The sequence below is a fragment of the Bacteroidota bacterium genome (assembly GCA_016718825.1).
Taxonomy (GTDB): domain Bacteria; phylum Bacteroidota; class Bacteroidia; order J057; family JADKCL01; genus JADKCL01.
The window spans coordinates 1-57671 of record JADKCL010000040.1 but is presented as its reverse complement, the minus strand read 5'-3'; the positions used below and the strand labels follow the sequence as shown (position 1 = coordinate 57671).

Genomic DNA, 57671 nt, shown 5'->3' with positions numbered 1-57671 from the left:
GTTGTAGCGGATACAGGAGAGGTAGTTGTTTCCTTCGTCCTGAAAAACCAGGGAAATCTTGTCTTCCTTGCCGACGAACAAATGCAAATCGTACCCCACCGGAAATGTATCGCTTGCCGCTCCGATTTGTTCCCATTGGCTGCCATCCCACCGCAGACAGGGGGCAGACTGCAATCCAATGTCTCGAAAGACTACGATCGGCGCACCACCAGAATCCACTGCGATATCGTTGTAAGCAGACCATCCAGAGGAAATCCCGGCCGGCCCTACGTAATTCCATTGGGCTTGCAATCCTGCAGGAAACAAGAAGATCGCGACAAAGCCTAAGAGTTTCAGAAGAATAGACAGCTTTCCCATTCCATTGATTTTGAATGCGAAAATGGCGATTTAAACTCGGGGAATTCGTGATCAAAATCAGCTGCGCAGGCTTCTTGGATCATCGAACGCACCGATAATTCGCGGCATCAAAATGCGCCAATTGCTTCCTGAATTCGCGGGTCAATCGAGGGAAAAGCGTTGTGTTTTTTCCCTGCGAATTTACATACCAACTTTTGCACCCTGATTCCCAGACTGTTCCTTTGAATTGCGCCTGCAATGCTGCATTGTGCGCCTTTTGCACCTCGGGCTTGACATCCAAATACCCATTCGGTCCTTGCTGATCCAAGACATCGAGGTATTGCAAAATGTAGGGCATTTGCGACTCCATGATGTGCAGGACTGAACTATGCCCCAAGCCTGTATTCGGTCCGAGTACGTAGGTGAAGTTGGGATAACCCGAAAAAGTGGTGCCTTTGTAGGCTTCCATGCCCGTTTTGGCCCATTCTGCAAAGATTTCGCGTCCGTCGAGCCCAGTGATCGTTGCGTCGGTTTTGATTTCAGCGGCTTCGAATCCGGTACTGAAAATGATCACGTCGACCGGAAATTCCGCGCCATCGGCTGTGCGAATACCCGTCTGCGTGATTTCGGCAATGGAATCGGTGACGAGGGTGACGTTGGGTCGGTTGAATGTGGGCAGGTAATCGTCGGATTGCAGGATGCGCTTGCATCCCAAGGTATAAGCGGGGGTGAGCTTGCGCCGAATCTCCGGATTCTGAACCTCCTTTTCGAGCTTGCGCAGGCAGGCACGCTGTTCCAAACGATGGAGAAAACGATTCCCGATAAACAAACGTCCACGAATTTCCATCACCCAATAGATGATGGTACGCATCAGCCGTTGCAGGATCGGAAACCGCTTGTATCGGCGCTGTTGTGGTTGCGAAATCGGATGGTCATTGCGGTTGGAAACCCATGCAGCAGTGCGCTGAAAGACAGTGAGGTTGCCAACGATGGGTGCGATCGAAGGTACCACTTGAATGGCGCTTGCGCCCGTACCGATCACGGCCACGTTTTTGCCGGTCAAATCACATGCATGGTCCCATTGGGAAGTATGGAAGGCTTTTCCTTGAAAGGCTTCAATGCCTGGGATATCAGGCCATTTGGGTCTGTTCAGCGGACCGAGGGCTGCGATCACAGCCTTGACGGTGGTGCTCCGTCCTTGCCGGTCAGTCAGTTTCCAGCGGCCCGATGCCGTGTCGAATTCGCAGTGCACAATGTCTGCACCATATCGGATTTTCCCCTCCAAGCCATTTTGCCGAACGACATCTTGCATGTAGGCAAGAATTTCCTGTTGCGGAGAAAACATGCGCGACCAACTTGGATTGGGCGCCGCTGCGATCGAATAGACATGGGAAGGCACATCACAGGCGCAACCCGGATACGTATTGTCACGCCAAGTGCCACCAACCTGATCGGCACGTTCAAAGATGATAAAGTTATTGCGCCCCTGCTTTTGCAATTGCATGGCAGCGATGATCCCGGCAAATCCTGCCCCGATGATGCCCACTGCAAAATCCGGAGGCGTTCCTGCTACCATAGAAATGTAATTTACCGGACCTGAAATTCGATGGACTAGCCCTTTTGAAGCTCTTCGCGCACCTTCATGAGGATCTTGCCCATCTTGTTCAGGCCTTTTCCGTCACCACCATCGCCCCAGTAGGCATCGGTCTCGGTGTGAAGGGTGATTTGGGCATCCTCGGTTGCCAACAACATGGCCTTGAGGTCGGCATATTGGGTGAACTTGGCCCGCATTGCCTCCATCATGATGTTGTCCTTGACATTGTCCCAAGTTGGCCTGACCCTGATTTTTTTCGTCCGGCCCAATTCGGCGGCTTTCATGGGCGTGGCTGCCTTTTGGATGGCAAGTTCTTGCGAAGTGCCGGCAAATTTTTGTGCTTGGTAGTAATGCTCGGTTGTTGGCCAAACTTTGCCCTTGACCCGGATCGGATACACAGCGAAACAAGAAAACTCTCCGTAGGAGCCTCCAACGCTGTAGAACTTGATTTCTTCCTTTTGACTCATCGTATAAAAATAAAGCTTGGGAGTAATTCAATTGCTGCTCCCAGGCATGCTAGACATTTATGAATGTTCAGATCGGGCAAATCAATGCTCTTCTCCGAAACATAGTCCCACAATTTGATGGAACGTATCGTGCAACGCTGTCAGTGACTTCTTGAGGACTTCGTCGGAAGCCTTTTTGGTCACGAGATCATTCAATTTTTTGCTGTCGGCTTTGAGCTTTTTCACGGCTTTGAGCACATCGGGCTTGTTAAATTCGGCAGGAGCGGTACTTGCTGCCAAGGCATCTGCCTTCTGCATCATTTCTGCGCTCCGCGCCTTGATCGGTGCGAAATTACCTTCCTCCATCGGATGGAAGGTCTGCGACATCACTTGATGAAAGGCCTTCAATTCCGGGCCAAGGATCAAATTTGCTTTTCTTGGGAACGACGGTAAAGTAGCGGTTGCTCACTTCTTCCCAGTTCACGACGTTCCAAATCGCTGAGAGATAATCCGCACGCTTGTTTTGGTACTTGAGGTAATAGGCGTGTTCCCAAACGTCAATTCCGAGGATGGGAAAACCTTTGATCGGAGACAGATCCATCAGGGGATTGTCTTGGTTGGGGCTGCTTCCGATGGCCAATTTGCCTTCGGAAGTGACATACAACCAAGCCCAGCCGGATCCGAAACGCGTAGCTGCAGCCTTGTTGAGCAGGGTTTTCATGCTGTCGACGCTGGTCCAAGTTGCTTTGATGGCCTCTTCCAACTGCGGATGAAGGCTGGTCTTTTTGTCGGTGAGGACAGACCAGAACAATTCGTGGTTGTAGTGCCCACCGGCATTGTTGCGCACGGCATCGCTGTATTTGGACACCTTGGCAAAGATGTCCTCGATCTTGGCGTTGGCGATGTCGGTGCCGGCGACAGCAGCATTCAGGTTTTTGACGTAAGCAGCATGGTGCTTGCTGTAATGGATTTCCATTGTTTGCGCATCGATCGATGGCTCGAGCGCAGTGTATGCATACGGCAATGGCTTTTGCACGAATTGCGCAACGGCAATTTGGCAACCCAGGAAAGCCAAAGCGGCAAAAGAAATCAACACCTTCTTCATCTTCTTCAAAAATTTCGTGCAAATATCGGAATAATTGACGATAAATGGCCGATAAATCCTGAAAGGCCTCCAGAACGCTCCAAGTGGCATTTTGATAGGAATCGCACCGCGTTTCGGCAGCTGCGAGGCGACAGATCGGTATGGAATAAAGCTGAATCTGAACTTATTTGAGCCGGGCGATGAGGTCCTCGATCGTCCTTTTCCAACTCGGAAAATCATCCTTGTTTTCTGCCCAGAGTTGTTGGAGTTCGGAGTCGGGGCCGATCACCTTTTGCAGGGCCTTGACGGCTTCTCCCCGCAGGTCATCGACCTTGAGTTTGGGATGTGCATTGGCAAATGAGAGCAAATTCTCGTGATCTTCTCCATAATGCGTGCCATTGAGGAGAAAGTCGATATAGACTGCCGAGACGGTCACGGCATGGGCATCGTCCTGATCGAGGTAAGTGGATTTGAGCGCATCAGAAAACGCCCGTTTGAAAAATGCCTTTGGGTTTTCGCTGTCTTCGAGCGCGTCCACGCAATCCAGCGCGGCGTCATTGTCAAAAAATCCGTAGTCCCAAGCTCCCATACTTGTCGCTTTTCAATAAGGTTTAGAATCGCGAATCTAGGATTTTGGAGGAAAAATTCAAGAACAAAAAGGAAGATTTTCAGGGATTGCACTGCCCCTGTACGCATTCACCAAGGTTTCAATGCCCATTTTTTGCTGCCCGCTTTTTGCTTGCCTTTGCCTTTGGATTGTAGGCAAGGCAGGCGTCCACCCAGAAGTCCAAGTCTTCGTCGCGGTCGTAGGCTTCGGGCGATGCCAGCAAAAATCCCGGCATGGCATGTCCACCTTGCTCCATGATCGCCACATTTTCCCTTTGTGACAACGCATCGCCGGATTCAGGATCCACCCGAAACATGATACCGCCTTTGAAGGTGCCCAAACACATTTTGTCATCGACCATAAAACAGTCGCCGCCAAACATGCGCTTTTCGTACCAGTCTATCCTCCGGAGCTGAAGTGCGCGCCGCAGGCGCTCCAAGGTATGGGGATCAGATGCCATTGCTGATGCTTTTTTCGAAGGTAATCATTTCCCGTTCATGCAAAACCGGCAATCCTTTCCCTGAAACACCTTCCAATCCCATGCCGACATTCGTAGAATCGTGGATCTGTCGCCTTCCACCGTTGCAATCTGTACACACAACGTTTACATTCGTGTTTCCAGTCCGGAATTCGGCTGCAAGAACTTGGTTGGTCTATGAAGAATTTGTTCCTGATTTGTTGTTCACTGCTTTTTCTCGGCACGTTGAAGGCCCAGACCTTCTCCGTCACCCATACCGACACGATTCCCGACAACAATACCACGGTCGTGTTTGATGTCGTCGTGAGCGGCTTGCCTTCCGTGATCGACACCAATTTCGGGTTGGAAACGGCTTGTCTGAACATGTACCATACCTACTGTTCCGACATGGAGGTGCAATTGCAGGCACCAGATGGAACGACGATCTTGCTGTTTTCAGGCATCGGCGGCGGGGACGATAACTTTTTCAATACCTGCCTCGAAGGAACCGGGACGTCCGTTACGCAAGGAACAGCACCTTTTACCGGCACGTTCAAAAGCCAAGGCACGATGGGCAACGTCAACAATGGCCAAAACCCGAATGGAACTTGGCACCTGCTCTGCCGCGACATGGCCGGCGCAGACATCGGGATTCTGACGTTTTGGAGCATCACCTTCGGGAATAATCCTGCGATGCCGTTTATCGTCAGTTCCAGCAACCTCCCCATCGTGAAACTTACCACCTTGGGGGCTCCGATCAGCGACGACCCCAAAGTTCCCGTGCAAATGCAGATCATCGACAACGGACCTGGCGTGCGCAACTATGTGAACCAAACCAATTACGCCTACGAGGGAAGGATCATGGCCGAATGGCAGGGCTTCACAGGCCCCGGCTATCCCAAGAAAAACTACGATTTTGAAACTGTGGATGCCCAAGGCGCAGAATTGGACACCACGATCTTGGGAATGCCGCGCGAAACGGACTGGATGTTCAAGGCTGAATATCTGGACCATACGCTCATCAAAAACACGATTGCCTACGAAATGGCACGCCGCATGGGCGGCTACGCACCCCGTACACGCATGTGCGAGGTATTCCTCGACGGCAACTACATCGGCTACTATACCCTGACCGAAAAAGTCAAACGCGACGTCAACCGCATCGACATTGCCAAGCTTGATCCGGCAGACGTTTCGGGCGTAGAATTGACTGGCGGTTACATCATCGAAATGAACATCAATGGCGAACCCGGCGCCTGGAATTCGGCATATCCCTGCATCAACAACCAAACTTGTACTGCGCCCGTCGAATTCAAATTCGTCTATCCCAAGGCGAGCAACATCATGCCGCAGCAAGCCAACTATATCCATGAATATGTGGACTCCTTCGAAGATGTCCTCAACGGCCCCAACTTTGCCGATCCCGTCAATGGGTACCGCAAATTCGTGAAGATTGAGACGTTTATTGACTTCCTGATCGTCAACGAATTCAGCGTCAACTACGACAGCTACGGCCGCAGTACCTATATGTACAAGGAAAAAGCAACCGATGGCGGCAAGCTGAAAATCGGTCCTCCTTGGGACTATGACCGCGCCTTCGAATACTGGGAACCTTCCCGTACTTCGGGCTGGGTTTGGGAAATCACACACCCCTATTGGCCATTTCCATTTTGGTGGAGCAAGCTGTGGACGGAGCAAACCTACCGCAAGCAAGTGGCTTGCCGCTGGGAAATGTTGCGTCAAACGACCCTCAGCAACGATTCTTTCAACGTGATGATCGACAGCCTTCATGCCGAAATTGACGAGGCACAATCGCGCAACTTCACCGTTTGGAATGATCTGGGTGGCCAAACTTATCAGGATCAAATCGATTCGCTGCGGTCCTACATCACACGGAGGCTGGCTTGGATGGATGCCGAACTTGCCCAGGAAAATGTCGCACCGCCGTTCGTCTATCTGCCTTCGGATACGTTGGTTTGCGCCGGTACGGTTTATGACGCAAGTTTCAACGGTCCTCAGTTCGATTACAACTGGCAACCCGGCCCCGACAGTGCCTCGATTACCTTGAATACCTCCGGCATTTACACCCTGCAAGTCACCGATCAATACGGCTGCTACACCCGTCCGCAGATGGATGTGACGATTTCCGTACCCGATGCGAGCTTCACCGGGCAACAATCCGGCACAAGCCTCAACTGGACCTTTACTCCGAATGATCCAAATGGAACTTCCTACGCTTGGAACTTTGGCGATGGCGGCACATCTGCGCAGATGGCACCGGTGTACACCTACGCGACCGATGGCAGCTATTTGGTGACCTTGACCATGGCCGATTCGATTGGCTGTTCGGATACGGACAGCAGTACGATTCAGTTTGTTTTTGTCGGGACGGAGGAATTTGCAATTGGCTTGGAGGGAAGGATTTTCCCAAATCCATTTACGGACCGTCTTGAAGTGGCGCTCAACCTTCCTGCCAAGGGAAGTGGCGAATTGACGCTCAGCAACGAGCTCGGACAGGTCCTCTTGCAACAGGAATTCCGGGCAGGCGCGCAGCGTTTGGTACTTGGGACAGGCAGCTTGCCGGCCGGAGTTTACCTGCTTTCCGTACGGATGGCAGACCAACATGTGGTCCACAAAGTGGTGAAGGTCACGGAATAATCGGGCATCCACAAAATCGCGCGTGTTGGCGTTGTGGTTAATCTCGGTTGGATGCATTCGCTATGGACAATAATTCGGCATTCAGGTCCTTGGAGCTGACGAAGTTGGATCTCAAAATACGCCCCCAAAGCGGCGCCGCAATTTTTGTGGAAATGCACTTCTTGCTTATCTTGCCTTCACAGCGCTGGAATGCTGGTGCCTAAAAGGAATGAAATAAAACAGCATGTTCATCTATTATTGCATTGCATTCGTCGTTTTAATTGTGCTTTTGATTCTTCTTGGGAACAGCGTCATTGGCAAGGCATTTTTTTTCAAGATCAAGCGTGGCCTCAAAGTGGATGGCTTCTTCTCTTATGCCTATGTCTTCAATGAGATTTTTCTAAAAAAATGCTACGATGTTCTAGAATTTAAGGAAGGCACCGTAATTTTTGATGTCGGGGCCAATATTGGACTGAGCACAATGTATTTCAATCAACGTGCGAAGAACCTCAACATTTTTTCGTTTGAGCCCGTTCCTCAGATTTTTGAAATCCTGAAGCACAATTGTTCGCTTGTCGACAATGGCAATCAATTGCATTTGATCAACAAAGGATTGGGTGCACACCCGGAAACCATTGCGATGAACTATCTCCAATCGGCATCTGCAATGTCCTCGCTCCATGCATTTGACGTAGATAAAAAAAGAGCACACGACTACATTTACAAGCAAAAAGCGGGCATATTCAAGGGCATCGCGCGCTACTTCCTGGAAAAGCAGATGGACAATGCGGTGAAAACCAATGTTGAAATCACCACGCTCAGCGATGTCATTTCAGCCCATCAAATCACGCAGATCGATTTGCTCAAAATTGATGTTGAAGGCTTCGAGGAAAATGTTTTGCAGGGAATTCAACCCGAACATTTTGGCATTATTCAATATATCATCATCGAGATTGAAACTTTCAGAAAAGGGCGAAAAGAAAGAATCATGAAAATCTTGGAAGACAACCACTTTATGATTGTGAAGGAAGATGACGATGGCCATTGGGGAATCCTCTTTGCTCAGAAAATCAAGTGATTGCGTAACAGACGTATTCATCCAAGTTAATTCTGCGGAATAAAGCAAATTCTTTGCTCCAACTTCAGCTGAAGAAGTCGCTCTTGATAGATGCACCACGAAAGCTGTTACCTATGCAAGTCAAATTTGCGTAGTTTGGAGCATGAATTTGCTCCGAATTTTGGTTTTGTTCTTCATGGGCTTTAGCGGTGGCATCTCACTGTCAGCGCAGTCCCCGGGCATGGCTCCGGTTCAGATCCAAAATGCCGAAATCCGGCCGCTGCGCATCCTGTCTTGGAACATCTACATGCTCCCCAAGTTTGCAAAAATCACGGGCAAGCGCCAACGCGCCCATGAGATCGCCAAGCAAATGCTAGCGAGCGACTACGACATGCTCGTCTTTCAGGAATCGTTTTTGGGCGATGCCAGACGTATCATCGGCAAAGCCTTGGCAGACAGCTTCCCGTATCAATTCGGACCGGCCAACCGCAAATTCTCCATCAAAACCAATTCGGGAATTTGGATTTTGAGCAAACTGCCCTTGAAGCTGCTGGAAGAAATCGATTTTGTGGAATGCGAAGGCTTTGACGATTGCTTTGCGCGCAAAGGCGCGCTCCTGCTTGCAGGCGAATGCAACGGCCATGCCTTTCAAATCCTCGGCACGCACCTGCAAGCAGGCGGTCCCGATGCCATTCGCAAAAGCCAATGCGTAGAAATGCGCAGCCTCCTCGACCGCCACAAACAGGCTGGAGTACCGCAAATCATCGCCGGCGACATGAACACCGGCCATACCGACACAGCGCAATACCGCGAAATGTTGTCGACGTTGGATGCCGAGGACGGTCCGCTTGCGGTAAAACTTCCGACAGTCGACGGCGGATACCCCAATGACTTGCACAGCCATGGCGTGCGCAGTTTGAGGGTGATCGACTTCGTCTTCTACCGTGGAAACGGCTTGGCGGCCAACCGCATTGAACGCCAAATGCCGCATTTTCAGGAACCTTGGTCGCGCAAGCACAAGGACCTGAGTGACCATTTTCCAGTGGATTTCAGCGTTTGGTGGTAGCGCAATTTCAAGGCTTGACATGGGATTCTGATCCCAACAGGCGCAAGCCTCGCTTGCAGGATTCGATGACATCGCCTCGGTCACTTGTCCTGATTTCGTGCTCAAAAATGCGGATTACGCGCTGCCTTTCTGCGTCAGATGGATTTTGGCCAAGCGTGAGCAGATCCTTGAACATTCCGAATCCGGGAACATCAAAAATTGGAGCCGTCTCGGGCATCAAGGCAATGGATTTTGCTTCGTCGTGGCGACCATTCATCCAATAGAAAATGGCCTTGGTACACAGCGCTTCGGAAATTTGCGGCGTATGCTGTTGGCGCATCAAGGCAATGTAATCCTCAAGCCGGTTCAGCAAAAATTGCGGATCGGGGCATAGGATATTGGGGTAGGCGTAGGTATACGTGGTCGCCAATTTCGAATAGGCTTGCAAGCGACGAGCGTCTTGGTTTTGGACTTTGAGGAATTCGATCAGTTCCTCCATGGTTTGGATCGCATCGCGGTATTTTCCAACGGTTACCTCGATCGAAGCCTTGTTGTGGTAATGGGTTTCTGTTTTTTTGAGGCGCATATTGGGCGTTTTGGAGAGAATGTCCCATGCAATGACCGCTTGGGCATGCGCCTCCTGAATTTCCCCTTTGTACATGCTCGCGGTGCTCAAGGCCATGGCGATGTAATAGCGCAAAATGGGACCGGTGTTTCTTTCGAAGGTATTTCCGGGCATCTCGGGCTGTGTTTCAACGATGCGTTTCATCGCGTTGATGTGGCGCATGTGCGCACGACTGCTGTAGCCCGCCCAAAAGGGCATGTTGTTCACCGCTGCAAGATGGTAAACCAAGGCAAAACGCGGATATTGGGAAAAACGCTGGGAAACTGAACTCATTTTAGCGAATTCCTTCTGGGCCAATTCGGAGTTTTGGGCCATCGTTGCTTCAAAAAGGCGACCGCCCATGGCTTGCATTCGCCGGAATTCGAATTGCAGTTGCGCGGCGTTTTCCAGGTCGGTCAGCAAGGTGGACAAGGCTTCTTTGACATTCAAGGCGCGCTTGCAAATCACTTGGAGGTGCAAGGCTTCCGGGAGCCATTCAAAGACATTTGCCGACCATAAATCTGCTACCAAAGCGGACAATTCCTTTTGCGCTTGCTCAAAAAAATTGTCGTTGACCAATTCCCGGGAATGAAACAACCGACGCTCCAACGGCAACACACCCTCCACGGATTCGCCCTGTTCATCAGCATGATCCATCAATTCAAGCACCTTTTTGCGCAGCTTAAAAAACCGATTCTGTTGCACGTTCAGTGGGAGTTCTGCGGTGGCAGGCCCATAGACAAACTGCACGATTTCCAACGTGGAAGGCTTTTCCTTTTTTGTCTGTTGCAGGAAATCCAACAAGCGCAAAGCCATCGGTGAATCCTGCAATACACGTCGCAGCTGCGTTTTTCGGTCGCTGTCGAGAGAATGAAAACGTTGGGAAAGGAGATGATTCATGATGGAAGTGGAAAGTGAATAGTGAATAGTGAATAGTGAATAGTGAATAGTGAATAGTGAATAGTGAATAGTGAATAGTGAAAAGTTGAGAGTTGAGCGTTGATGAATTTCTAGTTTTGGATTCGATTTAGGCTGTCGTTACAGGAATTGTGAACTCACACTTTTAAAACATATTCTATTGATAATCAAATATATTGCTCATATCCAATTTCTAACTCACACTAAAAACCTTCTCAAATATAGCTATTTCAAAATAAGGTTGGGGTTCATGGTCGTAGAATTGGGCATGAATTCAATCATGAAAATATGAAAAGAAGCTTGTTGACCCTTTTAGTTTGTTTTTTGGCAGCAACGAGGGTGCTTGCCTGGAATACGCCGGCACAATCGAGTCCGACAGACGGTGCGACCAACATTTTCGTGGGCGTGACCATTGACTGGAATGCCGTGTCTGCTTCGCAGGCCTACCAATTGCAGGTGGACCAAGTCGGGACCTTCAATTCGTCGGCGATGCAGCTCGTGACGAAGGGCTATATCAACTCCTCCTCAGCCAATTCCGACACGCAGCACAACTTCGGAAATTTGCGCTTCGGGCAGACCTATCATTGGCGGGTGCGGGCCTACATTGCCGGAGACACCTCGGCTTGGAGTGCCACACGAACCTTCACGACCTTGGACGGCGTGACGCTGGCCACGAACGATGGCACAAACTACTGGGTAGGGATCACACTGGATTGGAACAACCACACGGGCGTCAGCTTTTACGACCTGCAAGCAGATACAAGCTTGAGCTTCAATTCGCCGGCACTCAAACAATCGACCGATGGCTATATCAACAGCAGCAGCGCCAACACAGACACCGATGAGTATTTGCCGAATCTCTTTTTCGGAAAAACCTATTACTGGCGCGTTCGCGTCAGAAACGCCGTGGATACCTCTTCTTGGACCGGTCCGCGGACCTTCACGACCCGCGATTATGTCACGATGAGTTCGCCAACCAACGGCAGTTCCGTCTGGACCGGCGTCACGCTGGATTGGACTACCCACGTAGGCGTTGGGTTCTACGATATGCAAGCCGACACGACACCCAATTTCAATTCGCCGGCCTTGCGGCAGTCCACCGATGGCTATATCAATTCGAGTAGTTCCAACACCGATACCGATGAATTTCTGACGAATCTCTACTTCGGGAAGACCTATTACTGGCGGGTACGGGCAAGGAATGCCGTGGATACCTGCGCTTGGAGCACGCCATGGACTTTTACCACGCGCAACGACGTCGTGATGTCGAGTCCCGTCACAGGCACAAACTGGTGGGCTGGCATCAACCTGGATTGGAGCACCCATTTAGGCGTGAGCTTCTACGATATGCAAGCCGACACGGTCAACACCTTCAACAGTCCGGCTTTGCGTCAAAGCACCGATGGCTATATCAACAGCAGTAGTTCCAACACCGATACCGATGAGTATCTGACCAATATCTACTTCGGCAAGACCTACTACTGGCGTGTGCGTGCAAGGAATGCGGTGGATACCTCCGCGTGGGCCACACCTTGGAATTTCAGCACACGAGACTACGTCGCGCTGAGTTCGCCAGCAGACAATGCACTGAACATCAACACCGCCGGCATCAACGTAGACTGGGCCTCCCACCATGGAATCGGCTTTTACCAAGTCCAGATCGATACGACCAATCAATTCAATTCGCCATCGCTCATCACCGCCAACAAAGGCTATATCAATACGGTGAGCAGCAACAGCGACACGCAACATGGCACAGGCGGATTGCTCACCAACCGCTGGTATTTCTGGCGCGTCAGAGCAATCAATAACGTGGATACCACGGCTTGGACCACAAGGGCTTTTAGCACGGGCAGCACCCCCATCCCCAACCCCGCGGTGCCGGTGCATGTTTCCCCTGCCGATGGCGCGAGCAGCCAACCGCTAATCGTCACATTGGATTGGAACAATGCCACGGATGCCACCTACTACGAATACCGTTACAGCACGTCCCCCAGCATGACAAGTCCGGTGACGGGCACGGTGGTAGGTTCGAGCGTTGCAACCGCCGGATTGTTGAATTCGACAACCTATTACTGGCAAGTCCGCAGCTTGAACGGCAGCATTGTATCGGCTTGGTCCAATCCTTGGAGCTTTACGACGGTGGCACCACTTGGCACGCCGGTTCCTGTCGGCCCGACCAATGGCGTCGTCAATCAACTTTACCCTTCCCTCCTGCTCGATTGGAGCGATGTCACGGGAGCCGTTACCTACGAATTCCAATGGAGCACTGACCCCAACTTTTTGACAGGTGTCACCACCGGCACTTCCGGCGCTTCCAATGGCAACGCCACAGGTTTGCTCCCCAATACTATTTATTATTGGCAGGTTCGCGTTTGGGATGGCACCACATGGAGCAGTTGGTCGGTGACTTGGAGCTTCACCACGCATCCGATTCCGAATGTACCGACTTTGACTTCTCCTGCGAATGCCGCGCTGAATCAGCTCATTGCATCGATTACGCTGGATTGGACCGACGAAACCTGGGCAACCGGCTACGAATTCCAATGGAGCACTGACCCGAGCTTCACGGTCGGCGTCACCAGCGGAACAAGCGTAACGTCCACGACGAACATTGGCGGACTTTTGCCGGGGACCACTTATTATTGGCATATCCGCTCGACGGACGGTATCTATTTCTCCGCTTGGTCCGGCAATTTCTCCTTCACGACCTTGGCCATTCCTGCCCAGCCGGTGCATGTGAGCCCTGCGAATCTGAGCACGGGCATCCTTCCCAATTCGGTGACCTTGGACTGGAACGATGCGACAGATGCCGCAAGTTATCAATGGGAATATGCCACGAATGCAGGCTTTACGGTCGGATTGGTGAGCGGCACCTCCGGCAGCAGCAACCAGAACATTGGTCCTTTGACAGCAGGCACGACTTACTATTGGCATATCCGCTCGGTGAACAGCTCCGGCAACTCGGTATATTCGGCCACTTGGAGCTTCACGACCTTGGCCATTCCTGCCGTTCCTGTGCATGTAAGTCCCGCGAATGGGGCCACGGGACTCGCAGCCGCCTCTGTGACACTGGATTGGAACGACATGGTCGGCGCCACGGGCTATGATTACCAATATTCGACGGATCCAGCCTTTTTGACGGGGGTCACAACCGCAACGGTCGGCGTGAGCACAGCCAACATCGGTCCACTGTCAACTGGCACTACTTATTATTGGAGAGTCCGCGCCACAAATGGTGCCGGAAATTCGGCTTATACGACGGCTTGGAGCTTCACAACATTGGGTGCGCCCGCTGTGCCGGTACATGTGAGTCCGGCGAATGGTGCCACAGGGCTTGCGGCCGCATCTGTGACCTTGGATTGGAACGACATCACGGTCGCGACGGGATATGATTGGCAATATTCGACGGATCCGGCCTTTTTGACGGGTGTGGTCAACGGTTCTGTGGTCAGCAGCACGGTAACAATCGGGCCGTTGGCGAATGGAACTACTTATTACTGGAGAGTTCGCGCAACGAATGGTGCCGGCAACTCAGCCTATACCACGGCTTGGAGCTTCACAACATTGGGCGCGCCTGCTGTGCCTGTACATGTGAGTCCGGCGAATGGCGCCACAGGGCTTGCGGCCGCTTCTGTGACCTTGGATTGGAACGACATCACGGTCGCAACAGGATATGATTGGCAATATTCGACGGATCCAGCCTTCTTGACGGGCGTGGTCAGCGGTTCTGTGGTCAGCAGCACGGTAACAATCGGCCCTGTCGAACAATACCACCTATTACTGGAGAGTTCGTGCCACGAACGGTGCCGGCAATTCGGCCTATACGACAGCCTGGAGCTTCACAACATTGGGTGCGCCTGCCGTGCCGGTACATGTGAGTCCGGCGAATGGTGCCACAGGGCTTGCGGCCGCTTCCGTGACCTTGGATTGGAACGACATCACGGTCGCAACAGGATACGATTGGCAATATTCGACGGATCCGGCCTTTTTGACGGGCGTGGTCAGCGGTTCTGTGGTCAGCAGCACCGCAAACATTGGTCCCTTGTCGAACAATACCACCTATTACTGGAGAGTTCGTGCAACGAATGGCGCTGGCAACTCAGCCTATTCCACGGCTTGGAGCTTCACAACATTGGGTGCGCCCGCCGTGCCGGTACATGTGAGTCCGGCGAATGGTGCCACAGGGCTTGCGGCCGCTTCTGTGACCTTGGATTGGAACGACATTACGGTCGCAACCGGATACGATTGGCAATATTCGACGGATCCAGCCTTTTTGACGGGCGTGGTCAGCGGTTCTGTGGTCAGCAGCACCGCAAACATTGGTCCCTTGTCGAACAATACCACCTATTACTGGAGAGTTCGTGCCACGAACGGTGCCGGCAACTCGGCGTACTCGGCAGCTTGGAACTTCACAACGCTCGCAATTCCAACCGTTCCGGTCCACATCAGCCCATCAGATGGTGCGACCAACGTGGCGATCGCCTCGGTGACCTTGGATTGGAGCGATGTTGCGGGTGCGACAGGATATGAATGGCAATACACCACCGACCCCGCCTTCTTGACAGGGATTGTAAGTGGCAACGTGACAGCAAGTACCGTAAACATTGGTCCGCTGTCGAATGGCACCACATACTACTGGCGCGTCCGTGCAACGAATGGTGCTGGCAATTCGGTGTACACGACTGCTTGGAGCTTCACAACCATCGTTGCGATTCCAGCAATCCCTGTCCACATCAGCCCATCGGATGGCGCGACCAACGTGGCGATTGCCTCGGTGACCTTGGATTGGAGCGATGTTGCAGGCGCGACAGGCTATGATTGGGAATATGCAACGGATGCGAACTTCCTCACAGGTCTCAACAGCGGCAGCGTGACGGCAAGTACCGTGAACATTGGTCCGCTGACGAATGGCACCACATACTTCTGGCGCGTCCGTGCCACGAATGTGGCTGGAAATTCGGCCTATACCGCGGCTTGGAGCTTTACGACCGAGGAATTGGTGGCCGCCGATCCTAGGGTTGAGATGGAACTCCAACTCTGGCCCAATCCGGCGACCACCGAAGTCCGCCTATCCACGGCTGCATCGTACGAATTGGAGATCAACATCTTCGATACAAATGGAAAGATGATCCATAGCGGCCACTGGAGCAGCGGAAACGGAACATGGAGCCATGACGTTTCGAATTGGTCCACTGGAAACTACATCCTCAAAGTCATTGGATCCGAGGAATCCCAATCTTTGAGGTTCAGCATCCTACGCTGACAAAATCCAACCCACCAACTTGATTGCAAAAGGCCCGCGAGATTTCGCGGGCCTTTGCCTTTCAGAATCATCAAACACCCAAAATCTTTTACCCGATCCGTTGTGGATCAAAGCTTCACGAACTTCAAAACCTTGGTTTCACCATTCGGAGACTGGATTTTCAGAAAATAAACGCCTGCCTGCAAGTCGGCAACGTCGATCGGCATGGCTGCGAGGCTGCCATCGCCCGTCAATTCGAATTGGCGAATCGTATTTCCGCTCAATCCCTGCAGACTCACGGTACGATTTCCTTCGGCGACAAACCTGAGGTTCAGCATGGACTGCGCAGGATTCGGAAACAATTCGTAGAAATCACCATTCTGCGCAATCCAAACTTTGGCAACCTCCGAATAGGAAAACTCACCGTTGAAATCGACATTTTTGATGCGGTAGTAATGCCAACCCGGCGCCACATTCGGGTGAGAAAACGAATAGGAAGCCTCCGATTGTGGGCTGCCTGCCGTCCGAACCCTTCCAATAGACTGAAAATCGGGCATTTCCATGGCATGTTCGACCTCAAAATAATCGACATTGACTTCTTGAGCGGTTTTCCATGTGACGATGTCGTTGCTGCCTTCATTGACCACGGAAATTTCGCGAAAATCGACCGGCAGGAATACCGTGCTGATGCCGTCTTGCAGGCGCAGGTTCCACACGCATTGCGAACCCGCGGTTCCGTCGACCATCAAATAATACTGGGTATTGGGCAACAGACCTGACCAGGAATAGTAGGCATTGGTCAATGTGGAGGTACCGCAGAAAACCGGGGCGCCCCAAGTGCCGCTGCCGAGGCAAGCTCCACCGACCGGGGCAGCAAACAAGGCAACTTGCACGCCGCAAGAACCGCCACAAGAGAGGTTGCAAGCAATGTCGGTGATGCTTGCATGGACCGTATTGCCGGAATTGTCGGTGGTGAAGGTGTAAAAAATGAAATTGTCGATCGAACCGTTGCAGGTCATTTCGCCCGTGCCGGGTGCCTGCGTATTGCCGCCGGGTGCCGCATAGTTGTTGCCGGCATATTCGCCCTCGGAATTGATATTGGTGGCATTCAAGCAATTGCTGTTGCCGTTGCGGCCCATGGCAATGCGCACATCATAGTCGCCGCCTTCGCCCGACGTCGAAGAAACCACGATATAATAGTGTTTGCCAAGTGTGAGGGGCTGCGAAGTGATATGCAAGATGTTTTCTGTGCTGGAGAATTGAATTTCAGTGGCGATACAATTGACCGGCTGCGCAAAATTGGGGCAGGTATCCAGCAGATTGATGGTCGGGAAGCCCGACGGAGCCCCAAAATCCTGCGCGATGTCCATGCTCAAGTATTCGTCGGTCGTCGTCGGGGTGTAGGCGAACACGTATTCGGAGCCATCCATATGGTTGTTGCAGGCACCGTTGGTGTAGTTATTGACCGAACCGGCGAGCGTATGGCATGTATGTGTATAGGGCAAATTGGTAAGGGGATAGGCCGATCCACAGGTCTGCCCGGTGGGCGAAGTCGGCATCGTCGTGGTGCCAAAATCCAAGGACCAGTAATTGAGTGTGCCACTCGCACCCGTTGCTGCATCGTCGTCAACGCGCAGGGTCCAGACGCCGTTTGCATTCTGACCATTGTTGAAGGCTGCCATCGATTGCTCGGGGGTATAAACGCCCAGAAAGTCATTGGCACCGCTGATGGACCCGCTCGGACCACATTCGCTGAAGCAAATGCCGGTATGGTAGTCGTTGCCCGAACTGCCACCATTGTCGGTCGAGAGCATCACCGTTGTGCCTGCGGGGCTGGTCAAATAGACATCAATGTCGCCGGCTACGGGCTGGGTAATGGACAAACAGACCCTGGCGAGCTTGTTGGCTCCCGTCAAACTGCCCACGCCGGACACCGTCTTCGTGAAGAAATTGTTGGTCGTGTTGTTGGGGATGGTTCCGCCGTAGGAATAGAAATTCTGGCCCCTTGTCGGATTCCAAAGCAAAAGCGAAAGCAGCAAAAGCAAACAGCATCCCAACACATGGGAACGAAGACCATAACGGGCGTCAACGACATTTTCCATACACGAACTCAATTTGAATGACCGAAAAACTTGATTCTGAAATCGAAATTGAATTTGCAGGGATAGATGAACAAAATCTTAAAGAAGTGGCCTGATGTGCTTAAATGTGGCCTAATGAGGGTTTTTGGGGTGAATGGTTAGGCGGGTGGGGCGAATTGAGAATTGAGAATTGAGAATTGAGAAACGAAGTTCAGCGAAGCTAATTGAGAAACGAAGTTCAGCGCAGCTAATTGAGAAACCCGAAGGGTTCAGCGAAGCTGAGAAACGAAGTTCAGCGCAGCCAATTGAGAATTTGGATTTGAGCTGTGGAGAGTTGAGAGTTGAGCGTTGAGCGTTGAGCGTTAGGCGCTACGCAATTTCTTGAATCTGGCGCCTTCGTTTGTCTTTGGGGCTCGGCGTCTGTTCCCGCGAGCGGGGCGAAACTTTCGCGGCTCTTTGCGTTTAAATGGGGGCCGCGGGAAGAAATCAGCGATTGAAGGGATTTTGCGCCATTGCAACCTTGGTTTGACTTTGCGCCTCGGTGCCTGTCCCGCGAGCGGGGCGAAACCTATGCTGCTCTTTGCGTCTAAATCGACGGATAGTGTTCAACGCAAAGCACGCTGTGCCGCCAATATTCGGTCGTCAATTCGAGCCGATTTTGTTCAGATTCGATTTTTTGCCCTTGTCGAAATGCACGAGGAAAGCATCGCTGTGACCCGTCCTCCGAATTTTGCTCAGGTGCTTGATCGCTTCTTGCTCTGTTTTGTATTTTCCAACAAAGAATACACGCCTGCCTTCGATTTGCTTTTCAAATAGGCCATCCTTGTAGTCTCCGAAGCTTTCAAAGAAATTGGGTTGTACCGTGCGTCCTGCTACCGCTACCTGCACGGAATAGAAAATTTCAGTGCTCGGATTGGGGGTGACATCCGCTGTGGGCTCCGTCGCAGGCACAACATCCATGGCTGCCGTCGCACCCAACGTATAAACGGGGGTGGCCAGAATGCTCGCATGTGCAAATCCGTTGCCGATGACTTTGGGGAGGTCTGCCTTGGCAGCTGCATAGTCAGGATAACTTCCGGTGGTATATTCCCAGAATCCGTCGACTTTTTTGCCCGTGACAGCAAATTTTCCGTCCAATGCCTGGAAAAAGGCAGGGTCTTTCTCTCGCACATAGGTACCCACCAAAATGGTAAACGGTCCCGAAAACTGCGGCGTCGAAGGAATGCTGAGCGATACGGTTCCCCAGATGTCCTCGACTTTTCTTGCCTGTGAATAAATCGGATCCTTCAAACCCAAAATGGTGATTTCTGTGCGGCGATTTTCTTGGTGCTGTGCTTCGCTGCAAGTCACACCATCTTCGCAACGGTTGGTTAGTTTTTGCTCGCCATAACCACGTGGCACAATGCGATTGCCCTGAAATTCCACGTGTTTTGAGGTATTCCACAGCCGAATTGGCCCTGTTTTGTGACAATTCGAGGTTGTAGGCATCGCTCCCGCGCACGTCGGTATGCGAACCCAGCTCAATGGTCAAGCTAGGATTGGCCTTGAGGAATCCTGCGAGCTTTTCCAATTCGATGGCCGCGTCGTGACGAATGTTTGCACGGTCGAAGTCATAGTACAAATTGTGGAACACCCAAGAGCTGCCGACAATCGCTTGCTTCAATTCGAAGTGGATTTGCGTGAGTTTCTTGCCCTTTTCGATCGGCCCGACATCCTGGGCAGCATTCAAATAACCCGGCTTGGAAGCAACCATCGAATAGGTTTTTCCGGGTTCCAACGGGAGTGTCATGGCACCTTCCTCCAAATCGTAGGTGCCGATTTCGATGCCCGTTGTGGCATCCCGCAAAGTCAAAGTGACCTGCTTGAGGCGCAAGCGGGTCTTTTCATCAGCAACATCTACAATAACAGCTCCTTGACCACCGGGCTTCTCCATAAAAACCGAATCGCGTACAATTCCTGGCTTGGTTCCAGGATCAAAACTCAGGCGGTGATTGCCATAACCCTCTTTCAAGATTTCCAGCAATACTGTGCCTGTAGGAATGCTGCGACCTGTAGTGGCAATCTCCGCAATTTGTTGCAGCGAGTCCCGAACCTCATTGCCACGGTAGTCGGGCAAAACTTGAACCTCCTTGTAGGTACATTTGGAGCAGGCTTGGCCCGTGCGCGGATCAACGCCCTGCACGATCATTTGCACGCGGAAAGTTCCGCGACGGGTGTATTCATGCATCGTAACAGCCCCGGTTGCCTTCGCCCCATCTCCAAAGTCCCAAGAAACAGACTGAATGTTGCATCCCGGCACATCCGACTTCAATGCATCAAATTCGATTGACGTACCCACAGCCACCGTATCGTAGCTTTCTACATACACCTGTCGCAAATCCTTGACCTCGAGATCATACTCGCTCACCACGGAAACGATTCGATTCGTAAAAGGATCCACCACCTCCAATCGGATGGTATAGGTTCCCGGCTGTGCATAACAATGATTGATGGTCAAACCCTGCATTTTGGTGCCGTCACCCAGATCCCAATGGTAGAGGTAGGGCAGCGAATCGGAGGCAAGGTCGCCATCGTCAAAGAAATTGTAGCAATAACTTTCCGGTTGTTGCTGTTCGCATTCGATTTTAGGCGCTGGCGTTGTCGGGGTTTTGGACCATGCAAAAATCAACGAATCGCGATCGGGTTTGATCCAATCGCTTTCCAACACGACGATGTCTTTGGTCATGCAACTGCTGCAGGCTTGGGGTGCTTGGTCTCCAGTTCCACTTGCATTCAGACGCAGGCGGTACCGGCCGGGCTTCGCAAACACATGCGAAAATCCCAATCCGCTGAAGGTTTCTCCCGAATTCAAATCCCATTGGAATTGATCAAGGCTGCAGCCATCAAGAATGGCACGTCCGGAGGCATAAGACACGCGACTACCAACACGCACCGTGTCAGGCCCATCGATCAACAAGCCCGCCGGCGGCCTGACTTCCAAGTCGTAGGTCGCTTGGTTCATGAACACTTGGCCGGCTCGGTCGAGCAAATTCAACTCGACGTGGTATGTCCCCGGACCACGGTAACAATGCCGGGGCTCGAGTTCCCGCACCTTGGTGCCGTCCCCAAAAGACCATTCGTAGGTCAACTGCAAAGTGTCAAAATCCAGAATGCCTTCGTCCTGAAACTTGAAGCAGTATTGGGCGATTTCCTGCTCAGGGCAGTCCACAGGCCGTTGTTCGTATTCTGGATAAGGATCATAATAGAAGGTTACTTCACCTGCCGAATCGGTCTTCATGGTCATGTCGCTGCCGACAATACGCACCTTGGCGTTGGTAATGGGAAAGCCCGTGCTCACATCGAGCACCTTGGTGACGACGATGATCGATGGACGCTCCATAAAGATCGTATCCTGCAATTGATCGTCCTTTTTAGCGCCATAGGTGGAAATTTCCATCCGTTTTGCACGATACTGATCGGCCTCAGCAACCAATTGATAGGTCACATCGCGGTTCAGCAGCAAATTGACATTGCCATTTGGATCGGTTTCAGCCGTGATTTGGCGATTGATACGGGGAAGGTGCAAAGCAACTTTCACACCCTGGATTGGCTGTTTCGTCACCGCATCCACGACCACACCCTTCCACGATGGCTTTTCGTACTTCAGGAGATAAATATCATCTGAACCCAAGCCGCCCAAGCGATTCGAAGAGAACATTCCCCAACCATGGTCTCCAGACATCAAGAAACCAAAGTCATCTGCCGAACTGTTAATGGGCGCCCCCATGTTTTGCGGAATGCATTCCTTGGCATTCAGATCACAATAAAAGACATCCAATCCGCCGAGACCACCCAGTCCATCCGAACTGAAATACAGTAACCCATCGGGCGTCAAGTAGGGAAACATTTCATTGCCGGCGGTATTGACGGAGGGGCCAAGGTTGACCGGTTCGGCCCACCCATCTTCACTAAAATTGGCCCTGTAAATGTCCGTACCCCCAAATCCGCCCGGTTTGTCGCTGATAAACAGCAACGATTCGCTCCCATACATGATTGCGGGATGGCCGATCGAATAAACATCGCTGTTGAATGGCAAGGAACGTACATTGGTCCAAGGACCAGTCTGAGGAACATCGGCATAGAACAGCTTGAGGTTCATGATGCCATTGTCGTCGGTCGTTTTCTTGCCTTCGAAGAAATTGTTGCGCGTGAAATAGACCAAGCTGTTGAGCGAATCCCAAGCGCAGGTAGCTTCATGGAAGCGCGTGTTCAGTTTGCCTTTGATCAGCACAGGCCGTGAAAACTTCTCGCCTTCACCCGTCATTTTGGAATAGTACAAGTCCAAAAATGGCTGTCCATTCCAGTCATAACGCGATTCGACGACACTTCCCTCCGACCGTGACGATGAAAAAAGAATGCCCCCTTTGTACCAAACCGGACTGAAATCGTCGACTTTGGAGTTGTGGGGAAAAGGGCGAATGCGAATCTCAGCGGTATCGGCAAAATAGCTTTCAATCGTGCGACAGGATGCCGCAAATTTCTCACCTCTTGGATCCTGAGGCACGGCCTTGGCATAGCGGTCAAACCATTTTGCCGCCTCCGGATACAAGCCTTGGTTCATCAGGGCTTGAGCAAAATAGAAGTAGTTGATGGGCAAAATTTGGTTCAAACCCACCACTTTGCTGTAAACTTCGGCGGCTTTTCTGGAATTGTTGGTCAGCCGGTAGGCATCTGCAAGCCGGATGAGGCCGTTTTTGTCGAATCCCTTGCTGAGGGCCTTTTCGAAGTATTTGATGGCCTCGAGGTAAGACATTTTCTCGAAGGCCTCGTTGGCGCGCTTCAATGTGCCTTTTTGTTGGGCATGTAATTGCCCAAAGCACAAAAACAATACCAAGCCCGCCGCCATCAGCGTGCTGAATGGCCTTATTCGCAGGCGATATGTCGCTGTCTTCCGCATCAGAAATATCTTGGACTCTTGGTCAATGCCCTTTTGGGAAAGATTTCGAAGCCCAGCAAAAGTTCGTGGGAACCATTGTGAAACTTACGAAGTTCGGTGATAGAATAATCAAATGCATAACCCAAACGCAAATGTCTTGCGATTTGGAAGTCGATCATGGCCGCGACAGCATCCCCGCTGCGCCAGGAAGCCCCGATCCAAAAACGTCTTGCGATCAAAGCCATCAAGTTCACATCCACCTCCAAAGGCGCGCCGGGACTGTATTTCAACAGGATGGACGGCTTCCATTGCACCTGATTCTCCAAACCCAAAACGTATCCGGCGGTGAAGTAGGCATGGCGGTAAAGCCGAGCCACGGCATCGGATCCGGTATCGGAACGCCGCAGCGGAGTATTCAAAATATGGGGCATCGAGAGGCCCGTGTACATGCGGGGCGTGCTGAAATACAATCCGGTACCCACATTGGGCATCAAAACCGAACGAACATTTCCTGCGACAATCGGGTCGTTGAGATCGGTCGCAGTCACTTCATTCCAATTCACCCGATAATTCATCACGCCACCACGGAGGCCGAGGGCAAGGCTTGCATTTTCCTTGACGGGAATGATGAAGGCATAGCTCCCCGTCAGCCATTGCTGACTGGTGTAGCCAATTTTGTCATTCATCACATTGAGGCCAAAACCAGCGCGCTTCTTGGCCGTGGGCATGTGAAACGAGAAGGACTGCGTCACAGGTGCGCCCTCAAAGCCGGTCCATTGGTTCCTGTAAAACAGCATCCCCGAAATCGTCCCCCGCGAACCGGCATACGCGGGATTGATCGACAGCCCGTTGAACATGTACTGTGTATGGTGCGGATCCTGCTGGGAAAATAGTGTGAGTGGGAGCGTGAGAGCGAGAGGGAGTGTGAGAACGAGGGATGAAACAAGTTTCATCAACATGCGCCGGGTTGCTGCGGCAAGCCGCGGCATCCTCCGATTTTCGCTATGTTGGGCCCACTTTCTCATCGCAAGATCGTTACATAACCTTTTAATGTGCGACCGTCGCTCACGTGCAAAACCCAGTAATAGGTCCCATCGGGCAAGGTTTCGCCGGTATTGCCATTGGTTCCTGCCCAGTCGTTTTGATAGTCGTCGTTGTGGTAAACGAGATTGCCCCAACGGTTGAAGATGTCGATTCCAGTGCCCGGATACCCAGCCAAGGCCCTTACAATCAGCACGTCATTGAAGCCATCGTTGTTGGGGGTGATGGTATTGGGCACCCAAATGTCCATGGTGAAGCAAACCTCGTTGCTGATGCTGCTTGCGCTATTTCCGCCGGATTCGAATGCCGTCACGCGGTAGCAAGTTCCCGGTTCGCCGGGCAAGCCTTGATTGTCCAAAAATGTCAAGTCATTGGCTGCCATCGTTCCCATCAAAACCCAGGCACCGCCATTCAGCGGACGGCCTTCCATTTCGTAGCGGTCCACGCCGTTTGCCCAATTCGAATAGGCATTCCAAGACATGTCGGCGACGCCGTTGCTCCCGTCGAGTTCCAGCAAAATGCTCCGTGCGACATCCGAAGGTTGCGACCAATAGCTGCAACTGTCTGCGACCGTGATGCGGTAATAATAGGATTGGGCATTGACATTGGCGGCCAAATCGACAAACTGAGTCGTTCCGGAGGGCAAAATTCCCTGCGACGCCCAAGTATTGGCATCCGTCGAACGGAAAACCTCAAATCCGCCGGCACCGGGGAACAAGGCAGGGCTCCATTCGACGGTGATGTCTTGGTTGTTGAGGACGGAGGCTGTGACCATCGCCGGAATGTAAGTCGGTGGCAGATGAATCGGCCGCGCCGCACTCGTATCGCTCCAAGACCGCTCCTGCGGGAATGTACCCACGGCGCGCACGCGATAGGTGCGCAAGTCGTCGCAATACACCGTCGTATCCACATACTGCGCCTGATTGCCAGCCACCGAGCCTAAGAATGTGACGTTCGTTGTATCATAATCTTGAACGGCAAAAATGTCGTAGCGCTGCACATTTGCCCAGCCTGCGTAAGGTGACCACATCAACATCACCTGATTCACCATCGACAAAGTGGCCAATTCGACGGTCTGATGCGGAATTGTCGGCGGCAAAGGCGTGGAATCCAAACAGATGCTCACAATTTGCGGACGGTAGAGATTGGCGGTATTGAGGCTGTTGGAAGCCAAATCAACCAAAACGGTATCGCTTTGTACGGGTTCCGTGGCGATGTTGGTCGCGGCAGGGTTCATTCGCCAAAGTTCATAACTGCCAAACAATGCCGAAGAATCCCTGTGAAAGACAACGGCAACCTGATCGTCTCCTTCGACCGTGGCAGCCCAGATTGCGGGAAGACCTGGCGAATAAATGTTGATGAAGCTGGGGAATATCACCGAATCCACACAACCCACCGAGGATGTGATCACCAAGGTCACGTCATAAGATCCAGTATCTGAATAGGTATGCCCGACAACCGAATCAATACCCGTCCCGCCATCCCCAAAAATCCAGTTCCAAGTTGCAATCGTTGTATCACAAACCGAACTGTCGGTAAAAGTGATCATAACGGGCAAACATCCGGTAGTGGCATCTGAAGTGAAATTGGCGATTTGCTGATGAATGCGCACGGTATCGACACCGATTGCGGTATCGGTACAGCCGAGCAAATCCGTCACTGCCAAAGTCACCGTGTAATAACCCAGGCGTGGCATAAAAATGCGTCGCAGGCGCACCTGTGCCCGTATTTCCATCTCCAAAATCCCAATTGATGGCCGCTGCGCCCGTCGAATACGTGCTCAAATCCCAGAGATTGACATTTCCTGGATCGCAATGCACCAAGCTGTCCACCGCAAAGGCGGCGATCGGAGGCGGCAACACGTCCACGGGAAAGGGCGTGGGCAAGGTGGCGGTACAACCGAGCGTGTCGGTCATCAAAACCGTCGCCGAATAGGTGCCCGGCGAGCCGTAAGCATAACTGACCGTATCGCCTCCGACGAGGCTGTCCCCGTTTCCAAAGTACCAAGTGGGCACAATCCAATTACCGCCGTTGAAGGTGAATTGCAGCGGAATCCCCGGGCAAGTCGTGTCACTCGAAATCGTGAATGAACCCGTCGGGATTTGGACATGCACGGCACTGTCCACGACAATTGTGTCGGTGCAACCCGTAGCGGTCGTGATTACAAGTGTCACGTTGTACCAACCCGTGTCGGCGTATTGGTGCGTCACAATCGAATCGACAGCAGTATTGGTGTCCCCAAAATCCCAAAACCAAGCGACAATGGTCGTGTCGCTGTAGGAGGTATCCATGAACGTGATCACATCGTTGGGGCAAACCACCGTGTCGGAGATGGCGAATCCTGCATAGTATTCCATCAGCCAAACCGCCGACAAAACCGTGTCTTGATCGCTGCAACCCAAAGTATCGGTCACGGAAAGTGTCACGGGGTAAATCCCTGGTGTCGAATAATAGTGATTGGGATTTTGAACCGAATCCACTCCGCCGTCACCAAATGTCCACAAGAAAGTGGCCGGACCGCCCCCATAGACCGTGCTGTCAGAAAAACGAACCGTATCTGCGAGACAAAGCAGCGTATCGGAATAGCCAAAATTGGCAATCGGGGGTGGCAAAACCTGAATCGGCCCCATGGACGGTGCTGCGAGTTGACATCCCGAACTATCCTGCACCAACAAGGCGGGCGTAAACGTCCCCGCACCGGAATAAGCATAGATCACGGTGTCACCACTCAATTGCGCCTGACCATCGCCAAACGTCCAAAAGTTAAGGTAGGCCCCGGCAGGGCTCATGATAAATTCGACGGGCTGCCCCGGACAGGTCACCGATGGTGAAAAGCTGAACGTCCCGACCGGGCCACTTACCACTGCACCATTGGGAACTAACAAGGTATCCGCGCAACCTGTAATCGTTTGCACGATCAGCGTCACGGCAAAAGTTCCAGGCGTATTGTAGGTGTGGAAAGGCGCTGCGTTGCCATTGACAATCGGCGAACCGTCGCCAAAATCCCAACTCCAACTCGCAATATTTACCAAGTTGGTGATCTGATAACTTGCCTGCAACGGCGGGCAACTTGCCGTCGAGAGAATCGCTGCAAAGGCCGCTACCGGGCGTGCAATGATCATCGGCTGCACGATGCTGTCGCGGCAGCCGTTGCCGTCGGTGACGACGAGCAATACATTAAAAGTGTCTTGGGTGGCGTAGGAATGCGAGACATTGAGTCCGGTAGTGGTTACGCCGTCGCCAAAGTCCCATGCGTAGGTAAGTGGCCCCACTCCGGTCGAGGGCGCAGCCGAGAAGTTGACCGTCTCGCCCTGGCAGCGCACTGTCGCAGATTGCGTGAAGGCCGCATTGGGGCGGGTAATGGTGACGTTAGAGGCGAAAGTGGAACTGCAAGAATCTGCGTTGGTGACATTGAGCCGTACCGTATAGGTTCCGGGATTGGCGTAGAATGCGTCAACGGCCCCGCAACGTCACAAACGGACTTCCATCCCCAAAGTCCCAAGACCAAGCCGTCAAAGCCGAGTTGGAGGTAGACAAATCAGTAAACGTGATCGCGGTATTTTGACAAGTCGCCACGGGAACTGCTGAAAAATTGGCTACCGCACCATTGACGACGATGGGGACGGGAGAAACCGCCGTGTCGCGGCAACCATTGGCACCGATGACGATTTGCTGTGCCAAATAATTTCCGGCGACCAAATAGTTGTGTGTCGGATTTGCCGCAGCGCTATTTCCACCATCGCCAAACGTCCATTGGTAAGTGATTCCGCCGGTTGAGGTATTGGTAAACGTCACCGGAAATGGCGAACAACCCAAAATGGCATTCTGCGTGAATCCAGCGGTGGGTTTGCTTACGGTGACCGTCAAGAAGAATGTATCCCGACATCCTGCCATGGTATCCTCCGAAATCAGTTGCACGGTGAATACGCCAAAGCTATCGTAGACATGCACAACGGAACCGACCGGCCCTGGAATGGTGTCAAACGTTCCGTCCCCGAAACTCCAATAGGCCTTCAAATTCGTGCCGGAGGAGGTATTGGTGAACGTGAAAGTTGCCGGGGTATCGCAGGCAAAAGTTGCCGATGTGGTAAAACTGGCCTCCGACCCTTCGACGCAGACGTAGTTGTTGCGCGTCCGCGAATCGATGCAGCCGTTGTTTCCGACCACCAACGTCACCGTATAGCAGCCAACCGCGGTATAAGTATAGGTTGGATTCTGTACGTTGGACGTTCCGCCATCCCCAAATGTCCAGCCCCATGCCGTAGCAGCCGTGGATAAATCCGTAAAGGATATTGGTTCCCCAAAGCATACAGTTGTAGGACTACCTGAGAAATTGGCCTGCGGATCAGGTCCCGTGCTGATCAAGGCAGGCATCACAAGTGTGTCTGTGCAGCCGCCAGAGGTCGTGACGATGAGCGTTACCGTCCATGTGCCGGGAGTCGTGTAAGTGTGATTAGGGCTGACGTTGTTGGAATTCGACCCGTCTCCGAAATCCCATTGGTAGGTGGTGAAAATTCCAAATGTCGTTGTGCTTGTATTGGTAAAATTAATCGTCCTCGGCATACATCCCGCCTGAATACCCACGAAACTGAAATTCGCGACGGGTGGAATGATCTGCACGAGATTGTTTTGGGTGACAGTATGCGTACAGCCATTGAGCCCTGTCACGGTGAGGCTTACAGAATAAGTTCCATTGGCGGTGTAGGTATGTGTCGGCGAAGGTAAATTCGAAGTATTTCCATCCCCGAAATTCCAAAGCCAACTCACCGCGCCGACTGACAAGTCCGTAAAATTGACCATCAAAGGCGCGCTGCAACCTGTATTGTTCGCGGCTGAAAAATTGGCTGTGGGAATCGGCAAGACTTGGATCAGATTTGTTTGAACGACCGTATCGGCGCAGCCCGGCCCTCTTGTGCTGATCAATTCGACGGTGTAAAAACCCGGGGCAGCGTAGGCATGGCTTGGATTTTGGGCATTCGACGAACCGCCATCGCCAAAGTCCCAATCCCAACCCAGCGGTCCACCCGTGGTCAAATCGGTAAAGGCGACCGGGTCTCCGACGCAAACCTGAAGGGGCGCTGCGGAAAAATTCGCATTCAACGCCGAAATCGTGATCGCATTGGGCACCACCAAAGTGTCTTGGCAGCCGACGCCATTGTCAATGATCAGCGTGACCGTATAGCTGCCATTGGCGAGGTAGATATGGGACGGATTTTGGGCGGTGGAAAGCGGCGAACCGTCGCCAAAGTCCCAAGAATAGGTGAATGGACCTGTTCCCGTGCTGATGTCTGTGAAATTTGCTGTGACCGGTGCCCCACAACTTCCGACAAGTGCAAAGGAAAAATTGGCATTGATCGGGGTGGAAACATTGATCGTTGTCGGCACCGAGTTGGTTGCGGAGCAGCCATTGTTGTCAACGGTGGAAAGCAGCACATTGTAAGTGCCTGGCACGCTGTAAGTATGCAGTGGATTCGCCGAATTGCTCGTATTGCCATCTCCAAAATCCCAAATCAACGATGTAAAGGGCCCGGGATAAGCAATCGAATTGTTGGCAAACTGCACACCCAACGGCACACAACCCGAAGTCGGCGTCGCCCCGATGAAAACATCAGGCTTCTGGAATACAGTGATATAATTGACAACTGTGCGCGTGTCAGAGCCGCCCACGCCAGTGACAGTCAATGTAACTGTATAAGTTCCGGGCGTATTGTAGATGTCGGATGGATTTTGGAGTGTGGAGGTATTGCCATTGCCAAAGTCCCAGAACCAACTCGTGATCGTGCCCGTGGAACTCGTACTGTTGAATACAACCGCTACGGGGCTGCATCCTGAAGTGACATTCGAAGTAAAATTGGCGGTGACTTGGGAGAATAGAATCCCGCCCGTGCCACTTAAGAGCAACACGAACAACGTCAGACAAACCAATTGTCTGATTTTAAAGGGAATCCAATCCCAACCTCTCATTCCTTTTTCGGCCCTTTTCAGGCGAAATCATTCACAAAAAACTGCTGCCACGGTCCTACGCCGATCGCGATTCCCGAATGCAGCATCTGCTGACCCTCTAAGGTAGCATTTCGGACGGAAATGTGAAAATCTAATTTGATTTCGGGGTTTTTGTGCTCACTTGGCGATGACGGCGCTATCAGCGGTTGGTGTTTGCGCCCCCTTGGCGATGACGGCGCTATCAGACGTTGGTGTGAGCGCCGTCATCGCTATTGGGTACAGGAAGCGAAGGGGGCGAAATTAGCGAAGGGGGCGCTCACACCGGTCTTTGTGAGCGCCCCCTTCGCTCCCCCCAATCGCAGAATCAACACAATTTCCCATTCTCCATTCACAATTCTGCATTCCCCATTCTCCATTTCCTACGAATCATCATTTGACTTGCAACAATTGCGCCTTCGGGTTAAATTTCCCGCCGTTAATGTTCAGAAAGCACAAAAAATAACTCTGAAAGCGATATGGCATTCGATATTGAAATGATCAAGGCGTTGTATTCCAAGATGCCTGCCCGCATCGAGGCGGCACGGAAACTCCTTGGACGCCCCCTCACCGTCACGGAAAAAATCCTCTACTCCCACCTTTTTGACGGGACAGCCACCGAAGTTTTCGGCCGAGGCAAAAGTTACGTGGACTTCGCCCCTGACCGCGTGGCGATGCAGGATGCAACTGCCCAAATGGCGCTCCTGCAGTTCATGATGGCCGGCAAAAAGACCGCCGCCGTGCCTTCGACCGTTCACTGCGACCACTTGATCCAAGCCAAAGAAGGCGCTGCGATCGACTTGGCCACCGCAAAGACCAACAACTCCGAAGTGTTTGGCTTTTTGAGCGACGTCTCCAACAAATACGGTATCGGTTTCTGGAAACCCGGCGCAGGTATCATTCACCAAGTGATCCTGGAGAACTACGCATTCCCCGGCGGCATGATGATCGGAACCGACTCGCATACGGTCAACGCCGGCGGCTTGGGCATGATCGCCATCGGTGTCGGCGGCGCAGATGCCGTGGACGTGATGGCCGGTATGGCTTGGGAACTGAAAATGCCGAAACTGATCGGTGTGCGTTTGACCGGCAAGATGAATGGCTGGACAAGCGGCAAGGACGTGATCCTGAAAGTGGCCGGCATCCTTACTGTAAAAGGTGGTACAGGCGCTGTCGTCGAATATTTCGGCCCCGGTGCAGCCTCCATTTCTTGCACAGGAAAAGGAACGATCTGCAACATGGGCGCTGAAATCGGCGCGACGACTTCGATCTTCGAATACGACGAGGCCATGGCCCGCTACCTCCGCAGCACCGACCGTGCCGACGTCGCCGAACTCGCCAACAGTGTCGCCGCCCACTTGCGCAACGACCCCGAAGTCGATGCCGATCCGACAAAATACTACGACCAAGTCATCGAGATCAACCTCGACGAATTGGAGCCCCACGTCAACGGTCCTTTCACCCCTGACCTCGCTTGGCCGATCAGCAAATTCGCTGCGGCAGCCAAGGAAAACGGTTGGCCAATGAAACTCGAAGTCGGCTTGATCGGCTCTTGCACCAACTCAAGCTACGAAGACTTGACCCGCGCCGCGAGCGTCGCCGCACAGGCCAAAAAGAAAAACCTCAAGGCAAAAAGCGAATTCACCATCACCCCCGGCTCCGAAGTCGTGCGTTTCACTGCGGAACGCGACGGCATTTTGAGTGTATTTGATGAAATCGGCGGCGTTGTATTGGCGAATGCTTGCGGACCTTGCATCGGTCAGTGGGCGCGTCATACCGACGATCCCAACAAAGCCAATTCGATCATCACCTCCTTCAACCGCAACTTCAAGGAGCGCAATGACGGCAACGCCAATACGCATGCCTTCGTCGCTAGCCCCGAAATTGTGACCGCCATGGTGCTCGGCGGAAGCCTCGGCTTCAATCCGCTGACCGATACGCTCACCACCGAAGACGGCCAGCAAGTGAAACTCGACGAGCCCGTCGGCGTGGAATTGCCTCCCAAAGGCTTTGATGCCCAAGATCCAGGATTCCAAGCCCCGGCAGCCGACGGTTCGGCTGTGACGGTGAATGTGGCGCCTGATTCCAAGCGTCTCCAATTGCTCGAACCCTTCAAAGCTTGGGACGGCAATAACCTGACGGGGTTGAAGCTGCTCATCAAGGCCAAAGGCAAATGCACGACCGACCACATTTCGATGGCAGGCCCATGGTTGCGTTTCCGCGGTCACTTGGAGAACATCAGCGACAACCTGCTCCAAGGCGCAGTCAATGCCTTCAACGGCAAAGCCAACAGCGTCAAGAATCCATTGAACGGCGAGTACACGGAGACCCCGAAACTGGGCAAGATCTACCGCGCCGCAGGCGTGGCAAGCATCGTGGTCGGCGACGAAAACTACGGCGAAGGCAGCAGCCGCGAGCATGCCGCGATGGAGCCAAGGTTCATCGGCGCAAGGGCTGTGATCGTGAAGAGCTTCGCAAGGATCCACGAGACCAACTTGAAAAAGCAAGGCATGTTGGCCCTGACCTTCGCGAATCCAGCCGATTACGACCTGATTCAGGAAGACGATACGTTTGACATCGTCGGCCTGACGACCTTCACCCCCGGCGTACCCTTGACCCTCGTGGCCAACCACGCCGACGGCAGCAAGTCAGAAATCACCGCCAACCACACCTTCAACGAAGGCCAAATCGGCTGGTTCAAGGCAGGCAGCGCGCTGAATTTGATTCGCAGCTCGCAAGGAATGTAATAAGTGAAAAGTGAAAAACTAAGAGTGAAAAGTTAAGGCTTTTGGCTTTTATAGGGAACGGAGAATCTGCTTTTGGGTGGATTCTCCGTTTTGGTTTTAGGAGGCGGTGGCGTCCCGCCACACGCCGATCGAACGTTTGCCTCCGGCGGAATTTCAATGGAAAGGAACGTAGAATCAGCTTTTGGGTGGATTCTCCGTTCTATTTTTTTTCGTACGATGGAGGCGGTGGTGTCCCGCCACTCGCCGATCGACCGCCCGATAATCGGAACTTTTGTTGGAAGGAGCCCAAACGACAAGTCAATCCCCAAGGAAATCACTGCTCACAGAAATACTTCCCAAAAGGACAAAACACGTTTTGTATTCTCCAGGAAACCAGCTACTTTGAGGACTCGAAGGACGCGATGCTACCCGCATTATCCGTATCTCAAGAATTAAACCCAACCTCTAAGCAAATTGCAAAGATGAAGTACAGTCGTTTTACCCCGCTATTTTTTGCCTTCCTCATCGCTATTTCTGCATGCCGAAGCTTTGAGCCTGCATTGCTAAAGCCACAAGGAGAGCCATTTGCGTCAAAGCTGCCTACACTAAAACCGATTGTGGAAAACAATCTTGTAGCAATTGTTTCGGTTGATGGCGCAACCGTTCTAGGTGCGAACCCAAATGATATCATCTCCTATTTCGAGAATGAGGTTCAAGAGATTATGACCCAGCCTTATGGTGAAATTCAGGGGATCGCAAAACTGAAAGTGGAAAACTACGAACAGAAACTTCGAATTCCCGGACTGATCTTTGTTTGGTGCTTGTATATCCCAAGCCTTTTTGGGTTCCCCATGTACACCGCAACTTCGAGTGTAGGTGTTGAAATTGAGATCGCGACCAACTCCGGGAGGATTATTGGTCAATACAAAGGGGATGCCATTCACAAGGAGGTCTGCGCTTTGAATAGAACTCCAAAAAGCTTCAAGGCCAGGTCATTGTTGCGAGTGGCTTATTTGCTGTCTGTAAAAGATGCCTTGCAGGAAGCGAAAGCTAAAATGTTGGCTGATATTCCCCGGCTGAAAGCAGAACTGAGCAAATAATCACGGCCGAACTTTCAGGTATACGAAGTGATCGCTCCGAGAATATCCTTGGCCTCGGGCCACAGCGCTACCAACCGCCCGCCTCCGGCGGAATTTCACGGACAATCAGCTTTTGGGTGGATACTCCGTTTTGGTTCTGAAAGACAATAGCAGGTACCCTATTTTTGCATTGAAAATAACAGTTAGCTTGTAGATATTCGCTCAAGGAGGCAGGCAGAATTTCAGCATTGCTTCATCTTTCATCTAAAACGTAGCGTCTGCGCATGCTCACACTTCATCACCCTATTTCGATGCGCAACTCGTTGATGCTTTTTGCATCCTTTTTGATGCTGTTTGCCTTGGGCTGCAAAGAGGATCCAAGTATCTGTGCCAACGGTCGGTCGGACATGCTGAGCCATACCTTCGAAGGCCTTATCTATCGCTGTGATGCGCATCTTTCAGGCACTGCAACCGTCACGGCGGGAACTGCGGACCTTGTCGAGATTCATTTGGTTGCTGATTCTGCGCTGTTCGACACGACCTTGACCTATACTGCAGAATGTATCGTCGTCGAGGAAACCCTCCCGCTGATCCTTCTCCATCACCCTGTCATTACGGAAGAAGACGGCCAATTCAATCGCGGGCCCGACCGTATTGCATTTTACTTTGAGCATTCAAGCTGTGGTGTCGGAGAAATCTCCTTCTTTGAAGGAATAGCCCGCTGAATTTGCCCATCTTACAATGCTACCACCAGAAGGTGAACCATTGCATCTTCGAATGCATCCCTCCCTCCCACGCCTGCCCAACCATCCCAAAATTTTCACCCTCCGTGCGCCTCACGATTTTATGCCTATCTTGTACCAACGTGACCACCAAGGATTTGCCTTGCGTCTTTGGAAGCTCTACAAAAAAGATGATCAAAAACTACGTATGTTGCTTGCTGCTTGTATTTGGCATTTTTATCGCCCCGCATCTCCATGGCCAAAGTTGTGAATATGTGCTGTTTTCAGACGATTTCAGTAATCCCTTCCGTGTGGCAGTCACAGGGCTCTGGCGATGTGAATGTCGGCAACGGAATCTGCAACTTTGCCAATGTTTACAGCGGAAGCTACAACCGTGTATATCAGGCGACAAGTTCCATTTTTCCTGACAACTATTGGCGGGCGGATTTCGATTTTTCGATTTTGAATCCCAATGCATACGGTGGCGTGGGTGAGGTATTGCTTGCGCTCACCGCCGGCCCCTTGGATTTTATTTCGTATGACCTTTCGCAAGGATATTTGGAGACCACTCAAGATGGGATCGCCGTGATTTTGCATTCAGACAATGCCAACGACAATGATATCAACCATTGGTACTTCATCATTGAAGGCAAAAAAGGCTCTACAAGGCTCTTTGATGTAGGCAATGTGATTCATGCCAATGCAGCGATCAGCGATTACTACATTCGGTTGGAACGCAGCTCTTATGGGCTTACCCAGCTCAGCATCTGCACCGACCAGAATTATACCAACCATTTGCCGGGGTCTCCGGTCACGTATGCGATTGATCCCACGATTACGGGATTGAACCATGTGCAGCACGGGACGAGCACACCCGGCACGCCTACACGAAACATCAATGCTAAGATCGACAATGATTTTATTTGCGGAGACCGATTGCAACCTACAGCTATCGATCCATCACATGACAACGACGGCTTGCTGGTTTTCCCAAACCCGAGCAATACCACCCTACAAGTCACCTTGAAGGCCTGGGCACCTTGGATTGCGCCTACACGATTTACGATAGGATGGGTTCGACGATCGTCGCCGCGCACCTTCCGGAATCCCGGCAAATCGACGTTGCACAATTGCCCGCCGGCAATTACCTGCTTATGGTCACAGGTATGGATCAACCCCATTGGGCGAAATTCCAAAAGCAATGATGGATTGGGATTCAAGACCAGCAAGAAGCTTGGGCAACGAAAATTCCCGCCTCGACGTGTCCGGAAATTCTCCAAGAAGACAAAACATCTGGACTTATTCTTCTGCAAGTGGCCCTGCGCAATAAGGCGCTGAACAAGAGGGCCCTGGCGAGGAAATGGATTAAAGGAAAATTAACAAAACAGTGGACAATTTCAAGAACATATTTGCTCAATTCGGAACCAAAAGGACAACCCCTACCAAAACAGAAATTCCTGATATTGAGCAACTCGTCCAATTCCAACTGCCGCAGGATTACAAGTATTTCCTTCAGGAATACACCGGTTTTGAAGGCAATATTGGAAGAGAATACTTGGGAATCTGGGACCTCGACGAGCTCATCGAACTCAACAGCGCCTATGAAATACCCGCGATGCTGTCGCGTACACTTGCAATCGGAAGTAACTTGGGTGGAGAGTGTATTGCACTTCAACTCACCTTGGAAGGTTCATTCCGTGTGATTCTTATACCTTTTGCGTCTTTAAACGAAACCGATCAAATTGTGATCGGCGATTCATTCACTGATTTCTTTGTTCGATTAATGAACGGGGATAACTGGTTTGGAACAAAATCATAGATCTACATGCTCGGACAACAAGGGATTCCAAAAACCACAACCCTTTCAAACTATCAAAAGGAACTTACCGTAAATTGCACGCTGAAACTCGGTACACAATGCATCAAAGTCGACTCCTAAAATGTTCTAAGTTTTGGTATTGGTTGGCTTTCATCAGCTTGCTGGGCTGCGCGCGTGAATCATCGTACGGTGAACGGGAAGCGACCTCGATGGTCGACACCGCCAATGAATCCCGCAAAATATTGCCCCCTGCAAAACCAGCCTCCGATCCATCGGCCCATTCGGCATCCGAAAACGCGCACGCCACCTTTGACCTCTTCAGCCAATGCAAGTCCGAAGGAACAACCCAAAATGATACAACCCTTTTGAACGAAGAATTCACGATTTCCATTCCGAAGGAGTGGAATCAGAAATTCATGATGGCAACTGCATTTGAAATCAATTCCCAAGATTTTCCGGATTCTATGAAAAGGGGATTCACGCTCACCATTCTCCCCTATGCGGAAATGTATCTCAAGAAGAACCCTTATGTAAACTACCATCACTTTTCCCGGATTCAATACCGAGATTGGGAGGCTATATTCCTCATTCGCAATGACTTGTTCCCGGAAAAAAGTGACAAGACCGTCTATTGGCGAACCGAATTAAAACTGATTAACCAACCTAAGACGCGGATTTTCTGCATGATCTTTGGAAGGCGTCACGACAGGAACTCGGAACCAGATTGGTGCGATTTCAAGCGGATCGTGGAATCGTTTTCGATGATGGAAACTTCATCGAAAAAGACGCCATTATCTCAATAAGCTCCCCGGCAACTTCCTACCACCCAAACTTATCCTCCAAAATCTCCTGCAACAATTTCTTCGTCAACGGCTTGGACAAAAATCCTGCCACACCGCCGATGCTGTCGGCGTGCTTTTTGTCGTCGGGATTTAAGGAGGTCGTGAGCATCATCACGACGATATTGCCGCGTTGTGCCTCCGGCAGCTTTTCGTAGGCTTCCAGGAATTCCCAGCCGTTCATGCCCGGCATGTTGATGTCCAGCAAAATCAAGTCAGGCTGCGCGTAGGCACCGCCTCGAATTGTCGGCGAGAAAGGCCAAGGCCTCTTGCGCCACCTGAAAAGCCACGACCTTTTCAGCACAACCATGGCGATCGATCACGAGTTTGTGAAGGAAATTGGTGGGTTCGTCGTCATCCACCAAAAGTATGCAGTTGAGTTTTTTGGACATCCTATTCTCTGATTATCTGATTGGAATTGTAAACAAGAAATTGCTGCCTTTGCCCTTTTCCGATTCGACCCGAATCGTGCCGCCATGCAGTTCCACAATCTTGCGGCAATTGGCAAGACCGATCCCGGTGCCTTCGTAGAGGCTTCGGTTGTGAATGCGCTGAAAAATCAAGAAAATCCGCTCTTGGTGTTCCGGCTCGATGCCGATGCCATTGTCCTTGACGGAAAATTCCCATTCGTTTCCTTTACGGTTGGCCGAAACATGAATCTCCGGCGCAGTCCCTGCCTTGCGAAATTTCATGGCATTGCTGATCAAGTTTTGGAGCAGTTGCCGGAATTCCGTTTCGTAGCCGGTGATTTGTGGGAGATTATTGGAAGTGATTTTGGAACCACTTTCCTTGATCGCAGTGTTGAGGTCGACCAAAATGGCGAATGACAATACAAGAGGTATTGTCGAGTTCGGGAAAATGAGCGCAAGAAATTGCATACCTGACCGCCGCGAGAACCGCCGTAAATGTCGAGTTGAGCGGTTGTTACCGCCAAACACCAACAGTCCAAAGAGAAATTTGCGAAGTCGAGCGAATGTCCAGAAGATCACCCATTCAAACCGTCCCAAGATCAGGCAATTGACGGCCCCCAAGAGGATCATCAGAAAGGCGGAACCCATCAAGGCTCCGTAATAGTTGGTTTTGAGTCGGTCGATTATTGAGGTGTCCAACATTTTGCCGGAGGAAGTGGAACGGGTGGATCTGACTGAAGGAGATTGGGTCGGGATCGATGACGAAACGCAGTTGATGATAAAACAAACGGCGATGAATTTGAAAATATCGAAGAATTGCAAAACAAGGAATTGAAAAATACGTAAAAAGAATTTCGAAAGAACCACGAAAAGAGAGGGTTCGAACAGGAAGTGAAGAATACCGAGCAGCCATGCTTTTCTCCTGTCGAATGAAATCCCACAGGATTCTGCTGCGTTTGGGTCTGCCTTGACATTTGTTCCCAACTCTGACAAACATCATAAAAGTGGGTGACCCAGAAACGGCATCATGGGTCCAATGCCTTCGAACCTCGTGCAATCGTCCATGCAGCGATTGAGAAGGTCTCAGGGAAAATGCCGATTTGAAAAAAAATGAAAGTGAGTTTCTTGAGAGCCTTCAGAACAATGAAAAAAGCCATACAAACAAGATGAAGCGTCAAGAATCGGATTGAAGGCTCCATGGAGTCGTGGCCCCTCACAGATATACTGCAAGGGGAAGACCCATAACGAAAAAAGGAGAAAAACAGTCCACCCCATAAATCTGATACATTTTGGAGTGAATCCTGTAACAATCCCTCAAGCATCCTTCCGCAGCTTTGTATTGTCCTCGGTGTGTGAAAGTTGTCGCGCACCAAAGGCAGTAGTTCAACTGCATCGTTGGGTTCTGAAATGTGCATATCATGAAAAAATTATCCTTTATCCTACTGTTGTTTTCTTATTCGCTGGGCTATGCGCAGCATGTGGCCATCAACGGTACAGGTGCCTCCCCGGATGCCAAAGCCATGCTGGACATTGCTTCTACGACTTCGGGCTTGCTCATCCCGCGCATGACGACCGTGCAACGCGACCTGATCACGACACCTCCCAACGGCCTGCAAGTCTATAATATTACCACAAATACATTGGATGTCTACCGCGGCACCCGCTGGGAATCAGTATCTGGTAATCCCCTTTCGAATTTGGTTTATGTTTATTCGTTGGCCGACCTTCCTGCTCCCTCTGGCAACGCGATCACTTTGGATGCCACCAAAATGTACATTTTTTCCGGCATCGTGAGCATTTCACCCAACTATCTCAACCTGAACGGTGCAGGCCTTCGTGGCACAGATCCCGCAAAGGATGGAGTGCTTTCCACCGTCAGTGGCGCTGTGTTAAGGAGTACGGGAGTCTCGGTATTTATTGAAAACCTAGCCGTGATTCCCGCAAGCGGAAGCACAAAGGCCTATGATTTTGCGGATGCAACAGGCACCATGTTTTGCAATATATTCTCTGGTTGTTCTGTCGTAGAAATTGGCATTCCAACTTTAGGTGTCGGACAAGTGAGCGGATTCAAAGCGATAACGATTCTCCAAAACTATTGGAGCTGTGCAGACGGGCTCAAAGTCACGGGCAATGTGGGAAAATTTTCCAGCACATTAAACTTCATTACCAACCTCACGACAGGGGCTGGAATTGAATTTCTTGCGGGCCTGACAATCAACGACATTGACCTTTCCAACAACTATTTTATCTATACCGGTCAACTCGGAGTCAAAGTCAACGTAGGTTCCGTGATCGACAGAGGCAGACTCACGACGAATATGTTTCGAGGCGTCGGCACCAATTTAGTCGGGTTTGACTCCTATTCCCTTGGCTGGCAAATGGTCTCTAATACAGATATTCCTAACACCAGGTCATTTTGTTTTGAATACATGACCAACAATCCAACCGCGACCTCTCTTTCGACGCAAGCTGTCTTTTACAAAATAGCAGGTACCACCACGATGGTAAAAGAGCAACGATTTACGGCGCAAAGCAACCGTATGACATACGTAGGAAAGAGCCCCATCACCGCAAGGGTTTTGACAGTCATGGGCGCACGTGCACCTAGCAACAATGCAGACTTTTCCATTGCAATTGCAAAAAATGGTGTTGTGATCGGCAATCCGTATGGTTCCATGGCCTCGGCAAATAGTGGAACGAGTTTTCAGATCACGTTGGCTACGGAAGTCGATCTTTCTACCAATGATTATATTGAGGTTTGGATCCGGAAAAACAATAGCAATACAAGTTCTATTACCGTCGATGAATTGCAGTTTCGGGTGACAGATTGAGTCCCATATTTATTCCGAATAATGCCCCTAATTCAACTGATATGAAGCACATCATCTACCCCAATAAAGTCCTCCCTTTTTTTCTTCTCTGCGTGATTGGCTTGCTCGGGTTTTCGGGAAAAGTCTTTGCGCAAGGCGGATTCGTGATGGATATCAATGCCCAAGTCGTCGTGGAGGGTACTGCAAGCATTGTCATTGCCGATGGCAAATGGCAGAACGATGGAATTTTTGAAGCGGGGACCGGATTGGTTCGCATCGAAGGCACCGGCAGTACGGCCAATTCCACCATCGGCGGATTGTCTACGAGCGGCAGCTTCTATGACTTGACCTTGAACAAAGCCTCCAATGCTGCCCAATTGGTGAATGATATTGTGGTCAGTCATCAACTATTCCTGACCAGTGGACCCTTGGATTTGAATACGCATCAACTCACGCTCGATAACAGCGACTCTAATGCCGTCGCACGCACATCCGGCTACCTGCTGAGTGAGCAACCCAATAATTCGAGTACGGTTGCTTGGTTCATCGGAACAGCTGCGGGCGTTCATACCATTCCGTTTGGCGCCATTTCCGGCATCTATATCCCGATGGAAATCCGGGTTACCTCTGGCAATGTTGACACGGTCCGAGTCTCCACATACCCTACAAATGGTGCCAATTTGCCACTTCCCGTAACGCCGACCTTGGTTACCAATGTGCTCAACGACGAAGGGCTTGACAACAGTGCAAATACAGTGGACCGATTTTGGGAAGTCAATCCTACGGGCTCCACAGGCGTCATTAGTTTGACTTTGAACGCCCAATTGGACGAAGTGGGAACGGTGACCAACCTTGTGGCGCAACGTTGGGACAGCCTGAGCGATACTTGGGACGCTCCGTTGCCCGGACAAATCAGTTCCGCCACTGCTGTAACCGTCCCTAATGTCTCAGAATTCACCACATTCGCCATTGCAGAAGCCGTTGAGCCCCTGCGTGTCGAATTTCTGAGCTTCGATGCTTACGTGAATGGCTCCAAAGTGATGCTCAAGTGGGTGACGGGCAGCGAAACCAACAGCGATCATTTTAGTGTGCAGCGTTCGGCAGATGGCTATTCATTTACTGAAATCGGCACGGAAGCAGCAGCAGGAAATAGTTACGTGGTTTTGCGCTATTCAAGCGAAGACCTCAATCCACTCAAAGGCAGATCGTTTTACCGGATCGTCGAATATGATGTCAACGGCGGCACCGTGACCTCCGACATGAGAGCCGTGTACTTCGAGGAACTCAAATCAATGACTTTTTCGGTATACCCCAATCCAATAACACAAGGAAACCTGCAACTGCGCATCGTTGGAGGAGAAGGCGAGACTGTGACCATAAGATTGGCAGACATGCTTGGCAAGGTACTGATCAGTAGCGAATTGAAACTAAACGACGATATCGTGGATTATTCGTTTGAAATCATTCCATTCCTTGCAAAAGGGAATTATGTCGTGTGGATTGCCAGCAAATTGGGCAACAAAAGTTTTCAAGTCATTGTGCAATAGTGGTCAAATACCCAGGCAAGGAATCCGCTTGCTTTGTCAGGCTTATCGGGTCCATGGTGCAATTTTCGATCCACCGAGGATCGGACGGAACTTCGCGCTAAAAGCATTTTATCTGCGAATTGCCACTCCCCTACCCGATCAATCCTGATTAACATCATTATTCTGACTGATCAACCAATGCCGAACGGGGAACATTGGTGCCGAACTTTGTCCCAAGTTCAGGTTCAGTCATGCTGAAGTTGGACGGTTTGGCGTACTGGAAACAATTCAAGATAAATCAGTAAGAAAATCTTCAGCACAATGAGAAAAGCCATTTACACTCTTTTGTTGCTCGCCATTTTGGGCTTGAGCCACAAGATTTCTGCACAAACCGTTGCAGCAGGAAGGGCATTTACCGTGGCAGTTTGCGAAAACCAAACCGTCAAGGCTTGGGGATACAACGTCAACGGTCAATTGGGGAACGGCAGCAATACCGACAGTTATGTTCCCGTCTCGGTGAGCAACATCACGGGCATCACGGCGGTTTCCTGCGGAGACCGGCATGCCTTGGCATTAAAAGACGACGGTACTGTCTGGGCATGGGGCGACAATGGCAACGGATGCCTGGGAAATGGCGGCAACGTCAGCAGCAACGTTCCCGTCGCAACCCTCATCACCGGCGTAAAAGCAGTTGCAGCAGGACGTTACCATTCCGTGGCGTTGAAAAACGACAGCACGGTTTGGGCGTGGGGATTCAATGGCGAAGGAGCCCTTGGCAACGGTACCTATATCAACAGCAATTTTCCGATCATCGTCCCGGCACTTTCCGACATCATTGCGGTCTCGGCTGGCACCAACTTTTCAATGGCTTTGAAAGTGGATGGCACCGTCTGGGCCTGGGGATTCAACGACGATGGCGAACTCGGCAACGGAACCAACATCAAATCCAACATTCCGGTGATGGTCAGTTCGCTTACGAACGTCAAAGCCATTTCGGCTGGATACTACCATGCCTTGGCCTTAAAAAATGACGGCACTGTCTGGGGTTGGGGTTACAATGTCAACGGTCAATTGGGCGTGGGCAACTATACCGATACCAACGTGCCGGTGACAATCCCCAATTTCACCACGGTTACCAGGATTTCAGGTGGAAGGTCGTTTTCCTTGGCTAGCAAAGCCGATGGCACCGTTTGGGCTTGGGGAAGAAATGACCGCGGGCAATTGGCCAATGGAACCAATACGAGCGGCAATGTGCCGGTGCAAGCCACCTCGATCAGCAACGCCACCGTTTTGTATGCCGGGGAGCAACATGCCGTTGCGCGCAAATCAGATGGCAGCGGATGGACTTGGGGCGACAACAGCAACGGCCAATTGGGTGATGGCACCATCGTTTCCAGCAACGTTGCACTGTCTGTGCCTGGACTTTGCCAAGTTTTGTCCGGCACTGCAAATGTGGAAGTGCCCACGGTTGCAATTTATCCCAACCCCAATCTTGGACAATTCAATTTGGCCGTCTCCAAAGCCAATGGAACGGTTGAAGTCTACAATTTGATTGGAGCAAAGGTTTACCAAGCAGAAGTGAGAGGTCTCGAAGCCCAAATAGACCTGTCTGCACAGCCCAAAGGCCTCTATATTTTGAAATATTATTCAGGCAACGCCGTTCAGACGGGACGTGTCGTGATTGAATAAGTTGAAGATCTGAATGTCGTAAACCGCCAATTGGTGGACATCGTCAAGGCACCGAGACCCTGCGTGGATCTTGGTGCCTTGGCCGTTTTTTGAGAATTGGCTTTTGCTTCCCGTCACGGTGGCCGCAAGCCTCTGCTTTTTCTGAAATGGGTTTTTCTTCTTGCCTCCGGGTCTTTGTGGCCAAATTCACCCAGATATTTCCGAATTTAGGCGGCAAATGATTGCGTGAAAATGTACGGCGAAAATCCGAAGGTGAATTTCTATTTCGAGAAAGCAGTCCGTTGGCAACAGGAGGTCAAGCGCTTGCGCGTGCTCGCCCTGGAAACCGGACTGGCTGAAGAATTAAAATGGGGCCATCCCTGTTATGTGCTTGGCAAAGCCAACGTATTCCTGATCCACGACTTCAAGGATTATTGCGCCTTGCTGTTTCACAAAGGATCCTTGCTCCAAGACAGCGCGGGACTTTTGGTGCAACAGACTGAAAACGTGCAAGCTGCAAGACAGCTCCGCTTCACCAACCTGCAAGAAATCCATGCGCAGGAAGCAATGATCAAAGCCTATATGCACGAGGCGATCGCCGTCGAAAAAGCAGGACTGAAAGTCGAATTGAAGAAAACGACGGAATTCAACATGCCAGAGGAATTCCAATCTGCCCTGGAAGCCAATTCCGAACTCAAAACGGCATTCGAAGGGCTTACTCCAGGTCGGCAACGCGGTTATCTCCTTCATTTCTCTTCGCCGAAACAATCCGCGACACGTGCATCGAGGGTAGCCAAGTCCATCCCCAAAATACTTTCCGGAAAAGGCTTGGACGATGAATCCAAAAGTTGACCATTATTTTGCCGAAGGTTGCGGGCGCTGTGCGCTCGGGGGTACACCCGCCTGCAAGGTTCACAAGTGGCCGCGTGAAATGGCGCAGTTGCGCATGTTGTTGCTCGGCTGCGGACTCACCGAGGAAGTCAAATGGGACGTGCCCTGCTATACCTTTCAAAACAGCAATGTGATCATCCTTGCCGCCTTCAAGGAATATTGCGCATTGAGCTTCTTCAAAGGTGCCCTTCTGAGCGATTCCGAGGGAATTCTCGTCAAACCCGGAGAAAATACACAAGCCGGCCGCATGCTGCGCTTCACGGATGTCAGGGAAATTGTTGCCATGGAAGACACGATTCGAGCCTACATTTTTGAAGCCATCGAAGTCGAAAAAGCAGGACTTAAAGTCCCGTCCATGCCACCATCCGAACTGCCGATTCCAGCCGAACTGCAATCCAAATTCGAAGAGGATCCCGCTTTTCAATCCGCCTTCACATCCCTCACTCCGGGCAGGCAACGCGGTTACCTCCATCATTTTAACTCCGCCAAACAGTCCGCTACCCGCACGGCGAGGATTGAAAAATGCATGTCGCAGATCTTTCTCGGGAAGGGGCTGAATGATTGATGGGGTGCAAACACTTTTCATGAAGCCTGCGATTGCCCCCTCCCGTGTTTCCGGCCTCAGCTACCGACCTCGTGCAAGTGCTACAGATTGACAAATCCTCCCTGATTGCTGCCTCCGGCTGCCTTCCTCGAATGGAATTCAACCTCCAATGGATATTTTCCCAGCGCATGCCGAGTGCACCAAAATGCTGGAACGATCAGACTGTGTTACGCATTTGACTGCTCCTGCGATACCGTGCATTTGAACCGAGGTACCACGGAGCTGTGTTTGTGTATTGATTTGTTGCACGTAACTATTTTTTAGGTAGCTTCGGGGGATAAAACTGAATCTGCCATGTACAAAAGAAATATACAGTACATCCTCATTCTGATCATTGTTTTGCTTCAAAGCAACGAGGGGCTACGGGCAACACACAACGTCGGCATTGATATCCGTCTTGAATGTCTCAATGCCTGTTCAATCCGGGTGAATTTCAAAGCTTACAGGGACTGCACGGGTGCATACGACGTGACGACCGACCCAAGTTGGGTCAGCGCCGACCCGAATTGTACGCAGGCACCGACCCGGGTCTTGTCATTCGCGGTAGTAAAAACCGAAGTGACCCCCGTTTGTCCTTTGGTCACTACTTATTGCAGCGACCCCAACGCTACCATACATGGTGTGGAGCAACACGCCTGGAATATCATCTACAACACCTGCAATGCTTCACCTTGTGTCTATGACCTATTCTACATGGATTGCTGTCGCAACATGCCCATCACTTCCCTTGTAAATCCCGGAGGTTTGCAGATGAGTGTGCACTTGCGTGGAATCGATCTCACGGCTCCAACCTGCAACAATTCACCGCAGTACCACAACATTCCTGTTTTGCACCTCTGTACAGGGCAATCTCGCACCTATGACATGGGAGGCACTGATCCTGATGGCGACTCATTGTCCTATGCGATTGCAACATGCATGGCCGATTCCATGGTCCCGGTGCCCTTTCAGGTCGGATATTCAACGACATCACCACTTGGTCCAACTTGGGGATGCAGTATCGATTCATCGACAGGCCTGCTGCGAATGACCGCTCAACCCGGCAGCCCGCAAATCGGCGTGGTTTGTGTTACAACTTCAGAATTTCGCAATGGCAACCTCATCGCCACCAACACCCGCGACATGCAAATCGTGGTGCTCCAATGCAACGGCAACAACACGCCGCCTGCGGTGACATCCATTGCACTTGCAAATGGGAATGCATCCGTAATCGGCAACCACGTCTATACCTGTATACAAAACCCATTCTGCCTCGACATCATAGCAGCCGATGCTAATCCCGGGCAGGTGTTCAGCTACTTTTGGAGTGCATCGATTCCTGGCGCAACGTTTTCAGACGCCAACAATCCCAATATCACAGACACATTGTGGAGCTATTTTGGGAATGCCGCCATAGGCCGATTCTGTTGGACCCCGAGCAATGCTGGCACTTATGGGCTACGATTGTCGATGGTGGACAATTTTTGCCCGGTGCCTTCTGGAGGCGATACGGTCATCTGGATCCACGTGGTGCCCATGCCATTTGCGCAAGCCGCGGTCACGCCGTTGGCATGCCTGGATTATGGATTTGCGGGTGGGGCCGGTGGTTGTGGCACGAGCGGCAACTTCAGCTATTTATGGAGTGGCGGAGGCGGATTGTCAAGTACTTCGCAAAATTTCAACCACCATTTCCCCTACCCTGGCATCTATCCCTGGCAATTGATCGTGGATGACGGGCAAGGTTACCGAGACACGATCAGAGACACTATTGTAGCAGCGCAGTCGCTTACTTGGTCCCAAATCATGACGGGAAATACGCTGCTAGATGCGTGTCTCGGACCAACGGGCTGCATATTGGATGCTGGACCGGGCTTTTCGAATTATTCTTGGTCCACCGGTGCCACTACACAGACGATCACCGTCTACAACCCCGGCGCTTATAGCGTAACGGTAGAGGAAACCACAGGCTGCAGGCTTCGCGATATCGAAAATGTCGTCAAGACCCCAGCGGATTTATCCGGAATTGTGACCAGCCATTTGGGCGTGCCCATGGCCCTTCAGAAGGTGCGCTTGCTGCGAATTCAATCCGCCCCGCTTGCCTTTGTCACGATCGATTCGACCCTTACAGATGCCAGTGGTTATTATCAGTTTTGCAACATCACCGATACCACGGTCTATGCGAAGGTGCATCCCGATATCAATGCCTTTCCCTTGGATATGCCAACTTATGCCGACAGTGCATTGGTATGGAATCTTGCCAACGGAGCAAGTCCATTGCTGAACGGTCCTACCGTGCGTGACATTCATGCCATCTATGGTCAAAATCCCGGGGGCAGCGGCTCCCTGGGTGGTACCGTCGTGCAAGGGACCAACAAAGTCGGCGGAATTGGAGATCCGGTTCCCGGATTGCGTCTGTTTTTGCGCCATGTGGGCTTAGGCCAGATTGTTGGATACCGCGATACAGATGTCAACGGCTACTTTGTCTTTTCTGGATTGCCGATTGCCGACTATGAAGTGATCCCTGATTTCCCCTATGTTGATGAGAATTTGCCCCCGTTCGTGGCATTGAACGCGCAGCTTACACAACGCAATCAACTCGATTTCATTTTGCATCCCACTTGGTTGGAATTGGTGACAACCATTGGCTTTGTGGATCACGGGCGCACGTCGTTTTCGTTTGAAGCATGGCCAAATCCTTGCACAGGTCCATTGACCTTGGAAATGGAGTTGGAACAAGCGAGCAAGTTATCCTTTGCGTTTTATGATTTGGCGGGTCGGCAATTGACGACTCCTCAAACCCAACGCTTTTCAGCAGGACATCATCAACAAATCCTGGAAATCGGCGCATTGGCCAAGGGGGTCTATTGCCTACGCGTGTGGGTCAACGGACAGGTGCATGTATTGCGCATCGTCAAGGCTTAAGGGGGCCTTCTTCAGGGCTGGCGAATCTCATTCCTTCATGACTTTGATCACCGACGACTGCCCAAAGACGTCGACACGGAGAAAATAAATGCCCATCGGGCCCGGCAATGTCAATTGTGTCGCGGATTGCTGGGAGATGTGCATGGATTCCAATAATTGCCCATGCAAGCTCAACACCTGTATGTCTGCATCAGCTACGCTGCCCCACTCGACCCATACCTTCTCCGTCGCTGGAACGGGATGGCACCTGACCAAAGGCTGGTATTGTGGCGATGACCCGACGATGACTACCGGGACACAATCTGAGCGCCCATTGCAGGGGCCATAGTTCACATTGACGGCATAGCTACCCGTTGTGGTGGGAATGAAAATCGGCCCATTTGCTCCAGGAATCGGACTGTAATTGTTGTTGCAATCAACCCATTGGTAAATGCCACCCAATGGCAATCCAACCAATGTGTTTCCTTGCTGGTCAATATCCGCTTGAAGATGCCCAACAGTAAGATTCAAAATTTCCACACTGTCACAACCATATTGATTCACATACGGAAAGGTGTAGGTCCCGCTTGAGTCCAGGGTTTGTCCTGAAAACACAAAGCTGTCACAAGCTTCCACTGTCTGGGAATGGATATTTGCCAGCAAGGTGAGGTGTAGTGTGACCACGCTGTCACAGCCATTCGCGCTTGCCAGGGTCTGTGAATAGGTTCCCGACTGTGTATAAATTTGCCCATTGAAGGTATAGCTGTCGCAACTTGAGTCCGAAACCGTCGTTGCGGAATGGGGACGCGTGGTAAGCTGCAAGGTAATCAAGCTATCACAACCAACGCTGTTGGGAATCACCTGGGAATATGTGCCTGAATTCGGATAAAGCTGACCATTCAATCCAAATGTGCCGCATGTATCCACAACCAAGGTAGACGAGGTTGAAGATCTCAGCGTCAACAACATGGTGATGAAGCTGTCGCACCCTACGTGGTTGGTCAAAACGTGATCATAGGTCCCGGTGGCATAATAAACGGAACCTTGAAAAGCAAAAGAATCGCATCCAACGGTGGAAACAGTACTGCGGCTCGCAAGGCAGGCACCCAATTTTAGCAGAAAGAGCTTGGCCGGTTGCCAGCTGGTTGCAAGATGAGGTAGTTTGGACCAGGGTCACAATCAAACGTCTCCAGTAGCGACCTGTCGTGACATTACTCCCATCCGGATAAACATCAATCCCTAGGAATACTCTAACAATGTCCACCGGTTTTTGCAACCCAACTGAAGTTCCCGTTCGGATAGAACACCACAATGAAGGGATCCAAAGAGTTACTTACCGACGTAACTCCGCTGGTAGCCAGTGGCGAGGGATCGAAGTCCATGTACCCGGCGAAGGAACCTGTGAAATAAACATTGTCGCTTGAATCCACGCCAACGTCATAGGCAAATCATTGTTGGCCGAACCAAAGGGATGCACCCACAAAAGGTTGCCGCTCGCATCCAGGCATTGGGACAAACATGTCATCTGCGCCTGCATAAGGCAACATCAACACACCTGCTCCCGGGTCAAAATCCGCGGAGACGTTAAAATCCCCTACGGAAATGATGTTGCCAATGGAATTCACTACCAGTTTAGTTATATGAAATTGGCCGCTTGAGGCTCCCATGTTTTTTGCCCAAACAAAATCGCCTGCTGGGCTTAGCTTCAAGAATAAAAATATCCAAAGCGCCGCTGGCGGTCAAGGAATAAACGCCCCCTGAAGGATCAAAGTCCACCGTTTGTTGAAAGCTTCCTCCTATAACGACATTGCCCGTCACATCCGTGTATCGATGCTCGGGGCATAGTCCACATAACCTCCCCCGATACGCTTGGCCCATAGGAAATTGCCGGAGGGATCAAGTTTCTGCACAAAAATGTCAGTGATCACCGTAGAACTGCCCGCGAGATTGAATACTCCGGATCCAGGGTCAAAATCAGCTGTTCCCCTGAATTCTCCCGCCAAAAGCAAGTTGCCGCTCTTGTCAATGGTAAGCGAAGTGCCGACATCGGCACCCACAGACCCATGCTGATTGACGCTCAGAAAACTGCCATTGGAATCTGCCTTCCACAAAAATATGTCTGAGGTTCCGATCGGAGTGCGGTTGAGGGTGCCAGGGCCGCCATCAAAGTCCGTGACTCCGGCAAAACTCCCTGTCACATAAACGTTTCCAACACTATCGAGTTCCATATCTCCGAGAATTTCAACTTGGGTCGACCCAAATGTCCTCACCCAGATCAAATTTCCATAGCTGTCCGTCTTGACCACAAAGATATCCTCGTGGTTCCCATTAGAAGAAACAGGCAAATTGGGCTGACCAGGATCAAAATCGACAGTCCCTCGAAATTCGCCAGCAACATAAATATTGCCGCTGGAATCATGTCTCACAACTTCACCCTCAGCAAAAAAATCAGGAACGCCAAAAAATCCTTTTGCCCACTGGAGATTTTGGCAATATGCTGGAGTTGAAAACAATAAGATTGCCAGAAAAGCAACCCCAATCAGGCTTGAAATCAACTTATCAGGAATTCGATGCAATTGGTTACCCATGTCAAGGATTTTATGTGGAAAGCCATCATCTCAATTTGCTTGGCGAGATGTGTACCCGCTAAAATAGCAGTTTCATTTGGAACATACAAACGAAGTGTTACAGGACTTCCCTTGTGCTTCATGGCATCCATCACGCCGGAGAGGCAACGCGGCTGACGCGATCACCCTAACGTCGCCCCACCGCACGCAACCCGCACTGTGCGCATAGAAAAATGCATGTCGCAGATCTTTCTTGGGGAAGGGGCTGAAGGATTGATTGGGGCCTGCAAAACAGAACGGCTTTGCCCGAAATCCTTTGCGGACGATCCACATCCACCTGCTTACAGAATACCGACCGATACTTCCCCGATACCCAATCACCAAAGGTATGGGTGCATTGGCTTCGAAACGCTTCAACATCCTTCAGCGACTCCCAAAAAGGAACAGGCGCTTGAAATGTCTCGCCATTGACAGCATCGTCGACAGAACCGCCCCTCCGAAAATCCAATTTTCAGCAGACAACTTTTCTCGGAATGAATATCTGTTTACTTTGGGCCGTGGGAATGAAAATGGAAGCGCGTGCACAAGAATAATTTTGACTTTCTGCGTCTGATTTTTGCGATTTTCGTGATCATCACGCATCTCAAGCCGCTTTCGTTGCGGCAAGAAGGTGATTGGCTCATGTCGCTCACAGACGATCAGCTTTGTTTTTCCTACCTGGGTGTGAGAGGGTTTTTCATCATCAGCGGATTTCTCATTTTCCAAAGTCTACAACGCAGCAAAAACCTGTTGGACTACTTTTGGAAGCGCATTTTGCGGCTTTTTCCTGCCCTTTTTTTCGTCTTGGTATTAACCTTGTTGCTGGGGCCAATTTGGTACAATACGGCCGTTGGAGGTCCTTACCTGCAAAATCCCACGGTGCTCTCCTACTTTCCGCGCAACTTCACGCTGCTTCTGCCACAATTGGCGATCAAAGGCTTCTTTGAAGGTAATCCCAAACCGGGTACCGTCAATGGGTCCCTGTGGACGATCGGCTATGAATTTGCATGTTATGCTGCATTGGCGGCAATGTACTTTTTCCGGAGAAGGGCAACCCTGGTCAAAGCCATGCTTGGCAGTATATGGGTTCTGCTGTTTGTTCTCAACATCTTTTTCATCGAGCACCTCAAGGGTGTCGGCATTTTCTTGAATGCTGATAACCTCGTCGAATTGGGAATCTTCTTCGTGGGAGGCTCTTTGTTGGCTGCTTTTCAATTTGAGCAATTCCGGTACGCAGGTTATGCCGCTGCTGCGGCTGCGCTCATCCTCTCCATTGCACTGAGTACGCACGTCTATGGTTTCGGCTTTCATTTTGTCTTCTTGCCATTGCTCGTGATCGGCTTCGGGACGCGGTCGACGCAAGGGCTGAATCGCATTGGAGAGAAGGTCGGCGATTTGAGTTATGGCATCTACTTGTACTCGTTTCCAGTGATGCAGATTCTGATCTACTGTTACCGTCCCGGCGAACTTTCCTTGCTGATTTCAAGCACCCTCGTCAGCGCAATCCTTGCTTTTGCTTCTTGGCACCTGGTGGAAAAGCGGGCTCTGCGATTGAAAACGTTTCAACCCTGGAACCGATTGTTCAGGAAACAAAACTCCCCCAATTAGTCCGTACGTCTGCAAGGCTCCTCCGAAACCCGACTCGCGGGCATCCCGGCAGATTTTGCGAAAGAAGCAATTGGCAACGTGTTCATGCCAGAAGCTTCTCTTTTTTGCATCGTCGCAGCGAACTTGCTTACGGGGGCATTGCCTTTGACAAGAACCCTCCCGATGCCTTTGTCCAGCAGGCAATGCACAATTCAACCAGAGAACTCAATTGCAGGTTGAGAAAGCGCAATTTGTACGCGGGCAATACTGCGAAAATCCTTATCATTGAGACATGAAAAAGGCCCTCCTCCTCCTCTGTATGCTCCTGTGCCTGTTGCGCTTACAGGCACAAAACCGCAACGCGACGGTGAAGGCGCTCAACAACTATGTCCTCTTTGCCAATGCGCATGTCCATGCCTTGACGGCCACGTTGACCTCCCTTGAAAGGTACGACGGCCTTTTCCGCGACTACATTCGCACGCAGCGGCAACTCGGCGGCGAACCCTATGAAAAGCCGAAAGCCAGCCCATTTGTGGACACCGACATGTTCACGCTCGGCGAAGACGACCCGGCCTACCTGTACACCGCCGCGCTCAAGGGCGCGACGAACCTGCCGACAAATGTCAAATCCGAACTCAATCGCGCCATGTTGGGGATGCGCAACAGCGGAACGCAAATTATGCTGCTGATCGACTCGATGAGCAATAGTTTCCATGGCCCCATGATCACCGTCACAACCGATTCGACGGCCCTCCCCTATCGCCTGCTCTACGCTGCAAGCCGGGAATTGGAGGTCTGCAAAATGCATCGCGATGCCTTGCAAGCAAGCCTCGCCAGTCATTACAACAAGGCATGCCCGCTGATTGCACCAACCGGGGATTATATCCATTCAGTAAAACCGCTCACGGAAGGCTTGGACATTTCTCAGCGGTTGCTCAACAACATTCGTAACATGGAAAATCCCCGCGTCTGGCAAGACCTGATGGCGCTCGATTCGCTCGCCAAGTACTTGGAAAGTGCCGAATTGACCTTGCTCAAGGGGATTTCTCCGATTGGCAACAGCAAACAATTCCCCAACAAGGGCAACTTCAACGGCTTTGACTTGTACAACAAATACGAGGATATTGTGGCGCAATTCAAAGCGCTTTCCGGCGCGGGAATCGCAAGGTTGCTGGCAGAAAAGGAAAGTCCTACAACTGCGTCAACCGCACAGCTTCTCGGGCCTTTCATCGAAAGCTACAATGGCAATCAGGGATTCATCTACCTCTACAACGAATACGTGCAATTGATCGGCGGCGGTAAAATCAAGCTGATATCGGACGGAGGGGGAAAATCCAAGTATATCTACCGCGGATGGTCCAACGGATCCAAGACGCTCCCGGTGCGCACTTTGTTGTTGGGCATGAAGGATGTGCCTGTTTTTGAAGTTGTTGGCTGGTGATGCCACAATGTAAAATTCATCCATTTCATTGCTGAAAACACGCAACGAAGACAGAAGATTGCTACATTCGCATCCTGCGCTATTCCACGTGATCGTGAATTCCAAGGTATGCCCCAAGAAATCCCCTACGCCACCTCACCTGACTGCGAAATTGTCAGCAGCAGAATCGTAAACGCCTCGGCAGAGACGGTTTACACCGCTTGGACCCAACCCGAATACCTCAAAATTTGGTGGGGTCCCAATGGATTCACCAATACTTTCCATGAATTTGACCTGCGTGTTGGCGGGCGATGGAGCTTCGTGATGCACGGTCCGGAAAAGGGCAATTATGTCAACGAATGCGAATTTACCCACATGGATCCGCCGCGGTTGATTGCCTGGAAAAGGTATTCGCAGCCGCTGTTCAAGGTGTTGGCAACATTCGAAGAAATTGCGCCTGCCCAAACCCGGATTGTGTTCCGGCAGATCTTTGACACTGAAAAGGAGTGCAACAAGATCAAACCCTTTGCGGTGGACAAAAACGAGGAGAACTTTGACCGGCTTGAGGTTGTGTTGATGAAGATCAGTACGAAGGAAATATGAAACACGTCAATCGGTACAGGATCGTGGCCTTGCTGTTTTTGGCTTTGACGGCCATCTTTTTGGTGGTCTCCATGACCAATGCAGCCTTCTTTGACTGGGTATTTGAGCGCCACCACAATCCCTGGAGTTGGTACATCCGACCACTTTTTCTGATTCCCTTTTGCTTCTTTGCCTACAAGCGCAGTTGGGCGGGCATTTCGGCAACCATTTTTATGCTGTTTACGAGCATGTTCTGGTTTAATCGGCCCTCTGAGGTCAGTGAGCAGGTGATGTCCTTCCTTCAATTCGAGAAGGAATGGATCTACGGTGCATGGAACTTTCAGAAAATCCTGCTGATTTTGACGGTGCCCGTCTCCTTTTTTGCGCTGGGCCTCGCCTTCTGGAAACGCAGCTTGATCATGGGGCTCGGGGTGGTCGTTTTGATGGCAACGGGCAAAATTATCTGGAGCATTCAAAACGCAGGCGAATCCGGGAAATCGATTCTCATTCCCGCCTTGCTGGGTCTCGGAATTTGCAGTGCGTTGATTTATTGGGGCTTCAAGCGACTGGAAAAGCAGCAATCCAACAAAAATTGATGGTCAATTCGAAGGTCGGTTTCTGAGATATTCATTCGCATGAAAGAAGAAATGTTCCAAACTTTGCATCCGCAGGCAGACAAAACCAACAAGCGCATCGCCTTGCGGAAATACAACGACATCCGGGAAAACCTCCTCCAAGTGCTGGAAGGCAAGGAATTGACGCATACTGAACTGATGGAAGCCCTATTCCAACGTGTCAAAGACCATTTCGAAGGGGGAGTTCAATGGTATGGCGAAACCGTCAAACTCGACCTTGAGGCCCGCAATATCCTCGAACGCACCAAAACGAAGCCCGAAAAGTATCGCCTGACGCTGTTAAGGGATCCTTCTGAAGAAAATGCAAAACCGCATCTACGCACTTGCCCCAATGGCCATTCATTCCAAAAAAGCAGCGATTGCCCAACCTGTCCGATTTGCGAGGAACTGCGAAAACCCAAAGACAGCTTCTTGGCGTTGATCGGCGCACCGGCAAGACGCGCATTGGAACGGGAAGGAATTGATTCGCTGGAAAAACTGGCCACGTACACCGAAAAAGAAATACTCGGACTTCACGGCATGGGAAAAAGCACCCTTCCAAAACTGAAGGCGGCGATGGAAAGTGCAGGATTAATGTTCAAGCAAGGGTAGCAGGAATTTCCAAGATTGGATCGTCGTCATCTTGCAAGTTTTGTAGCATTTATCCTTTGTGGTTGTTCTATGTGGCGCGTTGCCTTTAAGGCGCGGTTCTGGTCAGCTCTGAATGCAAAAGAATAAGAGGCTTTTCGATTCCTGTCCATTTCAGCATTCGAAATGGCAGGACCATGTCGGGTCGGGGCCGATGCCTTTCAGACTAGGCCCTGCTGGGTAAAGGCCGGGGATCGATTGGAATCGAACGTTGAAATTCACGCCGTTCCTGGAAAAACCAGGTTCATGAAACACCAGCTGGCGCGGTCCAAGCTTGAATTGCAAGCATTTTCCATTGCGTCGTTAGGCATGCCGAAAGGGAAAAGGGATTACGGGCGTTAGTTGCCGTTGGTACGGGATAGTCGCGGAGTTAAGGCCAGGGAAGCGATTCGCAGCGGTTGAAAACCACATGTTCAAGCCAGCGTGATTGACTCAATGCGGCGAACAAGCGGCGGGACGAGTCCGTGCGGCGCTGGCGGAGTTAGTGCGGGAGTTATACCGATTCGACAGCAGGGTACTTCGGATTCCAACAGCAGGACAATACCGATTCGACAGTGACAATACCATCCAGGAGCAGGAGACACCACAGGAAAACAGGAAACTGGCTAGGAATGCACAAGATCGTCCAGCACTGACCCACATCTAAGCCCTGGGGGAATCCAACAAAAAAAGGGGGGTTGTCGGGATTCATCCCAACCTTCCGGTAAGGTTTGCAGTTGCCTGCGCCTCCACGGAATCCATGAACCCAACAAGAACCGCCGGTCGAAAAAAACATAAAAAAAAGACTCGAAAGAACTTCAATTTTACAAATTTCAAAGAGACAGGGATATCGCCGGAAATCGGACGAAGCACATTCCGGAGGCCAAATGACTGAGGTCCGCAGGAAAGGATTCCTCCGAGGCGATACGCGTTGCGGGCACCGAGCTGACGGCTTGCGCCTCGTGCATGCTGTGACTCATAATGGTTGTCACCCAAGGTTAGCAGGCAATGCAAAAAGGAAAATCTGGTCGCCGCCGGCACCGGCTGCGCTTGAAGCTGCCACCTGAGGGCGAGATCGCTATTGGTGGGCAGATTCTGTAGTCCGGCCTGGGCCGTATTGCAAAATCGTCTGACAAGTTGTCGTAGATGATGAAAAGCGAAGCTAATTGAAGAGGCCACGGGTGAATCGCATCGTACCCATCGAAAATCAGCCCTTCGATAATCGTGGAATCGGTTTCAGAAGCAATTCTGATCCAAAGCGAAGTTCAGGTCACTTTGTTTTCGAAATAATAGTTCACCGAACCGCAGATGCGATTTTTGCAATACCACGGACCGGGCACGTTCGTCGTCAGTGCCGCGGCGTAGGCGACCGCTACCGTATCGTTCAGAAAGCTGAATTCGTGAGGCGGCTGCCGGTGGCTACTTCGCTGCCAAACCATTTCCACTGAAGCTGCAGTTGTCGGCTTCACCCAAAACTCCATCAGTCCTTTGTGGTTGTTGTTGAAAATGCAATTCGAAATGTTGGCATCCACGCTGTAAATGGCGTAGGTATTACCCTCAAACAACGTATTGGTGATCGCACCTTGTGTGCCAAATCCCGTTCCTGCTGTCGAATCACGCAGCCGTCGACTGAAAGGTCGTCTGAAACCATTGCAACTGGTATTGCTGGACACCCAAAGCGCTTCAGGAAAATGTTGTGGCATACCTGTTATTGGAGGCGATCGCCTGACCATTGTACTGAAAAATGCAGTCGTAAAATTCATCGGACCAAAGGGCTGAACCGCATAATTGTTGTACCGAATGTGCAATGGTGCAGGTCCCAGGTCGGTGCACCCTGCTGATCGCTGTAAATGCCGTTAAAAGCATTGTCCAATTCAAAGTGTCCATCCCTTATCCGCCCTGCGTGCTCTTGACATTGATGCCCAACCGCGAATTTGGTCGGTAGTGTATCGCTTTGAACCAACCGGATTGGGGAGGGAAATTGACTACCACGATTGCCGCGAATTTCAAGGCAGTGCATGAAAAATTTCACAGAATTTGCCGTATTTGACCCGCACTTCGACGCCGCGCTCTAGGTGGTGTCTTCCTGGAAATACCACCACGGGGCCGGTCATGATATATGGATTCGTTGGTTGAGGCCCATCGTCGTGTTGGCATAAATGCCGCCGCTGACCGAGTCTAGCTCGAGCAGGGAAACAAAGGAAGCAAAGGACAA

At 51.3% G+C, this 57671-nt stretch carries 43 protein-coding genes and 1 pseudogene (1 of these 44 running past the window's edge); 22 read left to right on the top strand and 22 right to left on the bottom strand.

Translation table 11 applies throughout. The annotated features are described in order from the left end of the window. The 8 genes from IPN95_26515 to IPN95_26480 form a co-directional block, all read right to left on the bottom strand. On the bottom strand, positions 1-357 hold the 5' portion of the coding sequence (locus IPN95_26515) for a T9SS type A sorting domain-containing protein (GenBank protein ID MBK9452912.1). It extends 981 nt beyond the left edge of the window; 357 of the gene's 1338 nt are visible here — the first part of the coding sequence; the start codon lies at positions 355-357; the stop codon falls past the left edge of the window. A 79-nt stretch (positions 358-436) separates the two neighbouring features. Then, entirely contained in the window at positions 437-1912 is a 1476-nt protein-coding gene (locus tag IPN95_26510; protein MBK9452911.1) for an NAD(P)/FAD-dependent oxidoreductase, read from the bottom strand. Between the two features lie 35 nt (positions 1913-1947). Next, positions 1948-2397, bottom strand: coding sequence for an NADAR family protein (locus IPN95_26505; protein ID MBK9452910.1), 450 nt, complete (start codon positions 2395-2397; stop codon positions 1948-1950). A gap of 81 nt (positions 2398-2478) precedes the next feature. Beyond that, a complete protein-coding gene (locus IPN95_26500; protein ID MBK9452909.1) occupies positions 2479-2763 on the bottom strand; it encodes a hypothetical protein in 285 nt (94 codons plus the stop codon). Beyond that, entirely contained in the window at positions 2729-3481 is a 753-nt protein-coding gene (locus tag IPN95_26495) for a superoxide dismutase (GenBank protein MBK9452908.1), read from the bottom strand. The genes IPN95_26500 and IPN95_26495 overlap by 35 nt, the downstream gene beginning before the upstream one ends. Before the next feature lie 163 nt (positions 3482-3644). Further along, positions 3645-4049, bottom strand: a complete 405-nt coding sequence (locus tag IPN95_26490) for a DUF4259 domain-containing protein (GenBank protein ID MBK9452907.1) — start codon at positions 4047-4049, stop codon at positions 3645-3647. Positions 4050-4167: 118 nt separating this feature from the next. Continuing rightward, entirely contained in the window at positions 4168-4527 is a 360-nt protein-coding gene (locus tag IPN95_26485) for a TfoX/Sxy family protein (protein ID MBK9452906.1), read from the bottom strand. Continuing rightward, positions 4517-4666, bottom strand: a complete 150-nt coding sequence (locus IPN95_26480) for a hypothetical protein (GenBank protein MBK9452905.1) — start codon at positions 4664-4666, stop codon at positions 4517-4519. Before IPN95_26480 ends, IPN95_26485 begins: the two co-directional genes overlap by 11 nt. 56 nt (positions 4667-4722) lie before the next feature. Here IPN95_26480 and IPN95_26475 point away from each other — a divergent pair, with 56 nt between their 5' ends. The 3 genes from IPN95_26475 to IPN95_26465 all read left to right on the top strand — a co-directional run bounded on the left by IPN95_26475 (position 4723) and on the right by IPN95_26465 (position 9284). Then, entirely contained in the window at positions 4723-7182 is a 2460-nt protein-coding gene (locus IPN95_26475) for a CotH kinase family protein (GenBank protein MBK9452904.1), read from the top strand. Positions 7183-7405: 223 nt separating this feature from the next. After that, the gene (locus tag IPN95_26470; GenBank protein ID MBK9452903.1) at positions 7406-8239 is read left to right on the top strand and encodes an FkbM family methyltransferase; all 834 of its coding nucleotides are present in this window, start codon (positions 7406-7408) and stop codon (positions 8237-8239) included. 142 nt (positions 8240-8381) lie between these two features. Beyond that, on the top strand, positions 8382-9284 hold the full coding sequence (locus IPN95_26465; protein ID MBK9452902.1) for a sphingomyelin phosphodiesterase: 903 nt from the start codon (positions 8382-8384) through the stop codon (positions 9282-9284). A 7-nt stretch (positions 9285-9291) separates the two neighbouring features. Here IPN95_26465 and IPN95_26460 read toward each other — a convergent pair whose 3' ends face one another. Then, positions 9292-10767 (bottom strand): hypothetical protein, encoded by a 1476-nt coding sequence (locus IPN95_26460; protein MBK9452901.1) that lies wholly within the window; start codon positions 10765-10767, stop codon positions 9292-9294. A gap of 306 nt (positions 10768-11073) precedes the next feature. On the opposite strand from IPN95_26460, the gene IPN95_26455 reads away from it, so the two are divergent. Further along, the gene (locus IPN95_26455) at positions 11074-15318 is read left to right on the top strand and encodes a hypothetical protein (GenBank protein ID MBK9452900.1); all 4245 of its coding nucleotides are present in this window, start codon (positions 11074-11076) and stop codon (positions 15316-15318) included. Then, entirely contained in the window at positions 15260-16051 is a 792-nt protein-coding gene (locus IPN95_26450; GenBank protein MBK9452899.1) for a T9SS type A sorting domain-containing protein, read from the top strand. The genes IPN95_26455 and IPN95_26450 overlap by 59 nt, the downstream gene beginning before the upstream one ends. A gap of 107 nt (positions 16052-16158) precedes the next feature. On the opposite strand, the gene IPN95_26445 is transcribed toward IPN95_26450, so the two are convergent. The 7 genes from IPN95_26445 to IPN95_26415 form a co-directional block, all read right to left on the bottom strand. Next, positions 16159-18132 (bottom strand): proprotein convertase P-domain-containing protein, encoded by a 1974-nt coding sequence (locus tag IPN95_26445; protein MBK9452898.1) that lies wholly within the window; start codon positions 18130-18132, stop codon positions 16159-16161. A gap of 621 nt (positions 18133-18753) precedes the next feature. Further along, positions 18754-19248 carry a hypothetical protein gene (locus IPN95_26440; GenBank protein ID MBK9452897.1) on the bottom strand — a complete coding sequence of 165 codons (495 nt, stop codon included), beginning with the start codon at positions 19246-19248 and terminating at the stop codon, positions 18754-18756. Next, a complete protein-coding gene (locus IPN95_26435; GenBank protein MBK9452896.1) occupies positions 19175-23047 on the bottom strand; it encodes a PKD domain-containing protein in 3873 nt (1290 codons plus the stop codon). The genes IPN95_26440 and IPN95_26435 overlap by 74 nt, the downstream gene beginning before the upstream one ends. After that, entirely contained in the window at positions 23047-24051 is a 1005-nt protein-coding gene (locus IPN95_26430) for a type IX secretion system membrane protein PorP/SprF (GenBank protein MBK9452895.1), read from the bottom strand. The genes IPN95_26435 and IPN95_26430 overlap by 1 nt, the downstream gene beginning before the upstream one ends. Then, positions 24048-25616 carry a gliding motility-associated C-terminal domain-containing protein gene (locus IPN95_26425; protein ID MBK9452894.1) on the bottom strand — a complete coding sequence of 523 codons (1569 nt, stop codon included), beginning with the start codon at positions 25614-25616 and terminating at the stop codon, positions 24048-24050. The genes IPN95_26430 and IPN95_26425 overlap by 4 nt, the downstream gene beginning before the upstream one ends. After that, positions 25585-27390 carry a PKD domain-containing protein gene (locus IPN95_26420; protein ID MBK9452893.1) on the bottom strand — a complete coding sequence of 602 codons (1806 nt, stop codon included), beginning with the start codon at positions 27388-27390 and terminating at the stop codon, positions 25585-25587. The genes IPN95_26425 and IPN95_26420 overlap by 32 nt, the downstream gene beginning before the upstream one ends. Before the next feature lie 130 nt (positions 27391-27520). Further along, complete coding sequence (locus IPN95_26415; GenBank protein ID MBK9452892.1) at positions 27521-29971, bottom strand: PKD domain-containing protein; 2451 nt, start codon at positions 29969-29971, stop codon at positions 27521-27523. A 554-nt stretch (positions 29972-30525) separates the two neighbouring features. On the opposite strand from IPN95_26415, the gene IPN95_26410 reads away from it, so the two are divergent. The 6 genes from IPN95_26410 (at position 30526) to IPN95_26385 (ending at position 37195) form a co-directional block, all read left to right on the top strand. After that, complete coding sequence (locus tag IPN95_26410; protein ID MBK9452891.1) at positions 30526-32793, top strand: aconitate hydratase; 2268 nt, start codon at positions 30526-30528, stop codon at positions 32791-32793. 461 nt (positions 32794-33254) lie between these two features. Next, entirely contained in the window at positions 33255-33872 is a 618-nt protein-coding gene (locus tag IPN95_26405) for a hypothetical protein (GenBank protein ID MBK9452890.1), read from the top strand. A gap of 263 nt (positions 33873-34135) precedes the next feature. Further along, positions 34136-34576 (top strand): hypothetical protein, encoded by a 441-nt coding sequence (locus tag IPN95_26400; protein MBK9452889.1) that lies wholly within the window; start codon positions 34136-34138, stop codon positions 34574-34576. A 306-nt stretch (positions 34577-34882) separates the two neighbouring features. After that, positions 34883-35911: a hypothetical protein gene (locus tag IPN95_26395; GenBank protein MBK9452888.1), complete on the top strand. Its 1029-nt coding sequence runs from the start codon at positions 34883-34885 to the stop codon at positions 35909-35911. Between the two features lie 49 nt (positions 35912-35960). Next, complete coding sequence (locus IPN95_26390) at positions 35961-36392, top strand: SMI1/KNR4 family protein (protein MBK9452887.1); 432 nt, start codon at positions 35961-35963, stop codon at positions 36390-36392. Positions 36393-36811: 419 nt separating this feature from the next. Beyond that, a complete protein-coding gene (locus IPN95_26385; protein ID MBK9452886.1) occupies positions 36812-37195 on the top strand; it encodes a hypothetical protein in 384 nt (127 codons plus the stop codon). Positions 37196-37211: 16 nt separating this feature from the next. Here the strand turns inward: IPN95_26385 and IPN95_26380 are convergent. Beyond that, positions 37212-37623, bottom strand: a pseudogene (locus IPN95_26380) (response regulator). Positions 37624-37635: 12 nt separating this feature from the next. Next, entirely contained in the window at positions 37636-38343 is a 708-nt protein-coding gene (locus tag IPN95_26375; protein MBK9452885.1) for a GHKL domain-containing protein, read from the bottom strand. Between the two features lie 716 nt (positions 38344-39059). Here IPN95_26375 and IPN95_26370 point away from each other — a divergent pair. The 6 genes from IPN95_26370 (at position 39060) to IPN95_26345 (ending at position 48041) form a co-directional block, all read left to right on the top strand. Then, a complete protein-coding gene (locus IPN95_26370) occupies positions 39060-40472 on the top strand; it encodes a hypothetical protein (protein ID MBK9452884.1) in 1413 nt (470 codons plus the stop codon). Between the two features lie 41 nt (positions 40473-40513). Then, positions 40514-41998, top strand: a complete 1485-nt coding sequence (locus IPN95_26365; protein ID MBK9452883.1) for a T9SS type A sorting domain-containing protein — start codon at positions 40514-40516, stop codon at positions 41996-41998. A gap of 300 nt (positions 41999-42298) precedes the next feature. Then, on the top strand, positions 42299-43666 hold the full coding sequence (locus IPN95_26360; protein MBK9452882.1) for a T9SS type A sorting domain-containing protein: 1368 nt from the start codon (positions 42299-42301) through the stop codon (positions 43664-43666). A gap of 231 nt (positions 43667-43897) precedes the next feature. Continuing rightward, positions 43898-44497 (top strand): YdeI/OmpD-associated family protein, encoded by a 600-nt coding sequence (locus tag IPN95_26355; protein ID MBK9452881.1) that lies wholly within the window; start codon positions 43898-43900, stop codon positions 44495-44497. Continuing rightward, the gene (locus IPN95_26350) at positions 44481-45101 is read left to right on the top strand and encodes a YdeI/OmpD-associated family protein (protein MBK9452880.1); all 621 of its coding nucleotides are present in this window, start codon (positions 44481-44483) and stop codon (positions 45099-45101) included. The genes IPN95_26355 and IPN95_26350 overlap by 17 nt, the downstream gene beginning before the upstream one ends. A gap of 333 nt (positions 45102-45434) precedes the next feature. Beyond that, positions 45435-48041, top strand: a complete 2607-nt coding sequence (locus tag IPN95_26345) for a T9SS type A sorting domain-containing protein (protein ID MBK9452879.1) — start codon at positions 45435-45437, stop codon at positions 48039-48041. 27 nt (positions 48042-48068) lie between these two features. Here the strand turns inward: IPN95_26345 and IPN95_26340 are convergent, their stop codons facing one another. The 3 genes from IPN95_26340 to IPN95_26330 all read right to left on the bottom strand — a co-directional run bounded on the left by IPN95_26340 (position 48069) and on the right by IPN95_26330 (position 50446). Continuing rightward, a complete protein-coding gene (locus IPN95_26340) occupies positions 48069-49025 on the bottom strand; it encodes a T9SS type A sorting domain-containing protein (protein MBK9452878.1) in 957 nt (318 codons plus the stop codon). 443 nt (positions 49026-49468) lie between these two features. Then, complete coding sequence (locus IPN95_26335; protein MBK9452877.1) at positions 49469-49645, bottom strand: hypothetical protein; 177 nt, start codon at positions 49643-49645, stop codon at positions 49469-49471. A 189-nt stretch (positions 49646-49834) separates the two neighbouring features. Continuing rightward, the gene (locus tag IPN95_26330; protein MBK9452876.1) at positions 49835-50446 is read right to left on the bottom strand and encodes a hypothetical protein; all 612 of its coding nucleotides are present in this window, start codon (positions 50444-50446) and stop codon (positions 49835-49837) included. Positions 50447-51166: 720 nt separating this feature from the next. On the opposite strand from IPN95_26330, the gene IPN95_26325 reads away from it, so the two are divergent. From IPN95_26325 to IPN95_26305, 5 genes are all read left to right on the top strand, one after another. Further along, positions 51167-52234: an acyltransferase gene (locus IPN95_26325; GenBank protein MBK9452875.1), complete on the top strand. Its 1068-nt coding sequence runs from the start codon at positions 51167-51169 to the stop codon at positions 52232-52234. Positions 52235-52505: 271 nt separating this feature from the next. After that, positions 52506-53654, top strand: coding sequence for a hypothetical protein (locus IPN95_26320; GenBank protein ID MBK9452874.1), 1149 nt, complete (start codon positions 52506-52508; stop codon positions 53652-53654). Positions 53655-53762: 108 nt separating this feature from the next. Next, positions 53763-54236: an SRPBCC family protein gene (locus tag IPN95_26315; protein MBK9452873.1), complete on the top strand. Its 474-nt coding sequence runs from the start codon at positions 53763-53765 to the stop codon at positions 54234-54236. Beyond that, complete coding sequence (locus tag IPN95_26310; protein MBK9452872.1) at positions 54233-54811, top strand: hypothetical protein; 579 nt, start codon at positions 54233-54235, stop codon at positions 54809-54811. The genes IPN95_26315 and IPN95_26310 overlap by 4 nt, the downstream gene beginning before the upstream one ends. A 177-nt stretch (positions 54812-54988) precedes the next feature. Next, positions 54989-55441, top strand: a complete 453-nt coding sequence (locus IPN95_26305) for a hypothetical protein (protein ID MBK9452871.1) — start codon at positions 54989-54991, stop codon at positions 55439-55441. A 1280-nt stretch (positions 55442-56721) separates the two neighbouring features. On the opposite strand, the gene IPN95_26300 is transcribed toward IPN95_26305, so the two are convergent. Then, entirely contained in the window at positions 56722-57159 is a 438-nt protein-coding gene (locus IPN95_26300; protein ID MBK9452870.1) for a hypothetical protein, read from the bottom strand. Positions 57160-57671 lie beyond the last annotated feature (512 nt).

What these genes read in the sequence shown, in the direction of transcription:
- IPN95_26510 (MBK9452911.1), bottom strand. Translation starts at nt 1,912, where the DNA reads ATGGTAGCAGGAACGCCTCCGGATTTTGCAGTGGGCATCATCGGGGCA.
- IPN95_26505 (MBK9452910.1), bottom strand. Translation starts at nt 2,397, where the DNA reads ATGAGTCAAAAGGAAGAAATCAAGTTCTACAGCGTTGGAGGCTCCTAC.
- IPN95_26500 (MBK9452909.1), bottom strand. Translation starts at nt 2,763, where the DNA reads ATGTCGCAGACCTTCCATCCGATGGAGGAAGGTAATTTCGCACCGATC.
- IPN95_26495 (MBK9452908.1), bottom strand. Translation starts at nt 3,481, where the DNA reads ATGAAGAAGGTGTTGATTTCTTTTGCCGCTTTGGCTTTCCTGGGTTGC.
- IPN95_26490 (MBK9452907.1), bottom strand. Translation starts at nt 4,049, where the DNA reads ATGGGAGCTTGGGACTACGGATTTTTTGACAATGACGCCGCGCTGGAT.
- IPN95_26485 (MBK9452906.1), bottom strand. Translation starts at nt 4,527, where the DNA reads ATGGCATCTGATCCCCATACCTTGGAGCGCCTGCGGCGCGCACTTCAG.
- IPN95_26475 (MBK9452904.1), top strand. Translation starts at nt 4,723, where the DNA reads ATGAAGAATTTGTTCCTGATTTGTTGTTCACTGCTTTTTCTCGGCACG.
- IPN95_26470 (MBK9452903.1), top strand. Translation starts at nt 7,406, where the DNA reads ATGTTCATCTATTATTGCATTGCATTCGTCGTTTTAATTGTGCTTTTG.
- IPN95_26465 (MBK9452902.1), top strand. Translation starts at nt 8,382, where the DNA reads ATGAATTTGCTCCGAATTTTGGTTTTGTTCTTCATGGGCTTTAGCGGT.
- IPN95_26460 (MBK9452901.1), bottom strand. Translation starts at nt 10,767, where the DNA reads ATGAATCATCTCCTTTCCCAACGTTTTCATTCTCTCGACAGCGACCGA.
- IPN95_26455 (MBK9452900.1), top strand. Translation starts at nt 11,074, where the DNA reads ATGAAAAGAAGCTTGTTGACCCTTTTAGTTTGTTTTTTGGCAGCAACG.
- IPN95_26445 (MBK9452898.1), bottom strand. Translation starts at nt 18,132, where the DNA reads ATGGAAAATGTCGTTGACGCCCGTTATGGTCTTCGTTCCCATGTGTTG.
- IPN95_26435 (MBK9452896.1), bottom strand. Translation starts at nt 23,047, where the DNA reads ATGCGGAAGACAGCGACATATCGCCTGCGAATAAGGCCATTCAGCACG.
- IPN95_26430 (MBK9452895.1), bottom strand. Translation starts at nt 24,051, where the DNA reads ATGAGAAAGTGGGCCCAACATAGCGAAAATCGGAGGATGCCGCGGCTT.
- IPN95_26425 (MBK9452894.1), bottom strand. Translation starts at nt 25,616, where the DNA reads ATGATCACTTTTACCGACAGTTCGGTTTGTGATACAACGATTGCAACT.
- IPN95_26410 (MBK9452891.1), top strand. Translation starts at nt 30,526, where the DNA reads ATGGCATTCGATATTGAAATGATCAAGGCGTTGTATTCCAAGATGCCT.
- IPN95_26405 (MBK9452890.1), top strand. Translation starts at nt 33,255, where the DNA reads ATGAAGTACAGTCGTTTTACCCCGCTATTTTTTGCCTTCCTCATCGCT.
- IPN95_26400 (MBK9452889.1), top strand. Translation starts at nt 34,136, where the DNA reads ATGCTCACACTTCATCACCCTATTTCGATGCGCAACTCGTTGATGCTT.
- IPN95_26385 (MBK9452886.1), top strand. Translation starts at nt 36,812, where the DNA reads ATGGCAACTGCATTTGAAATCAATTCCCAAGATTTTCCGGATTCTATG.
- IPN95_26375 (MBK9452885.1), bottom strand. Translation starts at nt 38,343, where the DNA reads ATGTTGGACACCTCAATAATCGACCGACTCAAAACCAACTATTACGGA.
- IPN95_26370 (MBK9452884.1), top strand. Translation starts at nt 39,060, where the DNA reads ATGAAAAAATTATCCTTTATCCTACTGTTGTTTTCTTATTCGCTGGGC.
- IPN95_26365 (MBK9452883.1), top strand. Translation starts at nt 40,514, where the DNA reads ATGAAGCACATCATCTACCCCAATAAAGTCCTCCCTTTTTTTCTTCTC.
- IPN95_26360 (MBK9452882.1), top strand. Translation starts at nt 42,299, where the DNA reads ATGAGAAAAGCCATTTACACTCTTTTGTTGCTCGCCATTTTGGGCTTG.
- IPN95_26355 (MBK9452881.1), top strand. Translation starts at nt 43,898, where the DNA reads ATGTACGGCGAAAATCCGAAGGTGAATTTCTATTTCGAGAAAGCAGTC.
- IPN95_26350 (MBK9452880.1), top strand. Translation starts at nt 44,481, where the DNA reads ATGAATCCAAAAGTTGACCATTATTTTGCCGAAGGTTGCGGGCGCTGT.
- IPN95_26345 (MBK9452879.1), top strand. Translation starts at nt 45,435, where the DNA reads ATGTACAAAAGAAATATACAGTACATCCTCATTCTGATCATTGTTTTG.
- IPN95_26320 (MBK9452874.1), top strand. Translation starts at nt 52,506, where the DNA reads ATGAAAAAGGCCCTCCTCCTCCTCTGTATGCTCCTGTGCCTGTTGCGC.
- IPN95_26315 (MBK9452873.1), top strand. Translation starts at nt 53,763, where the DNA reads ATGCCCCAAGAAATCCCCTACGCCACCTCACCTGACTGCGAAATTGTC.
- IPN95_26310 (MBK9452872.1), top strand. Translation starts at nt 54,233, where the DNA reads ATGAAACACGTCAATCGGTACAGGATCGTGGCCTTGCTGTTTTTGGCT.
- IPN95_26305 (MBK9452871.1), top strand. Translation starts at nt 54,989, where the DNA reads ATGGAAGCCCTATTCCAACGTGTCAAAGACCATTTCGAAGGGGGAGTT.
- IPN95_26300 (MBK9452870.1), bottom strand. Translation starts at nt 57,159, where the DNA reads ATGCCACAACATTTTCCTGAAGCGCTTTGGGTGTCCAGCAATACCAGT.